This is a genomic window from Streptomyces sp. NPDC059785 (genome assembly GCF_042732375.1).
GTDB lineage: Bacteria > Actinomycetota > Actinomycetes > Streptomycetales > Streptomycetaceae > Streptomyces.
In genome coordinates this window covers 1-47264 of sequence record NZ_JBHWHV010000072.1, presented here as the reverse complement: position 1 = coordinate 47264, position 47264 = coordinate 1, and the positions used below count along the sequence as shown (strand labels likewise).

Below are 47264 nucleotides of genomic sequence, written 5' to 3'. Positions count from 1 at the left end.
GGACGGTCACCCGTCCCGCGCCGCGCCCGGGAGTACTACCGGGCCGCCCGGCTCAGTAGTCCTGGCCGCTGACGGCCGCGCCGCCGTCCGCGCCCTCGCCGGTGTCCTGGCCCGTGCCCTCGTCGGCCGGAGCCGACGGGTCCGCCGTGCCGGCGCCCGCGTCGTCGCCGGCCTCGTCACCGGCGCCCGCGTCGTCGCCCGCGCCCGCGTCACCGGCACCGCCGGCCTCCTCGCCACCGGCCTCCTCGCCGCCGGCGCCCGCGCCCGCGTCGCCGAGGGTGGCGCCGACCGCCTCCAGTGCCGTGGTGACCGGCTGGAAGAAGGTCTCGCCGCCGATGGTGCAGTCGCCGCTGCCGCCCGAGGTCAGGCCGATCGCGCTGCCGTCCTGGGTGAACAGCGAGCCGCCGCTGTCGCCCGGCTCGGCGCAGACGTCGGTCTGGATCAGTCCGGTGACCGTGCCCTCGGGGTAGTTCACGGTGGCGTCGAGGCCGGTGACCGTGCCGTCGTTCAGGCCCGTGGTGCTGCCCATCCGGAAGACCTGCTGGCCGACGGCCGCCTCCGCGGCCTGGGTGATCTCCACGGTCTGGCCGTTGCCGACATTGACGGTGCTGGGCGCCTCGGTGGCCGGGTCGTCGTACGTGACCAGCGCGAAGTCGCCGTCACCGGGGAAGGTCGCCTGGTCGACGGTGGCGATGGGCTCGCCGTTCTGCGAGTCCGACCACGCGTCGGCCGCGACCCCGCAGTGGCCCGCGGTCAGGAAGGCCGGGGCGCCGTCGCCCGTGGTGACGTTGAAGCCGAGGGAGCACCGGGCGCCGCCGCCGAAGATGGCGTCGCCGCCCTCGACGAAGGTCTTGAACTCACCGGCGGACCGTTTCACAGTCGCCACGTCCGAGCCGAGGGACTTCACCGTCGAGGTGAGGGTGTTCCATTCGGCGGCGCTGACCGTTCTGTCGGCGGTGACCCGGATCTCGTTGGTCTTCGGGTCGACGGACCAGGCGGTGCCGGGGATGGTCGCCTCGGTCTTCAGGGTGCCCGCGGCGGCCTTCAGCGTGGCGGTGGTGTTGTTCACCTGGTTGGGGACCGCGCCGGCCTTGCGGATCTGGTTGACGACGTTGCTGTTGTCGCCGACGACGTTCACGATGATCTGCTGCTTGCCGGCGTCGTAGTAGGACCCGGCGAACGCCTCGCCCAGCTGGGAGGCGAGCTGCGAGGCGAGGCCGGGGACGTCGGCCGCCTTGAACGTCTTGGGGGTGGCGTCGTCCGAATCCGTCTGGGACGCCATGGCATTGGGCAGTACGAGCGCCGCCGCTCCTAGCGCCACCACGCTTCCGGCCGCGATCGCGGCCTTGCGCTTGGGTATGCGCTTGTGACTCCTGCTGCTACTGCTACTCAACTCTCGACCTCCTGGGGACGGGGTCCGAGCCGCCGTCCGGCAGCTGACTGTGGGGGCGCCTGGATGGCAGTTGATACGGACGTGCCGCACGGGGCGTTCAACCGGAGGAAACAATTGCTGTTCCGGCCCCACGGAACACCTCGGTGAACGCTGCGCGACCGGCCCATCGCTTTCCGTACGCCATCGGCGGCGGAATCCCGGCTTCAGCGAATCTGCACATCGAATGCGCAGCGGAGTCACCGCGGACAGCACCCCTTCACACGGGAATTCACACCCGGCGCCTTTGGGTCCGTACTGTCCTTTTCACTTCCGCGGCCGCAAGACCATGTGCCGATCGATATCTGCCGGGCGTGTGAAGAACTGATCGCCAAGTCGTGGCCGCTTCTGCACGGATGTACCGCCCCGGCGCCCAAGACCCCTGGTGAGAGCGGTGGTTGATTGGAAGCGCGGCGCGCCACCGTGCTTTGATCCGTTGCACCGCGGGGGTCGCACGGGGGTTCCGGCAACGGAGCCGCTCACCCGCGGTCGCGGCCGACCATCTGTCCCCAGAGGGGGCCGCTCCCCCCTTATGAATATCCATACGAAGGGAAGTTCCATCATGAACTCCACCCCCCGTTTCGAGACCGCCGAGATCTCCGACGCCGAGCTCGACAACGTCTCCGGTGGTCTGTCCGTGCACGCCGTCGGCACCGTCACCGGCCTGGTCGACTCCGTCGCCCCGGTCTCGGGCGTCGTGGGCACCGCCGTCGGCACCGTCGAGGGCGTGACCGGCCTGAACACCGCCCCGGTCACCGGCCTGGTCGCCGGCCTCTGATCGCACATCCGTGCCGCCCGAGTCCCGGAACCACTCCCCGGTTCCGGGACTCGGGTGATGCCGTGGCACACCCCGGACACAGGTGAGGGACATTCCGTGCAGTTCCGCCAACAGGCCCTCGCCAAGCTCCAGTCGCCCGAGGATCTCGACCTGCCGGTGCGGTTCGCCCGGCCGCAGGGCTGGCTCGTGCTCTGCGTCACGGTGGCCGTCATGGCCGCCGCGTCCGTCTGGGCGGTGACGGGCACCGTCTCCGCCACGGTCGGCGCGCCCGCCGTCCTCACCCACGGCCAGGGCAGTTACGTACTCCAGAGCCCGGTCGCAGGCCAGGTCACCGCGGTCGTCGCCGAGCAGGGCCGGCGGCTCGCCGCGAACGCGCCCGTGCTGAAGGTCAGGACGGCCGACGGCACGACGGCCGTCGTCCGCACCGTCGCCGCGGGCCGTATCACCTCCCTCGCCGCGACCATCGGCGCCGTCATCACCACCGGGGCGAGCGTCGCCGCCGTCGAGAAGGTCGCGAAGGCCGACGACCCGCTGTACGCGACGGTGTACGTCCCGGCGGAGAACGCCGGCACCATCCCGGCGGACGCGGCCGTGGACCTGACCGTCCAGTCCGTGCCCACGCAGGAGTACGGCGTGCTGCGCGGCCATGTGAAGGCGGTCGAGCGGACCGCGCAGACCCGGCAGCAGATCACCGCGTTCCTCGGGGACAGCCAGCTCGGCGAGCAGTTCACCGAGAAGGGCCGTCCGGTGGCCGTCCTGGTCCGCCTCGATCCGTCGTCCGTGACGAAGAGCGGCTACCGGTGGTCGTCCGCCGAGGGGCCGCCGTACGCGCTGGAGTCCATGACCCTGGCCACCGGTTCGATCCGGCTGGCCGACCAGCGCCCCGTCGATTGGCTGCTGCCGTGACCGCTCCCCAGGACACCCTGCCCCCGCCCGTCCGGGGCAGACGCCGCGCGGCCCCGCCCAGACGTACTCTGCCGATGAACCGGCACGGCAGCGTCCGCACCCCCACCGTGCTCCAGATGGAGGCCGTCGAGTGCGGCGCCGCCTCGCTGGCCATGGTGCTCGGGCACTACGGACGGCACGTCCCCCTCGAAGAGCTGCGCATCGCCTGCGGTGTGTCCCGGGACGGCTCGCGCGCCGGCAACCTGCTGAAGGCGGCGCGCAGTTACGGCCTGACCGCCAAGGGCATGCAGATGGACACGGCGGCGCTGGCCGAGGTGCGGGCGCCCGCCGTGCTGTTCTGGGAGTTCAACCACTACGTCGTCTACGACGGCACGGGGCGGCGCTTCGGCCGCCGCGGGGTGCACATCAACGACCCCGGCAAGGGCCGCCGGTTCGTGCCCATGGAGGACTTCGACTCCAGCTTCACCGGCGTCGTCCTGGTCATGGAGCCGGGCCCGGACTTCGAGAAGGGCGGGCGCAGGCCGGGCGTGCTCGGTGCCATGCCCGCCCGGCTGCGCGGCACCTCGGGCACCATGCCCGCGGCGGTCCTGGCGAGCCTGCTGCTTGTGGCGGTCGGCGCGGCGGTGCCCGCGCTCAGCCGCACCTACATCGACATGTTCCTGATCGGCGGCCAGTCCTCGCTGCTCGGCGTGCTGTTCACGTCGATGGGCGCCTGCGTGGTGCTCACGGTGGTGCTGACCTGGCTGCAACAGGCCAACCTGCTGCGCGGGCGGCTGATCTCCTCGACGCTGAGCAGCGCCCGTTTCCTGCGGCACCTGCTGCGGCTGCCGGTGACCTTCTTCGCCCAGCGCAGCCCGGCCGACCTGGTGCAGCGCCTCCAGTCCAACGACGCGGTGGCCGAGACGCTCTCCCGCGACCTGGCGGCGGCGGGCGTGGACGCGGTCGTCGTGGTGCTGTACGCCGTGCTGCTCTACACCTACGACCCGCAGCTCACGGCCGTCGGCGTGGGCGTGGCGCTGCTGAACGTGGTGGCGATGCGAGTGGTGGTGCGGCTGCGCGCCACCCGGACCGCGAAGCTGCGCGCGGACACCGCCCGGCTGACCAACACCGCGTACACCGGGCTCCAGTTGATCGAGACGATGAAGGCGACCGGCGGCGAGGACGGCTACTTCCGCAAGTGGGCCGGTCAGCACGCCACCACGCTGGAGGAGCAGCAGCGGCTCGGGGTGCCGAGCGCCTGGCTGGGCGTCGTCGCACCCACGCTGGCCACGCTGAACAGCGCGCTGATCCTGTGGATCGGCGGACTGCGCGCGGTCGAGGGCCACATCTCGGTGGGTCTGCTGGTCGCCTTCCAGGCGCTGGTCACCCGCTTCACCGCGCCGATCACCCGGCTGAACGGCGTCGCGGGCCGCATCCAGGACTTCGCGGCCGACGTGGCCCGCCTGAAGGACGTGGAGAACTTCGAGGCGGACCCGCTGTACGCCCGTACCGGCTCGGCGGGTCCGGCCCGGCGGCTGCACGGTCATGTGGAGCTGGAGAACATCACGTTCGGCTACAGCCCGCTGGACAAGCCGCTGCTCACCGGCTTCTCGCTGACGGTGGGCCCCGGGCAGCAGGTGGCGCTGGTCGGCGGCTCCGGCAGCGGCAAGTCCACGGTCTCCCGGCTGATCTCCGGCCTCTACGCGCCGTGGGAGGGCGTCATCCGCATCGACGGCCGCCGGCTGGAGGACATCCCGCGGGGCTCACTCGCCTCCTCGGTCTCCTTCGTCGACCAGGACGTCTTCCTCTTCGAGGGCACGGTCCGCGACAACGTGGCGCTGTGGGACCCCTCGATCCCGGACGACGCCGTGGAGGAGGCGCTGAAGGACGCGGCCCTGTACGACGTGGTGACGCGCAGGCCCGGCGGCATCCACAGCCGGGTCGAGCAGGACGGGCGGAACTTCTCCGGCGGGCAGCGCCAGCGCCTGGAGATCGCCCGCGCGCTGGTGCGCGACCCCAGCATCCTGGTGCTCGACGAGGTGACCAGCGCGCTCGACGCGGAGACGGAGCAGGTCGTCATCGACAATCTGCGCCGCCGCGGCTGCGCCTGCGTGGTGATCGCGCACCGGCTGAGCACCGTGCGCGACAGCGACGAGATCGTGGTGCTCCAGCACGGCACCATCGTGGAGCGCGGGCGGCACGACGCCCTGGTGGCGGCCGGCGGTCCGTACGCCGAGCTGGTCAGGGAGCGGTGAGATGACGACGGTCCAGCACGACGGTGATCTGGTCCTCGGGGCGCTCGGCACGATGGGCGCGCCCGTCGACTGCTCCGGCCGCAACCGGCTCGACCTCGAAGGCCCGCAGGTGCTGTGGCTGGTCGCGGCGGGCGCCGTCGACCTGTACGCGGTGGACGCCGTGCAGCAGGGCCAGTGGCACCACCTCGGCCGGCTGGAAGCGGGTACGCTGCTGCTCGGCCCGGTCGCGGGACCGCGGCACACCCTGGTCGGCCGCCCGCTGCGGGACTGCGTGGTGCGCCGGATCGAGCTGCGCGAGCTGTACCAGCAGGCCACCACCGAGACCTGGTCGTACGACGCGTACGGCAATCCGCAGTACGTGCCGCCGACCACCAGCCCGCTGGAGTACGCCCTCGCACTCGGCGTCGGCCGGAGCCTGTCGATCCTCTTCCAGGCCCCGATGGCCACCGAACGGGCGGCGGCGCCTGGGGGTGCCCCCGCGCGGGTCCATTCGAGCGTGGGGGACGACGACGACGTCTTCTGGATGCAGGTGCCGCCGGGCAGCGTCCAGTACGGCTCGCTGTACGGGGCTCAGGCGGCGGCCGATCTGCTGATGGACCCCGCGGTCTGGCAGTCCATGGTCGACCAGCAGTACCGGCTGCTGACCACGCTCGACCGGTGGATCGAGCAACTGGAGCAGAGCCACGAGCACCGCACGGCCGCCGGGATCAAGGCGGGCGAGGCGGTGCGCGCCCAGGCCGACCGTACGCTGCTCGCGTCGATCGGGAAGCGGACCGGGAAGCGCCCCACCGGGACCGACGCGGACGCCACCTACGCGGCGTGCAGGCTGGTCGCGGGAGCGTGCGGGATCACGCTGGCCGAGCCCGCGCGCAACGGCGCCGAGAGCGACCGGCTCGACCCGGTGGAGCGGATCGCGCTCGCCGCGCGCGTACGCACCCGCGCCGTCCGGCTCGACGGGCGCTGGTGGCACGACGACATCGGACCGCTGGTCGGCCACCGCGCCGTGTCGGGAGCGCCGGTCGCGCTGCTGTGGCGGCGCGGCGGCTACGTGGCGGTGCACCCGTCCTCCGGGCGGGAGACGCCGGTGGAGAAGGAGAACGCGGCGGAGTTCGAGCCGCGGGCCGTGATGTTCTACCGGCCGCTGCCCGACCACCGGCTCGGTCCGCTGCGGCTCATGCGGTTCTGTCTGCGCGGCACCGGCGGCGACGTGCGCAACCTGGCCGTCAGCGGTCTGGTGACCGTGGCGGTCGGCGCGCTCGTCCCGATCGCCACCGGCAAGGTGCTCGGCGAGTACGTGCCGAAGGCACAGCACGAGCTGATCGTGCAGGTCTGCTTGGCGATCATCGTCAGCAGTGTCGTCTCGGCGGCCTTCATGCTGCTCCAGAACCTGACCATGCTGCGGATGGAGGGGCGCGTCGAGGCCACGCTCCAGCCGGCCGTGTGGGACCGGCTGCTGCGCCTGCCCACCAAGTTCTTCACCTCTCGCTCCACGGGCGAACTGGCCAGTGCCGCCATGGGCATCAGCGCCATCCGCCGGCTGCTGGCCGGGATCGGTCCGACCATCGCGCAGGCGGGCACGATCGGCGCGCTCAACCTGGCGCTGCTGCTCTGGTACAGCGTGCCGATGGCGCTGGCCGCGATCGGCATGCTCGTCGTCATCGCCGCGGTGTTCCTGGGGCTCGGCCTGTGGCAACTGCGCTGGCAGCGGCGCCTCGTGGTGCTGAGCAACAAGCTGAACAACCAAGCCTTCCAGACCCTCAGGGGCCTGCCGAAGCTGCGGGTGGCCGCGGCCGAGAACTACGCGTACGCCGCCTGGGCGGGCGAGTTCGCGCGCAGCCGCGAGCTCCAGCAGAAGGTCGGCCGCATCAAGAACCTCACCACCGTGCTGGGCTCGGTGTACCTCCCGCTGTGCTCGCTGGTGATGTTCATGCTGCTCGCGGGTCCGGCGCGCGGTTCGCTGTCCGCCGCCGCGTTCCTCACCTTCAACACCTCGGTGACCATGGTGCTGACCTCGGTCACCCAGCTCACCAGCGCCTTCGTGTCGGCCGCCGCCGCGCTGCCGATGTTCGAGGAGATCCGCCCGGTGCTGGACGCGACGCCGGAGGTACGGACGTCGAGCACCCGCCCCGGCGTGCTGACCGGCGCCGTCGAGGCGCGCGGGCTGTCCTTCCGGTACTCCGACGACGGCCCGCTCGTCCTGGACGACGTGTCCTTCGACATCGGGGCCGGTGAGTTCGTGGCGATCGTCGGGCCCAGCGGCTGCGGCAAGTCGACGCTGCTGCGCCTGCTGATCGGCTTCGACAAGCCGCTGTCCGGCAGCGTCCTCTACGACGGCCAGGACCTGGCCGCCCTGGACCGGTCCGCCGTGCGGCGGCAGTGCGGGGTGGTGCTCCAGCACGCGCAGCCGTTCACCGGGTCGATCCTGGACTGCATCTGCGGCACCGAGCCGTACACGCCCGAGGAGGCGATGGCCGCCGCCGGGATGGCGGGGCTCGCCGAGGACATCGAGCGGATGCCCATGGGGCTGCACACCATCGTGTCGGGCAGCGGCGCGGTCTCCGGCGGGCAGCGGCAGCGCCTGATGATCGCCCAGGCGCTGATCCGCAGACCGCGCATCCTCTTCTTCGACGAGGCGACCAGCGCCCTGGACAACGACACCCAGCGCACGGTCATCGAGAGCACCAAGGCGCTGAACGCGACCCGGGTGGTGATCGCGCACCGGCTGTCCACCGTCCTGGACGCCGACCGGGTCATCGTGATGGAGGACGGAAAGGTCGCCCAGCAGGGCCCGCCCGCGCAGCTCCTCGCGGACACCGGCGGACGCCTGCACGAGCTGGTACGGCGTCAGATGCGGTGAGCGACCGGGGGCTCAGTGCGACGCGGCCGGCCGGTAGACGACGAGCCCCCGCCGGTGCTTGTCCAGCCTCAGTCCCGCCGGTGCCGCAGCCACCTCCCCGTCGTAGGCGAGTCTGTCCGTGCCCCTGAGGCCGGCCAGCCGCACTCCCGGCACGGTCTCGGCGCTGTAGACGCGGGAGCGGCCGAGCACTCCGGCGAGCGCCGAGAGCACCACCCGGGTACGGGCGAGGCGGTGCGCGCCGTCGATCATGCGCAGGTCGATCAGCCCGTCGTCGAGCCGCTGCCGGTGGCGCGGGGCGAAACCGTCGGGCAGACAGCGGCCGTTGCCCGCGAAGAGCAGCCACAGCCTGCGGGGCCGGCCGTCGACCAGCAGCTCCAGCGGCACTGCGGTGCGCAGCGCCCTGACCAGGGCGACGGCCCCGGCGGGCCACTTGCCCATCCGGTGTTGCAACTGCTCCCTCATGTGCACGAGTTCCGGGAACACACCGATGCTGAAGGTGTTCAGGAACCGCACCTCCTCCCCCGTGGCCGGGGTCGCCACGGCGACGTCGACGGCCACCGCCTCGCCCCGGGTCACCGCGCCGGCGGTGTCCTCGAACCCGGGGACGCCCACGTCCTGCGCGAAGTGGTTGAGGGTGCCGCCGGGGAACACCGCGAGCGGCAGCCCGCGTGCGGAGGCCAGGCGGGCCGCGGCGTTGACGCTGCCGTCGCCGCCGCAGACACCGAGCGCGCCACCGGCCGCCGCGGCCCGGGCCGCCGCCTCGCCGAGCAGCGCGGTGAGGTCGCTGTCCGGCCCGCACTCGATCAGTTCGGCGTCGGGCAGCAGGGCCCGCAGCCGCTCGGTGTGCGGCAGCGGCACCCTCGAAGCACCGGATCCGGCCCGGGTGTTGACGACGACGACCAGTCCCCGCCCGGCGGGCAGCGCGGGCGCGCCGGACGCGGGACGTTCGCGCTCCGGGGCCACGGCGCGCGGCGGCCACCAGTGGCAGGTGAGCACGGCCGCCGCGGCGCCGACCGCCGCACCGGCCAGCACGTCACCGGGGTAGTGCACGCCGACGTAGACCCGGGAGAAGGCGACGGCCGCGGCGAGCGGGGCGGCCAGGACGCCGTACCGGGTGGACTCCAGGGCGACCCCGGTGGCGAAGGCGGCGGCCGAGGCGGCGTGTCCCGAGGGGAAAGAGGTGGTGTGCGGCGGGTGCCTCAGCCGCCGGACCGGCGGTACGGGGTCGGCGAGCGGGCGCGGGCGCCGGGCGCCCCACTTGGCGACCGTGTTGACCGTGAGCGAGGCCAGCGCGAGTGAACCCGCGCCGCGCAGGGCGGCCCGCCGGGCGGTACGGCCGCCCGCCGCAGCGAGGACCGCCGCCGTGCCGAGCCAGAGCCTGCCGTGGTCGGCGGAGCGGCTCAGCCGGGTCAGCACCGGGCCCGCCCCCGGCAGCCGGGCCGCTGCCACCCGGGTGAACAGCCGCCGGTCCCACACCCCGGGCACACCCGCCGCACCCCGCACTTCCTGAACACCCATGCTCCATCGCTACGGGACGCGGCCCGCACCGGCATCCCGGGACACCCGGACCGGTGACCGCCCGCGTCACCGGGTGCGCGACGCGGGGGTTCGCCCGCCGGTGCGAGCGACCGGGACCGGCCGACCCGGGACCGGCTGGAGCAGGGCCGGTCCGGTCGGGGGCTCCTTGGGCGTCGGGCGGTCGTCGGCGCGGCGGCGGCGGAGGCGGATGCCGCCCGCCGCGGTCACCGCCAGGGCGCCCAGGAGGGCGAGTGCGGCGGCCGGGGCGAGTACCGCCCACGGGGCTCGTTCGGCGTACGGCTGGTTCTCGGCGAGCAGCAGGCCCCACTCGGGGGACGGCGGCTGGGCGCCCAGGCCGAGGAAGCCGAGGGAGGCCAGCGCGAGCGCGGTGCCGGGGAGGCGGAGCAGGGCGTGCCGGGTGACGGGCGGCAGGACGGCGGGCAGCAGGGCGCGGCGCAGCAGGTGGCGGCGGCCGGCGCCGAGTGCGCGGGTCGCGGTCAGGTGCAGGGTGGCCCGTTCCTGGCGCAGCAGCGCGGCGGTGTGCAGGGCGAGCGGCGCCCAGGCGACGGCCGTGACGGCGAGCGCGGGGGTGGCCGTTCCGCTGCCCGCGACGGCGGTGACGAGCAGCCCGGCGAGGACCGGCGGTACGGCGTTGACCGTGTCGGCCAGCGGCCCGGACAGCCGGGGCAGCAGTCCGAGCAGGACCCCGGCGACCAGGCAGACGGCGCTGATCGCGACGGCGAGCGCGAGGGTGTCGAGCGCGCCGTGCGCGACCCGGGCGAGGACGTCGCGGCCGAGGGCGTCGGTGCCGAAGGGATGGGCCCGGGACGGCGCGCGCAGCCGCTCGCCGGTGTCGAGGGCGAGCGGGTTGCGGGGCAGTCCGGCGGCGACGACGGCGAGCAGCAGGCCGCCGTACACGAGGGGCGCGACGCCGCGTGCGGGTGCCGCACGGCGGTGCAGGGTGGGCAGGGCGCCGTCGCGCAGGGCGGGTCCGGTCAGGAGCCGGGCCCCGGTGCGGGCGGCGAGTCCGGTGACGGCGGCGAGCGCGAGGAGGACCAGGACGCCGGTCTGGAGGACGGGCAGGTCCTGGGCGAGGGCGGACTCCAGGAGGGTGCGGCCGAGTCCGGGGATGTCGAAGATCTGCTCCACGGCGACCGAACCGCCGGTCAGCCCGACGGCGAACAGCCCGATGTTCGGCAGGAGTCCGGGCACGCAGCGGCGCAGGGCCTGCCGGGCGATGCGCCGGCCGGGGATGCCGCGGGCGGCGGCGGCCGGTGCCCAGGGTTCGGCGAAGGCGCCCGGCAGCAGGTCGGCGAGGAGCCGGCCGAGCACCGCCCCGGCGGGCAGGCCGAGGGCGAGCGCGGGCAGCACCGTCCACCGGGGCCCGTACCAGCCGAGGGCGGGCAGCCAGCCGAGCTGTACGCCGATCACGGTGGCGAGGACGGAGCCGGTGAGGAACTCGGGCAGCGTGGCGAGGACCGCGGCCCCGCCGCCGCCCCGCCGGCGTCCCGCGAGCCGCCGGTGCGTGCCGAGCCACAGGGTGCGGGCGCACACCGCCGCCGCCGTGACGGCGGCGACCAGCGCGGCCACGGTCATCAGCAGCAGCGAGACGCCGAAGGCGTGCAGCACGGTCGGCAGGACCGGGTCGCCGGAGATCCACGACCGTCCGGCGTCGCCGCGCAGCAGTCCGGTGAGCCAGTCGGCGAGCAGGTGCAGCGGGCCCGCGTCGAGGCCGAGGTCGGCCCGCGTCGACGCCACGAGGTCGGGCGTGGGGGTGCGTTCGCCGTACCGGGCGCCGAGCACGGTGCGTGCGGGATCGGTGTGCGAGACCCACGGCAGCAGCCCGATCCCGCACACCAGCGCGGCGGCGAGGACCAGCCGCCACAGCGGGGAACCGCCCCGGGCCCCGCCGGCCGCCGCGCGCGCGAGCCGGTCCCGCCCGTTCAGCGCCGGGTCCCCGTGCCGACGAGCGTGCGCTCGTAGGGGTCGAGGAGGACGCCGCTGACGTCGGTGCCGACGCCGGTGATGATCCGCTGGTGGACGAGCGGGACGACGGCGTCGGTGGCGAGGACGGCGGCCTCGGCCTGCATCGTGGCCCGCTGCCGTGCGGCGGTGTCGGCGGCCGCCTCGGCGCGGTCGACGGCCCGGTCGGCGGCCTTGTCGCAGAGCCGGGACAGGTTGTAGCTGCCGTCGCAGGTGTAGTCGCTGGCGAGGACGGAGACGGCGTCACCGGTGTCGAGCATCGCGTTGCGGGCGCCGACGAACGCGTCGAACTTGCCCGCCAGCGCGTCGCTCTCCAGGCGCGAGTACTCGCGCACCACGAGCCTCACCTCGAACCCGGCCTTCTCGAGCTGCTGCTTCAGCACCTGCGCCACCTCGGGCAGGTCGGGCCGGTTGTCGTAGGTCGCCAGGGTGATGCCCGTGCCCTTGACGGCCGCGGGCTCCGCGCGCCCGGACGGGGTCACGCGCTGGTCGGCCGCCCAGGTCACGGCGGGTCCGAAGACGCCCTCGCCGGGGTCGGCGTACCCCTCGTAGACGCCCTTGGCGAGGGTGGAGGTGTCGACGGCGGCGCGGGCGGCGGCACGGACCTCCGCGTCCTTGAAGGCGCCGGAGCGGGTGTTGAGCTGGAGGCTCGTGGTGCGGGTGGTGGCGGTGTCCTTGACGGTGCCCTTGTCCAGCGAGGCCGCCTGGGACACCGGGACGGCCTCGGCGATGTCGACGTCGCCGCTGCGCAGGGCGTTGGCGCGGGCGGTGCCGTCGGCGACGAACCTGGCGTCGATGCCGGACGCCTGGGCCCGTCCGCCCCAGTAGTCGTCGAAGCGGTCGAGGGCGGCCGTACTGGTACCGGTGGTCTTGGTCAGTTCGAAGGGACCGGTGGCGGTGCCGACGGGCGAGACCGTCTTCCCGTACGCCTTCGGGGAGAGGATCGCGAGTCCCGGGCTGGACAGCCGCAGCGGCAGCGCGGGGTCGGCCTCGGCGGTGGTGACGCGGACCTGGTCGCCCTCGGCCGCCTCGGCGGTGAGGGTGATGCCGGAGAGCGCCGCGGGCACCGGGTCGGCCTCGGCGGCGTGGTCGAGCGCGGCAGCCACCGCGGCCGGGGTGACCCCGGTGCCGTCCTGGAACTCCGCCTCGCGCAGCGTGAACAGCCAGCTCTTGGCGTTCTCGCGCTTCCAGGAGGCGGCGAGGGCGGGGGCGGCGGTGCCGTTGGCGTCGAGCTGCGTCAGTCCCTCCGTGACGCCGAGCCGGCTCAGCAGGGTGGCGTCGGCCCCGTAGGGGGAGAAGTTCTCGGCGGGCGGGAAGGCGAGCGCGACCCGCAGCCGGGCGCCGTCCGCGGAGCCGCCGGAGGAGCCGTCGCCGCCGGAGGCGAAGCAGGCGGAGAGCAGCGGCAGGAGCAGCAGCGCTGCGGTGAACCGGCCGGGGCGCGGAGGGCGCATGGTCCTCTTTCTCTGGTGTCTGTGGATTCTCTGCCACCGGTGGTACCGGTGGATTCTCCGGTCGCTCCGCGGGGTGCGGTCTCAGACCGGCGGGACCAGCGGGACCTCGAAGTGCACGACGCCGAACTCGCCGCCGGGCTCCTCGCGTTCGTCGAGGACGGCCGTGCCCAGCGACCGCCAGAAGGGTTCGGCGCCCGGCACGGCGGGGTCGGTGTGCAGATAGACGGCGCGGTATCCGCCGTCGGCGGCGGCGAAGGCGATCAGCTCCCGGACCAGCCGGCGGGCCAGGCCGCGCCGCCGGTGCCCGGGGCGCACGTAGACGCGGCGCAGTTGCGCGGTCTCGCCGGAGGGGTAGCGCTCGGCGAGCCGGCGCGGGTTGGGCGGGTGGGCCGGTCCCCGGGAGTCGAGCGCGGCGGTGGCGAGGATCTGCCCGTCGGCGCCGTCGACCGCCACCAGCAGGGTGTGCCGGGCGGGCGTCAGATAGGCGCCCTCGAGGTCGATGATGTCGCCGTGCCAGCGGGGCACGTAGCCTGTGCCGAAGTCCCGGTAGACGGTGTCGAGCATGACGGAGCGCGCCGCGTCGAGGTCGTCCGGGGCCGCCGGCCTGATGATGATCGAATGCACTTGCACATCATATGCATTAAGAGGAATGCCCTGGTCCGGGTGGGGTGCCATGCGCTCCCGTGCTTCGTCCGCCCCTGGACATGTGTGCGTGCCGTGACGGAACCCGGGTAGGTCCGGTGCATGCGACTGAGCGTATTGGATGTGGGCTCGAACACGGTTCGACTGGTGGTCGCGGACGCCCGGGGCGGTGTGCCGCTGCCGGTGCACACCGCGAAGTGGCGGCTGCGCCTCTCCGGGCTCGTGGAACCCGACGGGCACATCCCGGACGAGGCGGTGCGGCAGCTCGCGCACGCGGTGGGCGCGGCGGCCAGGACGGCCCGCAGGTGGGGCGCGTCGGAGCCGCTGTCCTTCGCCACCGCCGTGGTCCGCAACGCCCCCAACCGCCGGGAGGTGCTGCGGGCCGTACGGGCCGGGTCCGGCGTACCGCTGTGCACCCTGCCGGGCGAGGAGGAGGCGGAGCTCACCTTCCTCGCGGCGCGGCGCTGGATGGGCTGGCGCTCGGGCCCGCTGGCCCTGCTGGACATCGGCGGCGGATCGCTGGAGGTCGCCTTCGGCCGGGGCCGGCTGCCCGACTTCGTGGCCTCGCTGCCGCTCGGCGCCAACCGGCTGACCCGCGAGTTCTTCGCCGACCAGCAGGAGCCGACGCCCGAGGCGGTACGGGCGCTGCGGCGCCAGGTGCGCCACCAGCTCCGGGACGTGGCGGCGCGGATCCGCTGGGAGGGGCCGCGCACGGCGGTGGCCACGTCACGGACGTTCCAGCAGCTCGCGCGGTTGTGCGGCGCCGCGCCCGGACGGCACGGGCCCTTCGTGCAGCGCCGGCTCCACCGCAAGGAGCTGCGCAGGTCGATCGACCGGCTGGCTCTGCTGCCGGCCGATCAGCGGGCCGCGCTGCCCGGCATCTCGGCGCCCCGGGCCGGCCAGAGCCTGGCGGGCGCGGTGGTCGGTCACACGGCCATGAAGCTGACCGGTCTGAAGTCGGTCGCCATCTGCCCCTGGGCGATCCGCGAGGGCGTCCTGCTGCGGCACATCGAGGACGGCGCGTCCTGGTGGACCGAGGCGAGCGAACGCGACACGGAACCGGCCGCACCGGCGAAGACGGGCGGGATACCGCTGCGCCTCGCGGGACCGCCGAGCTGAGCCCCGGGCCTGGACCCTGACCCTTCCCCCCGGGCTGACCCCGTTCCCGGGCCGGGACGCCGGTCCCGGGAGCGTCACCCCGAGTCCGCGCGCCGCCCCGGACCAGGGGCCGGTTCTCGGGAGAGGGCGACTCGGGCCGGGACGCCGGTCCCGGGAGGGCCAGCCAGCGCCCGGACGCCGGTCCCGGACCGGGGGCCGGCCCTGGGAAGGCCACCCCGGGCCGGGGCGCCGGTCCCGGCAGCGTCACCCCGAGCCCCCGGCGCCGGTCCCGGCAGGGTCACTGCGGTGGTGCGCCCAGCGGGCGTTCCGTCAGTGCCCGTGCCACGCCGTGCAGGTTGGCGGCCATGGCGCGGGCGGTGCGGTGCGACCACTCGCGGCCGCGCTCCTCGTCCAGGTAGTCGGGGCCGGGGCCGGGACCGAGGTGCCAGTACGTCCACGCCTGGCCGGGGACGGTGTAGCCGATGTCCCCGAGACCGCCCGCGATCTCGCTGATCACATGGTGCGCGCCGTCCTCGTTGCCGGTGACGACGACGCCCGCGACCCGGTTGTAGGCGACCGGCCGGTCCTCGTCGTCGGTCTCGGACATCAGGGCGTCCATCCGCTCCAGGACCCGCTGGGCCACCGAGGAGGGACGGGCGAGCCAGGTCGGCGAGGCGACGATCAGGATCTGCGAGCGCAGCAGCTTCTCGTGCACGGCGGGCCAGCCGTCGCCCTCGGTGACCGCCTCGCTGGTCACCCCCGGTTCGATGGCCAGGTCGACGGCCCGTACCACCTCGGTCTCGACGCCCTCCTGCTCCAGCCGCTCGGTGACCACGCGGGCCAGCGCCTCGGTGTTGGAGGTCTCCGGCGACCGTTTGAGGGTGCAATTGATGACAAGTGCCTTCATAAGTCCCGGGGGTACCCGGCCCGGCCGCCACCACACCACGGGTGACCCCCGACGCCCCGGGTACCCGGCCGGCATGACTGACGACCGACCCGGCCCCGGCCTGCCGTCCGAGCGCGGCCCGCTCTCCGCCACCGTGCTCGCCCGGCTGCGCGGCACGGGCCCGCCGCCGTCCGCCGAGGCGGCCCGGCGGGCGGCGCCGTACGGGGACGATCTGCAACTCGCGCTCTACTGCTGCTACGAACTGCACTACCGCGGCTTCGAAGGCGTCGACCCGGACCTCGAATGGGATCCGGACCTGCTGCGGGCGCGCGCCGCGCTGGAGGACCGCTTCCTGACCGCGCTGCGCGCGGACACCCCGGTGCACGACAGCGTCGAGGCCGCGGTGAAGGAGCTGCTCGTCGAACCCGCGGACGGTACGGGCGTCAGCCACTGCCTGCGCGACGAGGGCGAGCTGTGGCAGGTGCGCGAGTACGTCGCCCAGCGCTCGCTGTACCACCTCAAGGAGGCCGACCCGCACGCCTGGGTGCTGCCGCGGCTGTGGGGCCGCGCCAAGGCCGGGATGGCGGCGGTGGAGTTCGACGAGTACGGCGGCGGCCGGGCCGAACGCGTCCACGCCCGGCTCTTCGCCGACATGATGGCCGACCTGGGTCTGGACACCACGTACGGCGGATATCTGGACGCGGCCTGCGCGGAGCTGCTGGCGACCGTCAACATGATGTCCCTCTTCGGCCTGCACCGCGCCCTGCGCGGCGCGCTCGTGGGGCACTTCGCGGCGGTCGAGATCACCTCCTCGCCCGGCTCGCACCGGCTGGCGGAGGCCATGCGGCGCACCGGCGCGGGCCCCGCCGCCGAGTTCTTCTACGACGAGCACGTGGAGGCCGACGCGGTCCACGAGCAGGTCGTACGGCACGACGTGATCGGCGGCCTGCTCGCCGAGGAGCCGCACCTCGCGGACGACGTCGTCTTCGGCATCGACGCCACGGGCCATCTGGAGGACCGGCTCGCCGACCGGCTCCTCACCGCCTGGCACGCCGGCCGCTCCACCCTGCGGAACACCGATATTTCATGATTCGGCGGGTACTCGGCCCCGCGTGAAACCACTGGCACTCCCGGGCGTCTACGCCCCACAGGACGACACGTCCCTGCTGGTCACCGCGCTCTACGAAGAGCCGATCGCCCCCGGGGCGCACGTCCTGGACGTCGGGACCGGAACGGGCGCGGTGGCCCTCGCGGCGGCCCGCAGGGGCGCGCGGGTGACCGCGGTGGACGTGTCCTGGCGGGCGGTGTGCAGCGCCCGGCTCAACGCCCGCCTCGCCGGACTGCCCGTCCGCATCCTGCACGGCAACCTGTTCGCCCCGGTGGCGGACCGGACCTTCGACCTGATCCTCGCCAACCCGCCCTACGTGCCCGCACCCGACGCGCACCTGCCGTCGCGGGGTCCGGCCCGGGCCTGGGACGCGGGACACGACGGCCGTCTCGTACTGGACCGGATCTGCCACGAGGCACCGAGGCTGCTGAACCCCGGCGGCGTGCTGCTGGTGGTGCACTCCGCGCTCAGCGGCTGCGCCCCGACGCTGGAGCGGCTGCGCGGAGCCGGGCTGCGCGCAGCGGTCGGCGAACGCCGCCGGGTGGCGTTCGGCCCCGTGCTGCGCGGACGCCGGGACTGGCTGTGCGAGCGCGGGCTGCTGCCCGCCGCCGGGGAAGCGGACGAGAAGGAAGAGCTGGTGGTCATCCGTGCCGAACGACGCGTCTGAGACACCCCGCCGGATCACGGTGCAGCGCCGGGGCCCGCTGCTGGTCGAGGGACCGGTCGAGGTCGAGCTGGAGGACGGCTCGGTCGTGTCCTCCGACCGTTTCCGGGTCGCGCTGTGCACCTGCCGGCTCAGCCGGCGCTACCCGTGGTGCGACACCAGCCACCGCCGCTCGAAGCCGGGCTGACCGGGGCACCCGCCGGGCTCAGACCTCCGCGCCGCGCCAGCTCCCCTGCCAGACGACCCACATGTGGCCGTCGGGGCCGTGGTGGACGTGGAGTCCGTCGACGACCGTCAGCAGGGGGAGGTTCTTGGCGCTGCCGTGTTCCGCCGAGTCGAGCGCGAGCTGTGTGTCGTCGGTGGCCGCGACGGTGATCCCCGCGTCGTTGGCGGTGAGCACGATCCGGCAGACGTCGGCGGTGGTCCGCTCCAGCAGGCAGCTGCTCACCGAACGGCCGGCGTCGAGGACGGGGGCGACGAACCAGGTCGGCGCCTCGATCACCCGCGTCACCGCCGCCGCGGCCGCTTCGAGCGCCGACTTCCCGTCCAGCCGCGTGAAGTGAGCCGTGAATTCCATCTCGAGCGCGGGCGCCATGAGTCCGTGCTCGGTCACCAGAGCCGGTCCCTGCGCAGGCGTTTCCACCGGCGTGCTCACCGTCGCCCCCTGTTGCGCCAGTTGCGCGGACATCGATGCAGCCGGGGGCCGGGGCGGCACAAGGACTCTACGTCCCCAACATCCGCTTGACCAGAGCAGGTTGAAGCAACACCCCGCTTGAAAAGTCAACACTCAGATCGGAAGATTCACCTAGTCGAGTGAACCGCATCACGCGCGGCGGCCCCGAGGGATGTACGGGGCCGGGCCTGGGTACCTACGCAGATCACATACGCCCTCCCCTGCCGAGGCGGAGCCGACATGTCACCGGACCCTCACGATCACGCCTCCGACCTCCCCGAAGGTCCCGAGGGCGAGTCCGGCCTCCCGTCACCCAACCCGTACGCGCACAGCTACGCGGCCGGCCCGTTCGTCGTGGTCGAGGTGTCCGGGGAGATCGACATGGCGACCGCCGGCGCCCTGGCGGAGCACCTCGACGCGGCCACCGCCGGGGCCGCGCCCGATGTACTGGCCGATCTGCGGACCGTCGAGTTCTTCGACGGGTCCGGGCTGCGGGTGCTCTGCCGGGCCGAGGCGCGGGCCCGGCAGTGCGGCGGCCGGCTGCGGATCGTCACCGACCGGCCGCGGCTGATCCGGCTGCTGCGCGCCTCGGGACTGCTGGGCCGCTTCCCACCGCTGCCGACCCTGCCCGAGGACCTCAAGTAGCCCGTTCCACCGCGTACTTGTACGTCATCGCTTCCGTATCACTGGTACCGGGAGCCGGCCGCCGGCCCCACTCCGGCCGGCCGGCCCCCGGGGAGGAATCGCGTGGCGCTCCGCGACGAGGGCTCGCGCTCCCCAGCCACGGCCCTCGCTGCACGCTCACGGAAACCGCGCGATCCCGGTCTCTCAGAACGTGAAGACGGCCGTCCCGTAGCTGTTCTTCACGCACTCGTTGGCGAAGGTCCGTTCGTAGGAGACGCGCGTGCCCTGCCACACCCCGTCGACGGTGACGACCACCGGACGGTACCGGCGGGTGCATCGCGCGTCGGATCTGAGCGGCAGGGCGGCGAACTCACCGCCGGTGTCCCGCAGTTCGGCGCATGCCGCAGCGGCCGCCGGGTGCGTGCCCGTGGCGGTCGGAGCGCAGGTCAGGGTGACGGCGCGTTCGGGTGTGGCGGCGAGGGCGCTGGTTCCGTGGCCCACGGTGAGCACCAGGGCGGAGGGGGCGTAGAGACCGGAGGGGGTGGGGGCCGGGGCGGCGAGCGCGGAGCCGGCCGCCGGTCCGCAGACGGCGGTGGCCGCCATCACCCAAGTCGTCGCCCAGCGCGCGGTGTTCGGCATTGTGTGCATCCTTCCGCTGTGTCGAGTACGGCGCACCGGTCCGGCCGGGTGGGCCGGGTGCCGGTGCGGCGAGCGCGAGTCTGCCGACCCGGCCCCGGAAACACACATCGACCCCGCGGGTTTCAGTAACTTTGAGTGTTGAATCAGTGGCGCGAAGTCACGGAATCCGATCGCGCGAGGCCGGTAACGGGGCGGCCCTTGATCGCTTGAAACGATCAACTGGCCGATTCCGTACGGCTCGGCAATCGGCCTGAAACATTCCGGTTCAGCTCACGGCGGACCCCCGCACGACGCCTTCCCGACCGCGGGGCTTCTCCGTAACGTGCATTACATGATTACCCGGGAGCAGCACGAGAAGGTCCGCGGCTGGTTCGCCGGCCGGCTGCCCGACGAACTCTTCGAGGGCCTGGACGAAGTGACGGTCGACCGCGAGGAGATCACGGTCGTCGGCCGGATCCCCGAGCCGCGGCTCGCGGCGGAGGCGTCCGCCGCCGAACGGGAGGCGGCGGTCCGGGCGCGGGTCCAGGAGTTCCGCGAGCGCAGCCGGGCGGCGCGGGTAGCGGTGGCCCGCGAGGCGGAGCACCGCTTCCGCAGAAAGGTCTCCTGGGGTGTGCGGTGCGGCGCGGAGCGCACCCTGTTCACCCATGTCGCGGCGCCGGTCATGACCCGGCTGCGGCAGCCGCAGCGCCAGGTCCTGGACACCCTCGTCGCCGCCGGGGTGGCGCGCAGCCGCAGCGACGCGCTCGCCTGGTGCGTACGGCTGGTCCAGCGGCACACCGACGACTGGCTCGGCGAACTGCGGGACTCGCTGGAGCATGTGCAACGGGTCCGGGCCCAGGGGCCGGACACCGAGCACGCCGGGAACACGGCGGACACGGCGGACGCCGAAGATGTGGCGGGTGCCGGGGAGGCGGAGGACGCCGAGTGACCCGCTGACGGCACCTCTTGAACTCAGGCCCGCCCTTCGCGGGCCTGACTCGTGTGCACTCTCCCGTGCGGTCCGGTCGCCGAATCCGCGCAAACCACCGCACAGTTGCCGTCCGCTCGGCAACAACATGCGGGACTCCGGTCACAACCCTTGACGCGCGGATCACCACGCATGAAGCATTCTCCGTCAAGAGAGCGCTCCCAAACACCCCAACTGTTCAATAACTGAACCAGGAGAGCAGCCCCCCATGCCCTCTTCCTCCCCCACGTCCCAGCCTTCCTCCGGCCGGTCCCCCCTCGGCCGGCGTTCGGTCCTCGGCGCCATGGCCGCCGTCGCGGCGACCGCGCCCGGCCTGCTCGCCGCCTCCTCCGCCGCCTCGGCGGCACCGGCGGCAACACCGTCGAAGCGGCGCGTGCGCGCGCTGGCCGGCGGCGGCGACCTCGGCCCGAACGTCATCGTCTTCGACCCGTCCACCTCCGGCATCCAGGCCAGGCTGGACGAGATATTCGCCCAGCAGGAGACGGCGCAGTTCGGCGACGGCCGCTACGCCCTGCTGTTCAAGCCGGGCACGTACAGCGGGCTCAACGCGCAGCTCGGCTTCTACACCTCGATCGCGGGCCTCGGCCTGTCCCCGGACGACACGACCATCAACGGTGACGTGACCGTCGACGCGGGCTGGTTCGACGGCAACGCCACGCAGAACTTCTGGCGTTCGGCGGAGAACCTCGCCCTCAGCCCGGTCAGCGGCACCAACCGCTGGGCCGTCGCCCAGGCCGCGCCGTTCAGGCGCATGCACGTCAAGGGCGACCTGAACCTCGCCCCCGACGGCTACGGCTGGGCCAGCGGCGGCTACATCGCCGACAGCCGGATCGACGGCACGGTCGGCCCGTACTCGCAGCAGCAGTGGTACACCCGCGACTCCTCCGTGGGCGGCTGGACCAACGCCGTCTGGAACATGGTGTTCTCGGGTGTCGAGGGCGCGCCGGCGGGGAGCTTCCCCGACCCTCCGTACACCACGCTCGACACCACACCCGTCTCCCGGGAGAAGCCCTTCCTGTACCTGGACGGCGACGCCTACCGGGTCTTCCTGCCGGAGAAGCGCACCGACGCCCGCGGTACGACGTGGGGCAGCGGTACGCCGCGGGGGACCTCGCTGCCGCTCACGGACTTCTACGTCGCCCAGCCGGGTGTCACGGCAGCGACCCTCAACGCCGCCCTGGAGCAGGGTCTGCATCTGCTGCTGACCCCGGGCGTCTACCACCTCGACGCGGCGGTCGAGGTGAACCGGGCCGGCACGGTCGTCCTCGGTCTCGGTTACGCCACCCTCGTCCCGGAGGGCGGTGTCACCGCGCTGCGGGTCGCCGACGTCGACGGGGTGCGGCTCGCCGGGTTCCTCATCGACGCGGGGTCCGTCAACTCCGCCACCCTGCTGGAGGTCGGCCCCACCGGCGCCTCGGCGGACCACTCCGCCGACCCCACCACCGTGCAGGACGTGTTCGTGCGCATCGGCGGCGCGGGCGCGGGCAAGGCCACCACCAGCATGGTGATCAACAGCCGGCACACGATCGTCGACCACACCTGGGTCTGGCGGGCCGACCACGGCACGGGCGTCGGCTGGGAGACCAACCGGGCCGACTACGGCGTGGTGGTCAACGGCGACGACGTGCTGGCCACCGGCCTGTTCGTGGAGCACTTCAACAAGTACGACGTGCAGTGGAACGGCGAGCGCGGGCGCACCATCTTCTTCCAGAACGAGAAGGCGTACGACGCGCCGGACCAGGCGGCGGTCCAGAACGGCTCGGTCAAGGGCTACGCGGCCTACAAGGTCGCCGACTCGGTGACCACGCACGAGGGCTGGGGCCTGGGCAGCTACTGCTACTACAACGTCGACCCGACGATCGTGCAGCACCACGGCTTCGCAGCGCCCGGCGCCTCCGGCGTGAAGTTCCACAACCTGCTCGTGGTCTCGCTCAGCGGCAACGGCCAGTACGAGCGGGTCATCAACGACACGGGCTCCCCCACCTCCGGCACCACCACCGTGCCGTCCACCGTCGTCTCGTACCCCTGACCGCCTCCGGGGCTCGCTTAAGTGAGCCCTAAGGCATGTTTATGAAGCGATGTTGCCGAACAACTCGCAGGTCAGAGCGGTGAGTTCGACCTTGTTGGTCGTTGGCCGCGGCATCCGTCCTGCGTAACATCGAGCACGTCGCCACCCCCCACGAGTCCCACCCCCCACACCTGTTTCAACCCCTCCCCCCACATCGAGGTTCGGTATGGCCGCACATCGCTCACGCTCCCTGCCGATGGGCGGGCTGGCCACACTCGTGGCCGCCGCGCTCGTCACCGCCGTCGGGCTGTCCCTCGGCGGGCCCGGCACCGACCGGGCCAACGCCGCGGTCGGCGCCCAGACCTGGTCGGACGAGTTCGACGGCGCCGCGGGCAGCGCGCCCGACGCCGCCAAGTGGACGCTGGAGACCGGCGGTTCGGGCAACGGCAACAACGAATTGCAGTACTACACGAACAGCACCGACAACGCCGCCCTCGACGGCAACGGCAATCTGGTGATCACCGCCCGCAAGGCGGACGCCGGTGCCGGGCTCGACTGCTGGTACGGCGACTGCCAGTACACCTCCGCGCGGCTCAACACGGCCCAGACCTTCACCCAGGCGTACGGCCGCTTCGAGTCCCGTATCAAGATCCCCCGCGGCCAGGGCATCTGGCCGGCCTTCTGGATGCTGGGCGACGACCTCGGCAGCGCCGGATGGCCGCAGAGCGGCGAGATCGACATCATGGAGAACGTCGGCAACGAGCCCACGGCCGTGCACGGCACGATCCACGGCCCCGGCTACTCCGGCGCGGAGGGCATCGGCGCCTCCTACACGCTGCCCAGCGGGGCGGCCTTCGCGGACGACTTCCACACCTTCGCCGTGGAGTGGTCGCCCGATGCCATCAAGTGGTCGGTCGACGGCACGGTCTACCAGACCCGGACGGCGGCCGATCTGAACGGCGACGAGTGGGTCTTCGACCACCCGTTCTTCGTGATCCTCAACCTCGCCGTGGGCGGCAACTGGCCCGGCTCGCCCGACGCCTCCACCTCATTCCCGCAGACCATGACGGTCGACTACGTGCGCGTATCGGCCTGGGGCTGACCGGCCCCGTACACCCACCGGTCCCCCAGCACACCGCTCAGAACAGGAACAGACACGCCATGATCACCCGCAGAAGGATGTTCGCCTCCCTCGCCGCCGCCGCCGTCGCGGGCCCCGGCCTCGCGCTGATCGCCCCGCGCGCGCTGGGCGCGGTCACGGACGGCAGCTCCACCAAGGCGGCGGGCGCGCTTCCGCTGACCCTCGCCAACAACACCGGCGAGTTCGCCAACTCCTCCGTGTACCTGTACATCGTGGGCAACCAGGACGGCAAGCAGGTCCGGGTCAAGGCCGACGGCACGCTCGCCCCCATCGCCCTGTCCGACAACGGCTCCGACGGCTACACCGACTACGCCATCCCGCTGGCGTCCAGCGGCGAGACGACGCTGTCCCTCCCGTACATGTCCGGGCGTATCTACGTCGCCCTGGGCAGCAAGCTGAAGTTCAAGGCGGTCACCGACGGCGCGGGCAACGCGGCGCTCCAGTACCCGGCGGGCTGGGTCGCCTCGGACCCGAACTACGACGTGCTGCACGACTGCGCGGAGTTCACGTACAACTCCTCCGGCATGTTCTGCAACACGACGATGGTCGACATGTTCAGCGTGCCGATGTCGATACGGCTGACCGGCTCCGCCGACCAGACCACCGGCACGCTCGTGGCGGGCGGCCGCGACAAGGTCTTCTCCGCGGTCAGGGCCGTCGACGCCTTCGCGCCGCTGGTCGTCTCCGACAAGCGGGTCATCGCGCCCGGCCACGGCCTGGACTCCGGGCTGTTCGCGGCGGACTACCTCGCCTCGTACATCGACCAGGCGTGGAGCACCTACGCCGGCAAGGACCTGACCGTCACCACCAACGCGGGTGCCTTCACCGGCCGCGTCAGCGGCGACAAGCTCTCGTTCACCGGACCGGCCTCGGTCTCCTTCAGCAAGCCGTCCACCCGTGACGTGCTCTTCTGCGACGGCGCGCTGGCCGCGCCGAACGACGGCACCACCGGCCCGGTCGCCGCCGTCCTCGGCGCCGCCTTCAACCGTACGACGCTGGTCAGCACCGCGTCCCAGCCCACCACGGACCCGGCGTCCTTCTACCGGACGGCGGTCACCAACCACTACGCCAAGGCGGTGCACTCGGTCATGGCGGACGGCCGCGCGTACGGCTTCGCCTTCGACGACGTGGCGGACTTCGCCTCGTACATCCAGGACACCGCCCCCACCGGTGTCCGGCTGAACCTGACCTCCTTCTCGTAGGAGACAGCACACGGGACGGGAGGGCGGGGGCCCGGTGCCCCCGCCCTCCCTCGTGTCAGGAGATGTGTCAGGACGCCGCGTTCATCAGGTCCAGGGCGCTCTGCTGGCGGGCGGCGTCCGTCGAGTCGACGGGGCCCGCCCAGCGCAGTCCGTAGGTGTCGAGCGCGGTGCGGTCGGCCGCGTACGCGGCGGCGGCCTGCCGGGCGAGGTAGGCGGCGTAGGGGTGGTCGGCCAGCCGGTCGTCGAAGGCGCTCAGCCCCCTGACGTAGGCACCCTTGAAGGAGGGGCCGTCGGCGCCGCAGCCGTCCGTCTCGCAGGGTTCGCGCAGGACGCCGCCGGAGTGCAGCGAGGCGGCGGTGGTCGAGGCATCGGCGAGCTGCCGCCCGGTGGTGAGCAGGGCCGAGTCGCCCGTCGCGCGGTGCAGTTCGGCGAGCCCGCCGAGCAGCACACCCTGGTTGTACGTCCAGGCCGTCGACCCGTTGTTCTTGCAGGTCCCGAGGTCGATGCCGTCGTTGACCAGGTGCGAGCCGTTGATCATGCCGGTGCCCTGGAACCAGCTCCACTCCGCCTTCGCCCGGCCGAGGTAGGCGGTGTCACCGGGGATCCGGTTGTGCAGCGCGGCGTTGAGCTGGAGGTAGAGGGAGTTGGCGATCGCGTTCTTGTACGTCTTCGCCGTGCTCCACCACACCCCGCCGCCGCAGGTGGTGTCCCAGTAGCGCGCCATGTGATCGGCGTCGGCGCGGGCGGTGTCCAGATAGCGGCTGTCACCGGTCAGGTCGTAGGCGGCCACCCAGGCGAGCCCCCACCACCCCGTGTCGTCGATGTAGTCGTTGCGGAACTGCCCGCCCTGCGCGTTCAGTTGCCGCTCGTAGGTGCGGGCTACGGCGTACTTGTAGCTGGGCATGCCGGTCACCCGGATGTTGTCGATCAGCGCCGTCAGCGCGTTGGCGGAGTTCCACCAGCCGGTGGTGGCGAACAGACCGGTGGAGTTGTCGTAGAACTGCATCAGCGCGGTGGCCGCCGCGGTCGGCCGGCTGTAGGCGTTCCAGGTCGTACGGGCCCACGGGGTGCAGGCGATCTCGGTGCGGTCGCCCGCCCTGCCGCAGGCGCGCAGCGCGCCGACGCCGTCGTTGTTCCAGTCGTCGACGTTGTACATGAGGGTGCGCCGGCCGCGTTGGCCGGACGGGACGGTGGTGGCGCCGAGTCTGCTGCCCGAGCTCCAGGTCCGGCCGCCGTCGAAGGAGCGGTCGAGCCAGACCTCGTCGCCGGGGCTGCCGTTGCCGAGGGAGGCCCAGCCCATCGCGTCGGTGTCGTCGAAGTGCAGGGCGATGGAGCGGGAGAAGACGGTGGCGGTGACCGGCTGCCGGTCCTGCGGGGACAGGGCCGGGTCGCGGCCGTCGCAGTACTTGTTGCAGACGGTGGCCAGGGCGGCGGCACTCGCGGTACGGGCGGCGGCCGGGGTCAGCAGGGCGAGGGCGGTGAACAGGACGGTCAGGATGCCCAGCGGACGTCTCGCGGTGGGGGGCACGGGAACTCCAGGTCCTCGAAGTGGTCCGGACCTTCCGCATGGTGCACGCGCGGTCCCGTGTGAAGCCAGGGGTGCGGTGGACGGATCTTGTCACGATCGCCAGGATCGTCGGCGTACAGCACGGTCGTAGAGCACGGGTCGCGTGCGGGCACGAAAGGCGGGACGTACGGATGGCGAAGCACTGGGCCGACTTCCAGTACGAGATCTATCTGAACGGGATGACGGGTGCCGTGCCGCGGCTGCCCACCGATCTGACGCGGCTCGAGGAGCTGACCGAGCGGCGGCTCGGACCCGGCCCGGTCGGCTATGTGGCGGGCAGCGCGGGCGACGGCAGCACGGCGCGGGCCAACCGGGCCGCCCTCGAACGGCGCCGGATCGTGCCGCGGATGCTGCGCGACGTGCACGAACGCGATCTGTCCGTCCAGGTGCTGGGGCGTTCGCTGCCCGCGCCGCTCGCGCTCGCGCCGGTGGGCGTGCTGTCGATCATGCATCCGGACGCCGAGTCCGCCGCCGCGCGGGCCGCCGCGGCGCAGGGCGTGCCGTTCGTCCTGTCCTCGGCGTCGAGCACGCCCATGGAGCAGGTCGCGGAGGCGATGGGCGACGCGGAGCGCTGGTTCCAGCTCTACTGGGCCAAGGACCGCGAGGTCACCCGCAGTTTCCTGCACCGGGCGAAGCGGGCCGGGTACACGGCGCTCCTCGTCACGCTCGACACCCCGCTGCTCGCGTGGCGGCCGCGCGATCTCGACCAGGCGTACCTGCCCTTCCTGCACGGGGTGGGCACGGCCAACTACTTCTCCGACCCGGCGTTCCGCGCCGGTCTGGCCAAGCCGGTGCACGAGGACCCGAACGCCGCCGTCATGCATTTCGTGGGCATGTTCGCCGATCCGGGCAAGACCTGGCCGGACCTGGCGTTCCTGCGGGAGAACTGGGACGGGCCGATCGTCCTCAAGGGGATCCTGCACCCGGACGACGCCCGGCTGGCCGCCGACGCCGGGATCGACGGTGTGGTGGTCTCCAACCACGGCGGGCGGCAGGTGGCGGGCGCCGTCGCCGCGGCCGACGCGCTGCCCCGGGTCGTCGAGGCGGTGGGCGACCGGCTGACCGTGCTGTTCGACAGCGGGATCCGCACGGGCGACGACATCGCCAAGGCGCTCGCGCTCGGCGCGCGGGCCGTGCTCGTCGGCCGCCCCTACGCGTACGGGCTCGGCCTCGACGGACAGGCGGGCGTCGAGCACGTCATCCGCTGTCTGCTCGCCGAACTCGACCTGACCCTGGCGCTGTCCGGGCACGCGGGCCCCGGCACCCTGGGCCCCGGCGATCTGGTCGAGGACTCCGCGTGACCCGTGCCACCGGGATCGGCGGGACGTGCGCCGGGCCGGTCCTGTGACGGACGGACGCGTGACGGTGTGACGCGCCCGTCCCTCCCGGCCTGCGTCCGTCCGCCGTCCGTCAGAGGATCGCGCCGGTGGACACGGCGGGCAGCGGCGAGGGCGCTCCGGTGTCCGGGATGTCGACGGTCACGGCACGCCGTTCCCCGTTCCGCTCCCCCGTCCGTTCGTCCGGTCCCGCGGAGACGTCCGTGAAGTCGTCGCCCGGTGCGCCGGCGGAGGGCGACGCGGCGGGCGCGGGGCTGCTCGGCGGCCGGGCCGTGCCCGCGATGGACAGCGAGTCGGGCGACGCGGACGGGGCGTCGGTGGCCCACCGCTGGACGTCGGAACCGTCCCGGTCCTTGGAGACCACGTCGGCCTTCGGGTCGGCGGCCGCGGGCGTGACGGCGAGCTCCTTCGTCCAGCGGGGCAGCAGCTCGCCCTGCACGGTGAGGTCGTAGCGCACGTCGTCGGCGCGGTCCGCGCTCGCGGCGACGCAGCGGCCGAGTACCACGAGCCCGGAGGCGTCGGCCCGGGAGTCCAGGCAGAGTTCGGGGGCGGCGACGCTGCGCAGCAGCCCGTCCTGCTCGTACGACCACTGCTGGGTCTGGGCCGAGGAGCACTCGGCCAGCCGGGCGCCCGACCCCTGCTCGGCCCTGCCGCCGCGGATGTCGAGGCACTGGCCGACGGCGATGTTGCGCAGCCGGGTCTGCTGCGGGGTGACCACGGACGGCGAGGCGCCGCCGGCCGGGAGACCGGGGCCGGGCGACGTCGCGGTGCGGCTGCCGGTCGCGCTGGTGGAGGCGGTCGGGTCGGCGCCGCCGCCGTCGTCGGACCAGAGGGCGACGGTGAGCAGGGAGACGAGGGCGGCGGCCGAGGCGATGCCGACGCCGGTGACGACCGAGCGCGGGAGGCTGTGCCCCGGCGGCGCCCAGCGGGCCGGGGTGGGGAACCGGGGCAGCAGCCGGTGGCGTCCGCTGCCGGCCGCCCGGACCCCGGCGGCGCGGGCCGCCGCGGCGCGCACCCGGGCGGTGCCGCGCGGGGTGGTGGTCCGGTCGCGCGCCGCGCGCTTGGCGCGGTCCGGACGGGAGTCGAGGTAGCGCCGGGCACCCCAGCCGAGCACGGCCTCGGCGAGCATGGTGTCCAGGTCGTTCTCCACCTGGGAGAGCTGTTCGGCGGCGTCGGCGCAGTAACGGCACTCGAGCAGGTGGCGCTGGACATCGGGCAGCAGTGCGCCGCCGCGGCGAATGGGCACGTCGAGGAGCCGGTTGTTGTAGCGGCATTCCTTGGTCGGCGCGAGTTCCTGGTGGGCGCGGACCAGGGCGGCCCGGAATTGCTCGTGCGCCTGCTCCAGCGCGGCCGACGCGGTGCCGGCGTCCAGGCCCGACAGACCGGCGGGTACGGATATGGGCTCGGCCTCCACCTCGGTGTGCCACAGCAGGCACTGGACGAGTCCGGGAAGTTGCGAAAAGGCGTGTTCGGCCAGCCGCCGGTTTTCCGGGGTCATGGTCTGCGCGGCCCGCATGCCGCGCCCTCCGGCGGGTTTCCGCAGATCCGGCAGTACGCCGGATATCCGTTCTTCTCCGGCCCACTGCTTGACGGTGTCCCGCACCGTCACCAGGAGCAGGGGCCGCACTGCCGCACCCGATCCGCCGCGGGTGAGCTGCCTGACGAGGCGGTGGAAGGAGGCGGCGGTGACCATCGACGCGAGCTGCCCCGAGGACGCGAGACAGATGACCGCGTAGTCGTGCACCGACTGCCAGTGCCGGGCCATCAGCAGGGCTACGGGGTGCGGTTCGTCGCCCTCGGGGTGACGTCTCAGGCGGGCGGCAAGGCTCTCGTCGGATTCCCCGGGTGCCGTCGGGCGCGGCGGGCGGCCGGTAGCGGGACGCGGCGGGCGGGAGAATGGCGGACGTGGGGGGTGCGGGGTGGGCACAGAGCGGTTTCCTTCCGGGGCACGTGGCGACGCGGACTTCCGCTCGCCATAAGGAGCCCCTTCGATGGTGCGTACCAAATTCGGCGGGCGGCGGGAAAACGGCCGGGCGGGATGCTCGACGACCGTCTGCCGCGGGCCTTTTGAGCCCATCGGCAGTCTGAAATACCGAACAGCGATTCAGATCCGGCCAATGCCCATGCGCGGGACTTTACCCTGGCACAACACGCGGACGGCCAACAAGGCACTCGGGCAACATCCGTGAATATTTGTATCTTTGAAAGTTAGTCAATAACGGCCGGAGACCGCCGCCCCCGGCACCGACTTTCATCATTCACCGATCGCGGTCGCGAAACCCTCAGATCTGCCAGGAGCGCAGCCGGTCGGCCGCGCCGTAGACGTCCGCCTTGCCGGAGATCAGGTCACGGGTCAGATCGACCAGCGCGCCGTAGGGCGGATCGATCCCGGCGCCGCTGACGAACATGTACGCCACCGCGGTCGCGCAGGCGAAACGGGCGTTGGCGTTCGGCAGGGGTTTCAGCACGGCGAGGGTGTGCAGCAGGGCGGCCGCGCGCCAGGCCGGGTCGGAGTTCACGCCCAGGCGGGGCGGGTCGACCCGGTGCCGGGCGACCGCGGCGACCAGGGCGGAGAAGTCGTTGACCGTGGGCTGGTCGGGCAGCACCTCTTCGTGGCGCTGGAGCAGCCAGGGCACGTCGATGTGGATGACGGGGGCCATCGGTCAGGCGGCCCGCCCCGCGCCGTCGGCCGGTGGTTCGTCGTCCGGGAAGGCGGCCGCGAACTCCTCGGCGTGCGCGGAGAAGAACCGGCGGAAGACGTCCGCGCCCTCCTGGAGCGCCCGGTGGCGCACGATGTCGGCCGCCGCCGCCTCACGCACCAGGGCCTTCATCGACGTACCGCGCTCCTTGGCGATCTGCCGCAGGTCCTCCAGCTCGCGGTCGCTGAACTCCACATTCAGGGCAGGCATGCCACCACGGTACCGCTCGGGTACTGAGCGGTCCATAAGCGCAGGTGGCAGGGGGTGCGGCGCGGTACCTCCGGAGTCCGACCGGTACCTTCCGCGCGTGCGCCGCGCCCCCTGCCGGCCCGCCGGCCTCAGCGGGCGGGCACCTCAAGGCGGCTGATCCGCAGCGCCCCGTCCCCGGCGCCGGGCGCGGCGCTGGTCATGACCAGGCGCAGCCCGCTGCCGCGCACGGCGTCGAAGGTGATCACCGTGGGCGCGTCGGAGGCGGTGGCCCGCTCCACGGCCGCGCCCCGCACCGGCACGTACCGGTCCCCGTTCCACACCTCGACCTCGACGGCCGCGGGCTGCCGGTGGGTGGCGTCGACGGTGAAGGACACCTCGACGCGGTCGACGGTCCGGGTCCGGCCCCAGGCGACCGAGACCCAGTCCTCGGGGCGGGCCCCGCTGAACGCGGGCAGCAGCGCCGTGGCCGACTTGAGATACGCGTTGGACCACCCGGTGCCCGCATCGCCGTCGAGCATCGCGGCGGGCAGGGTGTCGGCGCGGCCGGAGTAACTGGCGTCCGCGTGCGGGGAGTCGGTGGCTCCGGGCCCGGGGTCCGGCCGGAACGCCGGGGCGGGTGTGGTGGCCCGCTCGTGCGCCGCGGTGGCCCGTACGGTCGCGGTCGCGGTGCGCAGGCCCTGCGCGCGGGCCGTCACCTTCACGGTGCCCGCCTTCGTGCCGGAGCGTACGACGGCGAGCGCCTTGCCGTGGAAGGCGGTGCGGGTACTGGCCTGGTAGCGCTCGGCGCTCTCCTGCCGCCCGTTGTCGAGCCCGGCCAGCGAGCCGCCGGCGACCGCGAAGGAGATCGAGTGCTCCGCGCCGGGCACCACCACGCCGTGCGCGTCGACCACTTCGGCCGTCACGAAGCACAGGGCGCGCCCGTCCGCCGGGAGCGACGTCCGGTCCGGGGTGAGCCGCAGCGCGTGCGGGTCGCCCGCGGTGCGCAGCACGTCGGTGGCGACCGTACGCCCGCCGCGGCGCGCCACCGCCTTCAGCTCGCCGGGGGCGTAGGGCACCTTCCAGGTGAGGTGGAGCTTGCCCGCGCTGCCGTTGGGGCTGGTGTAACTGCCGGGGTAGTCGCCGGTGGTGACCGTCTTGTCGTCGCCGGTCGCCTCGGTCGTCTCCAGGTAGGCGCGGCCGTCGGTGGTCTTCTTGGTGTCGAACCGCCTGACGCCGAGCGACCTGCCGTTGAGGAACAGCTCGACGGTGTCCACGTTCGCGTAGGCCCAGACCTCGACCGTGTCGCCCGGCTCGTGGTTCCAGCTCATGGGCAGCAGGTGGACCATGGGCTCGTCCGTCCACTGGCTGCGGAACAGGTGGTACATGTCCTTGGGGAACCCGGCGGTGTCCATCGCGCCGAAGAAGGAAGCCTTCACCGGGAAGACGTCGTACGGCGTGGGCTCGCCGATGTAGTCGATGCCCGACCACAGGAACTCCCCCACGAACCACGTGCGGTCCCGGTCCTTCTTCAGCCCGTACTCGCCGCTCATCGTCCATGAGGCGAGGTTGTTGTCGTAGGAGGAGGTGGCCCGGCGGCCCGGGGTGTGATTCTCGCCGGTGTTGAGGTGCTCGGGCTCCTGGTACGTGGAGCGGGTCGAGGTCTCGGAGGAGGACTCGGACTCGAAGAGGAACAGCTTCGGGTAGCGGGCGTGCAGCGCGTCGACCGAGGCGGCGGTGTTGTAGTTGAGGCCCAGGCCGTCGATCTTCGCGAGCATCAGGTCGGCCGCGGAGCCGGCGGCGGGCAGACTGCGGTACTTGTCGGAGCCGATCACCAGCGGGCGGCTGGTGTCGAGCTTCCTGACGGCGTCGATCAGCCGGTCGGCCATCGCCAGGCCGGCCGTGGAGGTCGAGTCGGGTATCTCGTTGCCGATGGACCACATGAGGACGGCGGGCGAGTTGCGGGCCGCGAGCACCATCTCGGAGATGTCCGCGTCGGCGTGCTCGTCGAAGAAGCGGCCGTAGTCGTAGGTGTTCTTGCCGCGCTGCCAGCAGTCGAATGCCTCGACCATCATCAGGATGCCGAGGCGTTCGCAGGCCGCGATCACCTGCGGGGCGGGCGGGTTGTGCGAGGTGCGCAGGGCGTTGACGCCCATGCCCTTCATCAGGGTGAGCTGCCGCGAGATCGCGTCCGCGCTGACGGCGGAGCCGAGCGCGCCGAGGTCGTGGTGGAGGTTGACCCCGCGGAGTTTGAGGGGGGTGCCGTTCAGGGTGAGGCCGTCGTCGGCGTCCACGGTGGCGTGCCGCAGGCCGAAGGTGGTCCGGTAGGTGTCGGTGGTCCCGCCGCCGGTGCGCACCTCGGTGACGAGGGTGTAGAGGTGCGGGGTGTCGCAGGACCACAACTTCGGCTCGGGAACGGTGAGTTCGTGGTCGGCCGTCTGCTCGGCGGCGCCCACGGTCACCGTGGAGGCGGCGCGGGCCACGGTGCGTCCGCGCGGGTCGAGGACCCGGGAGGCGACGGTCACCTCCCGTTCGGTGCCGCCGTCGTTGACGACGGTGGCGCGGGCCCGGACCACCGCCCGGTCCGGGGTGAGCTCCTCGGTGGTGACCTGGGTGCCCCAGCGCCGGACGTGCACCGGGTCGGTGACGACGAGGCGGGCGTCGCGGTAGATGCCGCTGCCGGAGTACCAGCGGCTGCTGGGCAGCCGGTTGCGCACCCTGACCGCGAGCACGTTCTCGGTGGTGCCGTCGGTGTGCAGCAGGTCGGTCAGGTCGCAGGCGAACCCGGTGTACCCGTACGGGTGCCGCCCGGCCTCGGTGCCGTTGCAGTACACGTACGCGTCCATGTACACGCCGTCGAACTCTACCGAGACGCGCCGGCCCGCGAGCGCGGGCGGCAGGGTGAAGGCGATGCGGTACCAGCCGAGGCCGCCGGGCAGGAAACCGGTGCCGCTGCTGGTGCCGTGCTCGGTGGTGGGGGTGAGCTCGATGCTCCAGTCGTGCGGCACCGCCACCCGGCGCCACGCCGAGTCGTCGTAGCCGGGCTCGGCGGCGTGCTCGTACTCGGGCGGGTCGGTGGCGCCGACCGGATCGGCGAGCGCGAAGCGCCAGCCGTCGCGGAGTTCGACCGTGTCCCGGCCGGTGGCGCCCGCGGCGGACGCGGCGTGCGCCTGCCCGGCACCCGTCAGCGCCGCGACCGCGGGCGCGGCCGCCCCTGCGACCAGGACCGATCTACGCGTGACCGTCATGGTGGCTCTCCCCTCGAAGGGCCCAGAAGTAATCACAACTGATCGTGAACAAACAGATTCTGACGGGAACATGCATGAGCACGTCAAGGGTCGGGGCGCTCTCTTCCGTCCCGGCCCGCCCGCCGTGCCCAGGTGCGGAACGCCGGTACGCCTTACGCTGGGACACGAGTGACGCGGCTTGTTCACTGTGGGTAGGCAAGGAGTGGCGCATGGGCCCGGTCCTCCCCTTCGACGAGGCCGACACGGCCCGCGCCGTCGTGGACGACAACGGCGTCCTGCGCCGCTGGAACGAGGGCGCCCGACGGCTGCTCGGCCACGCCCCGGAGGACGTCCTGGACCGCCCGGCCGCCGGGCTCCTCGCTTCCGGCGGCCCGCTCCCGTCCGGGCCCGACGGCGACCGCTGGACCGGCACCGTCGGCCTCCGCCACCGCGACGGCTCCACCGTGACCACCTGGCTGTACGCCCGCCGCAGGCCCCCGCGGGACGGCGGCGCGCCCGACTGGCTGGTGGTCCGCCCGCTGGTCGACGGCGTCCCGGACCCCGCCGAGGACGACGCGCTCTTCCCGGCCGCGCTGACCCAGGGCCCGTGCGCCACGTCCGTGCTCGACGACCGGCTGCGGCTGCGCGGGATCAACGACGCGATGGCCGCCATCGCCGGTCTGCCGCCCGACCGCGTGCGGGGCATGCGGCTCTCCGACATCAACCCCGGCCTCGAGTACGCCGAGCTGGAACAGCGGATGCACGAGGTGATCGCCTCGGGCACCGGACGCGATGTGGAGACCTTCAGCCGCACCGGCGGCGAGGAGCACGCGCACGCCTGGCTGGTGAGCCTCTCCCCGGTCACCGACGCCGCCGGACGGGTGCGCGGCGTCTGCCTGGCCGCCCACGACTTCAGCGACCAGTACCGCGCCCGCGAGCGGCTGCACCTGGTCAACACGGCGAGCGTACGCATCGGCAGCACCCTCGACGTCACCCGGACGGCCCAGGAGCTGGCCGACGTCTGCGTGCCCGCGCTCGCCGACTTCGTCAGCGTCGACCTCCTCGACCCCGGGGACCAGCCGGGCGACCCCGGCACGCACCGGATCACCGCGCCCGTGACGCTGCGCCGCGCCGCCCACCGGTCGGCCCGCCCCGGATCGCCCGAGGCCGTCGTCGCCCCCGGGCAGTGCGAGGTCTACCCCGAGTCCTCGCCGCAGGCGGACTCCCTGCTGGCCGGACGGACCGTCGTCGCGTCCGGCGGGTGTCCGCCCGAGACCGAGTGGCCCGACTGGGACCGGCGGCTCGACGGGAAGGGCCGGCGGTACGGCATCCACAGCGTCATGTCGGTGCCGATCCAGGCCCGCGGCACCACCCTGGGCGTGGCCGTCCTCAGCCGGTTCCGGCGGCCCGACCGCTTCACCTCCGAGGACGTGCTGCTGGCCGAGGAGGTGACGGCACGGGCGGCCGTGTGCATCGACAACGCCCGCCGGTTCTCCCGCGAGCGCGAGACCGCGCTCGCCCTCCAGCGCAGCCTGCTCCCCCGCAGCCTGCCGCGCACCGCCGCCGTCGAGGCGGCCTCGCGCTATCTGCCCGCGGCGCGCGCCGGGGTGGGCGGCGACTGGTTCGACGTCATCCAGCTGTCCGGGACCCGGATCGCCATGGTCGTCGGCGACGTCGTCGGCCACGGCATCCAGGCGTCCGCCACCATGGGCCGGCTGCGCACCGCGGTGCGCACGCTGGCCGACATCGACCTCGCGCCCGAGGAACTGCTGACCTACCTGGACGACCTCGTCGTACGGCTGGCGGAGGAGGCGGGGAACGACGGCACCACGGGCGGCCTCGGCGCCACCTGTCTGTACGCCGTCTACGACCCCGTCTCCCGGGGGTGCGCCATCGCCCGCGCCGGGCACCCGCCGCCCATGCTGCTGCCCCCGGACGGCCCGCCCCGGGAGATCGACGTCCCGGCCGGACCGCCGCTGGGCCTGGGCGGCATGCCCTTCGAGTCGGTCGAACTCACCCTGTCCGCGGGCAGCGTGCTCGCCCTGTACACCGACGGTCTGGTGGACTCCCGGCGGGACCCGGACGCCGGCCGCGACACGCTCTGCGAGGTACTGGGGCGCGCCACCGGCTCCCTCGACCAGACCTGCCACGACATCCTGCACGCCCTGCTGCCGACGGGCGGCGCCCTGGACGACGTCGCCCTGCTGCTGGCCCGTACCCGCGAGCTGCCGCCCTCCCAGGTGGCGGCCTGGGACATCCCCGCCGAACCGTCCCTCGTCGCCCCGGTCCGCAAGCGCGTCCTGGAGCAACTGGACGCCTGGGGCCTGACGGAGGCCGGGTTCACGGTCGAGCTGGTGGTCAGCGAGCTGGTCACCAACGCCATCCGCTACGGCGAGCACCCGATCGGGCTGCGTCTGATCCACGACGGCGCCGTCCTCATCTGCGAGGTGTCCGACAGCAGCCACACCGCCCCGCACCTGCGGCGGGCGCGCACCATGGACGAGGGCGGCCGGGGTCTGCTGCTGGTCGCCCAGCTCACCCAGCGCTGGGGCAGCCGGCACACCGCCGGGGGCAAGACCATCTGGGCGGAGATCCCCCTGACCGACCCCTGACCGACCCCCGATCGACCCCCGATCGTCCCCTGATCGACGTCTGACGGCCGGCACCGGGACCGGGGGCGGGTGCCCAGCGGCGGGGTACCCGGGGTGCGCAGGACGCCTGCTGATTACATGAGGCGACCATGAACCGCGCCCGGAGGACCGAACCCTGAACACCCCCCTCGCCGAGGCCCTCTCCGTCGTGCTCCTCGTGGCCGTCCTGGTCTGCGCGGTGCTCCGGCCCTTCAACTGGCCCGAGGCGGTCGTCGCGGTGCCCGCCGCCGTGCTCGCCGTCGCCACCGGCGCGCTCTCCCTCGACCACGCCGTGGACGAGACGACGACGCTGGCGCCCGTCGTCGGGTTCCTGGCGGCGGTTCTCGTGCTCGCCCGGTACTGCGACGAGGAAGGGCTGTTCCAGGCGTGCGGGGCGTGGATGGCCCAATGGTCGGGTGGCCGGCCGGGGCGGCTGCTGACCGCGGTCTTCGCCCTCGCCTCGGCGATCACGGCGGTGCTCAGCCTGGACGCCACCGTCGTGCTGCTGACCCCGGTGGTGTTCGCCACCGCCGCGCGCGCGGGCGTCCGCCCCAAGCCGCACGTCTACGCCTGCACCCACCTGTCCAACACGGCCTCGCTGCTGCTGCCGGTCTCGAACCTGACCAACCTGCTGGCGTTCCACGCCAGCGGGCTGAGCTTCACCCGGTTCGCCGCCCTGATGGCGCTGCCCTGGCTGGTCGCCGTCGGCGCCGAGTACCTGGTCTTCCGGCGGTTCTTCGCCCGCGACCTGTGTGCCGCCGCGCCCGCACCGGACACCGGTACGCCGCCCGCCGTGCCGGTGTTCGCGCTGGTCACCGTCGGCTGCACGCTGGCCGGTTTCGTCGTCGCCTCCGCAGTCGGCGTCGACCCCGCCTGGTCGGCGGCGGCCGGGGCGGCCGTGCTCGCCGGCCGGGCGCTCGTCCGCCGCCGCACCACGCCGCTCGCCGTGCTGCGCGCCACCGCGCCGGCGTTCCTCGCCTTCGTGCTCGCGCTGGGCGTCGTCGTACGGGCCGTCGTCGACAACGGGCTCGCCGACGCCCTCGGCAGGCTGATGCCGGACGGGACCGGGCTGCCCGCGCTGCTCGCCGTCGCCGCGCTCGCCGCCGTGCTCGCCAACGTCATCAACAACCTGCCCGCGGTCCTCGTCCTGCTGCCGCTGGCCGCCGGGGCGGGGCCCGGCGCGGTGCTGGCCGTCCTGCTCGGCGTGAACATCGGCCCGAACCTCACCTACGCGGGATCCCTGGCCACCCTGCTCTGGCGGCGTATCGTGCACCAGCACGACCACGGCGTCGACCTGAAGGAGTTCAGCCGGCTCGGTCTCATCGCCGTGCCGGCCGCGCTGGTCCCCGCCGTGGCGGCACTGTGGCTGGCACTGAGCGTCTTCGGAGGCTGACGGCATGGCTGACGGTACGGCCGACGACCCGGCCGAGGGCACGACGGACGGTACGGCCGGGGGCATGCGGGTGATCGCCTGGCTGGTGGAGGGCACCTGGCCCGCGTGCGTGGACGCCGTACGCGCCCACGTGCCCCGGGACGCCGAGGTGGTCCTGCTGCACGTGAGCGAGCGCGGCGTCCCCGGTCTCGCGCACGGCGCCTTCGCGGGACTGCTCGGCCGCGGGCACCCGGAACGCGACCCCGGGACCCGTCTGGAGGACCTGGGTACGACGTCGGCGGACGCGCTCATGGAGGCCGCGGCCCGGCGGCTGGACGGTCCGTGCGCCCGCCTGGAGCGCGGCGGGCGCGTCGAGCGCGAGGTGGTCGCCGCCGCGGCAGGCGCCGACCTGCTGGTACTGGCCCGCGACGGGAACCGGGACCGGCTCGGACCGCACAGCCTCGGCCCGGCCGGCCGCTTCGTCGTCGACCACGCCCCCTGCCCGGTCCTGCTGGTCTGGCCGGAACCGGCGCCCGACCTCACGACCCTGCCCCCGCCGCCGGGCCGCCGCTGAACACGGCGGGCACTGACGCGGGCCGCGCGGTACGCACCCGGCGGCGTCCCGTACCGCTCCCGGAAGACCCGGCTGAAGCGGAACGGGCTGGGAAAGCCGGACGCCTGGGCCACCCGGGCCACGGGGAGCGCGGCCTGTTGGTGCAGTCCGGCGAACGGCAGCTCCGACTCGCCCTCGCAGCCCCGGCAGCGCAGGACGCGGACACCGGCCCGGCGGGCGAGCCGGGCGGCGGCGTCCAGGAGCACGCTCTTGCCGAGCCCCGGGCCGCCCGTCACCACCAGGACCTCCGCCTTCGGCTCGGTCACCAGCGCGCCGAGCTCGGCGAGTTCGCGGTCCCGGCCGACGATCCACTCGTCGTGGACGGGCGTCACGACGTGAACTCCAGGATCGCGTCGGCGACGGCCCTGGGGTTCTCCAGCGGCATGGCGTGGGTGGCGTCGATCCGCGCGACCGTCACGCGCGGGTGCGTGTCCGCGAGCGCGTCGAGGTCGCGGGCGAGGCCTTCGGCGTACGCGGCCGTCAGGGCGTCGGACCACTCCGTGCCCGGGACCGGCGGGACCGGCCGCGTCGCCCGTCCGAGCAGCAGCGGGCGGTCCATGCGCCGGAAGGACGCGAACGGGTCGAGCGCGTTCATGACGGCCAGCATCCCGAGCGCGTGCTCGCGCTCGGGCAGCGACACCAGGCGCCCGTCGGGCAGTTCGCGCACGGAGCGCATGACGCCGGCCTCCAGCAGCTCGTAGGGGATGCCGAGCGCGTCCGACATGGCGCGCTGCCGGGCGAGCAGCTCCCGCATGCCGTCCGCCGTGAACGGCGCTCCGGCGGCGTCCGCCGCGGTGCGCCGCACCTGGGCGAGCCGTTCCTCTACGTAGGACGGTTCGAGCCCGGGGTACTGGTCCGGGCTGCCCCGGCCGAAGCCGTCGAGGTTCACCGCGCCCGGCGTGCCGGGGTGTTCCAGGGCGTACTGGACGGCGAGCAGGCCGCCGAGCGAGTGGCCGACCGGCAGCGCGTCCGGGGCGCCGTACGTGTCCAGGACCGCTTCGAGGTCGCCGAGCACCGCGGGGAGGTTCCAGGGACCGGACGGCGTACGGCCGTGTCCGCGCAGGTCGACGGCGAGGACCCGGTGCCGGGTCACGAGCATCGGGGCGACGGCAGCCCAGTCGGCGAGCGAGCGTCCGGCGCCGTGCAGCAGGAGCAGGGGCGGGCCGTCACCGCCGTGGTCGTGGACGGCCGCGGCGACGCTGTTGCTGGTCATGCCGTGACCCTACGTCCTCGGGTCAGGGCTCCATGATCAGCCGGAGCAGGGGCAGCGGGCCGCCGGGAAACTCCTGGAGCCGGCCGCCGCGGGCCGGCGGCCCGAGATCGACGGCGGCCCGGCCGGCCCGCCCGGTGGGGGTACGCGGATCGGCCCCGAGAAGCGCCGCGGGCAACGTGTTGAACGCCTTGACCACCCGGGCCCCCGGCACCAGCCCGGTGACGATGTCACTGGAGACGTGCCCACCGAGATCGACGGGAAGGACTGAAGCAGTCAGCGAGCGGGGGACGGCGTCGGCGACGCGGACGCCGGACACGGGGAAGGGACCGTCGGCATCGGCGACACGACGGCCGGACCCGGACACCGGGCCCTCGGCACCGGCGCCCCGGAAGCCGCTCCGGGCGCCCGGACCGGTGACGTCGGCGGCACCGGCGCCCCGCAGACCGGACCGGGCGTCGGGCCACGCGGTCAGAGCGTCGGTGTCACAGCCCCGGAAGCCGGACCCGACGCCCAGAGCCTCGGCGGCGCCCCCGGAGCCGGGCCCGAGGACCGGGTCGGTGGTGTCCACGACGATCCGTCCCTGCCAGTCCGTCACGCGCGTCGCGCCCACCGCCTCAGGCAGCCGCGGCCAGGGGACGGCGAGTACGACGATCTCCTCGGCGGCCGTGTCCTCGGCGGTGGCCGCCGTCACCCCGGGGCCGAGGCCGCGGACCAGCGCGCGCAGCGAACCGGGGCCCCGGCTGTCGCTGATGACGACCCGTTCACCGGCGGCCGTGAACCGCGCGGCGGGGGCCTGTCCGACGGCGCCGGCGCCGATGATTCCGATGGGCATGCTGTGCCGCCTTCCCCGGTGCGCCCGCTGGACCGGGCGCGTCCGGGCCGGCATCGGGGCGCGGCGCCGGGGCCCGCTTCTGTCGGATGACCGACCCGTTTCCGGGTCGCGAACCCTTGACGCGGGTGTCGGGCACGCGCTTTGATCCTGCCGTGCCCGCGGCTCGGCCCGGCACACAGAGGTGCGCCCAGCCGGTAGCGGACGCGCAGTCCAAGCCCGGCCAAAGTCGCCAGGACCGCGGACGCGTCCGAGGCGGGGACGTACTCGCGATTGATGGAGCGGACATGCCCGTCAAGCGTGTTGCCCGCGTCGGAGTGCTCCGCACGGCCGCCGCCCTGACCGTCCTGACGGCGCTCGCGGGCTGCGGCGCGGGGAGCGGCGAGAAGCCGGACGAGACCGCCGCCGGGCGGAGTCCCGAGGCCGCGGAGGCCACCGGGACCGGCCTGGCCCCGGCGACCGCCCGCCCCGCGACGCCGAAGGCGACAGCCGGGGGAACGGACAAGCCCCACAAGAGCAGCGACGCCGCCCCGGCGCCGTCCGCGTCCCCGGCGCGCACCGGCGTCCGGCTCCCCCCGCGGCACACCGGCTTCGACTACCAGATCGGCGGCGCCTACACCCCGCCGGCCGGCGTCCGCGTCGTCAGCCGTGACCGCTCCGCCTCCCCCGCGCCCGGCCTCTACAACGTCTGCTACGTCAACGCCTTCCAGGCCCAGCCGGCCGAGCGGAAGACCTGGCCCGCCGATCTGTTGCTGCGGGACGACGACGGCGAGGTCGTCATGGACGAGGACTGGGGCGAACCGCTGCTGGACATCGGCACGGCGGCGAAACGGGAACGGGTGGCCGCGCGCGTGAACCGGTGGATCGACGGCTGCGCCGAGCGCGGCTTCGACGCGGTGGAGCCCGACAACTACGACAGCTACACCCGCTCCGGCGGGCGGCTGACCGCCGCCGACGCCACCGCGTTCATCACCCTGCTGTCCCGGCACGCGCACGCCGAGGGCCTCGCCATCGGCCAGAAGAACACGGTGGAACTGGCCGGGCAGCGCTCCAGGACCGGTCTCGACTTCGCCGTGGCCGAGGAGTGCGGCACGTACGACGAGTGCGGCGCGTACGCGAAGGCCTTCGACGACCGGGTGCTGGTCGTCGAGTACACCGCCTCCGGTCTGCGCAAGGCGGTCGCGGGCTACGGCGACCGGCTGAGCATCGTCCAGCGTGACGTGGAGGTCTCCACGCCCGGCAGCGCGGACTACGTCCGCCGGACGCGCTGAAAGGGGGCCGGGATGACGTACGGACCCGCACGCCGGGGGCTGCTCCTCGGGGCCGCCGCCGCTCCCCTGCTGGCCGCCTGCGGCGGTGCCGCCTCCGACGGCGTCGGCGCCGACGGCAAGGTGACCGTCGAGCTGTGGCACGGCCAGGCCGACACCGGCCGCAAGGCCGTCGAGGCGCTGGTCGCCGAGTTCAACCGGACCCATCCGCACATCCGCGTCGACAGCACCGGCGGTGGGGTCGTCGCCGACGCCATGCTCCAGAAGGTGACGGCGGCGCTCGCCTCCGGCTCCTACCCGGACATCGCCTACATCTTCGGCTCGGACCTGGCCAGTGTGGCGCGCAGCCCGCGGGTGGTGGACCTGACCGCCGCGCTGCGCCGGGGGCCCACCGCGTGGACGTCGTACTGGTCGCCGGTGCGCGAGGCGGTCACGGTCAACGGCAAGGTGCGGGCCGCGCCCGCGCTCCTCGACTCGCTGGCCGTCGTCTGCAACAGGAAGCTGTTCCGGCAGGCCGGCGTCGACCTGCCGGAGGCGGGCTGGACCTGGGACGACTTCACCGAGACGGCACGGAGGCTGACCGACCCGGACCGGGGCGTCTTCGGCACCGGCTGGCCCGGGACCGGCGACGAGGACACCGTCTGGCGGATCTGGCCGATGGTCTGGGACCTGGGCGGCGACGTCGTCGGCGCCGACGGCAAGCACATCGGCTTCGCCGAGCAGGGCGTGCGCGCCCTGGAGACCGTGGCACGGCTGGTCCGCGACGAAAGCGTGTACGTGGATCCGAAGCCCGGCGGCGAGCAGATGTACCAGGTCTTCCAGGGCGGCCGGATGGCGATGGTGGCGACCGGGCCCTGGCAGTTGCCCGACATCCGGACCGCCGGGGTCGACTACACCGTGGTGCCGCTGCCCAGTTACAGCGGCCGTCCGGTCACCGTCTCGGGGCCCGACACCTGGACCGTGTTCGACAACGGCACGGCCCGCTCCCGCGCGGCCGTCGAGTTCGTACGGTGGATGATCCAGCCCGTCCAGGACGCCCGCTGGGGTGTCTTTGCGGGCAGTCTCCCGCTCAGCTCCGCGACCGCCGAGCAGCCGAAGTGGCGCAGCCACTCCGCGAGGACGACCGGGCTCGACGTGTTCACCGACGCGCTGGACACCGCCCGGGTGCGGCCGGTCCATCCGGCCTATCCGCAGATCTCGCAGGCGCTCGGAGAGGCCGTCGTCTCGGTGCTGCTCGGCAAGGACTCGCCCGCCAAGGCGGTGCGCCGGTGCGCCGAGAAGGCGGACGCCGCCCTGCTGATCCCCCGCTGACCCCGGCCCCGCCGCAGGTCCGCGTCCACATGACTTCCAGGTGAGGGAGGCCGTCATGTCCACATTGCCCCGCGCCGTCACGCTGGCGCCGGGAACCGCCGTGTCCCCGGCCGCCGCGAAGCGCGCCGCCCGCCGCCGTGCCCGCCGGGAGGCGGCCACCGCCTGGGGCTTCATCAGCCCGTCGGTCGTGGTGATCCTCGGTCTGAGCATCGTGCCGGTGGTCTGGTCGCTGCTGCTGTCGTTCCGCGCCGACGACCTGGTCACCCCGGGCCGCTGGGTCGGCCTGGACAACTACCGTGCGCTGGCCCAGGACCCCAACTTCAGTACGGCGGTGCACAACACCCTGCTGTACGCGGCGCTGTACGTGCCGCTCAGTCTGGTCGGCGGGCTGGTCCTGGCGCTGGCGCTGAATCGCCGCATCCGCTTCGTCGGCCTCTACCGGACGCTGATCTTCGTCCCGTTCGTGGTGTCGGCGACCGCGCAGGGCGTGCTGTTCTCGTTCATCCTCGATCCCGAGTTCGGGGTCGCCAACTCGCTGCTGCACCAGTTCGGCATCGGGCGGCAGGGCTTCCTGTCCGACCCCGACCAGGCGATGTTCCTGCTGGTGCTCATCTCGCTGTGGAGCGGCCTCGGCTTCTGCGTCGTCGTCTATCTCGCCGCGCTCCAGGACGTGCCGCCCGAACTCGTCGAGTCCGCGAGACTCGACGGCGCGGGAAAGCTGCTCGTCCTGCGCCACATCACCTGGCCCGTACTCACCCCGGTGACCGTGTTCCTGCTGCTGTGGCAGCTCATCACGGCCCTCCAGGTCTTCGACCTGATCTATGTGACGACGAAGGGCGGACCGCTGGGCTCGACCACCGTCATCGTCTACTTCGTCTGGCAGCAGGCGTTCCAGACCTTCACGGCCGGATACGGGGCCGCGGCGGCGTACGTGCTGGCGGTGGCGCTGCTCGTGGTGGGCGGCGCGCTGCGGCTGGTGCGGCGCCGGCAGGAGCGTACGCGAGAGGGGGCGGCCCGGTGAAGACGTCCGCCGCTACCCGGACACAAGGCACCGGTGGACCCGGAACGCCGGGCACCGGGCGCCGGATCAGCGCCTGGCACCTGCTGCTCGCGCCCCTGTCGCTCTGTTTCGCGCTGCCGCTGGTCTGGCTGGTGCTCAGTTCGGTGATGACCAACGCGGAGATCAACCGGTTTCCGCCCGCGCTGTGGCCGAGCGGCATCGACCTCGGCGGCTACCGGTACGTGCTGGGCAACGCCATGTTCCCGCGCTGGTTCGCCAACTCGCTGATCGTGTCGGCCGTGGCGGTCGCCTCGAACCTGCTGCTCGGGTCGCTGGGCGGCTACGCCTTCGCGCGGATGCGGTTCGCCGGGTCGCGGCTGCTGCTCGGCCTGATGCTGGCGACCATGGTGATCCCGTTCCAGCTCACGATGATCCCGACGTTCCTGGTGATGAAGGAGCTGGGGCTCATCGACACCCTCGGGGCGCTGATCGTACCGTCGCTGGTGACGCCGTTCGCGGTGTTCCTGTTCCGGCAGTTCTTCCTCGCGCTGCCCCGGGAGATGGAGGAGGCCGCCTGGCTGGACGGGTGCTCGCGGCTGCGGGTGCTCTACTCGGTCGTACTGCCGCTGGCCCGGCCCGCGCTCGCCACGGTCGCCGTGCTGACCTTCCTGACCACCTGGAACGACCTGTCGTGGCCGCTGATCGCGATCAACCACGATACGCAGTACACGCTCCAGCTCGGACTGACCACCTTCCAGGGGCAGCACCACATCCAGTGGTCGGCGGTGATGGCGGGCAACGTCATCACGGTGCTCCCGGTCCTGGTGGCGTTCCTGCTGGCGCAGAAGACCTTCGTGCAGTCACTGACTTCTACGGGAATGAAGGGATGAACGTTCGTGTCCTCCTTGGACCTTCTGGTGACGGGCGACGCCAACCCCGATGTGGTGGTGGGCCCGGTACCGCGTACGCCGGCCTTCGGGCAGCGTGAGCAACTGGTCGAGCACGCGTCCTTGGTGCTCGGCGGTTCCGCGGCGATCATGGCGTGCGGAGCGGCCCGGCTCGGGCTGCGGGTGGCGTTCGCGGGCCGGGTCGGCGACGACCCCGCGGGCGCCTTCGTACGGCAGGCGCTCGCCGACCGCGGGGTGGACGTCGGTGCGCTGGTCACCGATCCGCACCTGGCGACACCGCTGACCACCGTGCTCACCGCCGAGGACGGCGACCGGGCGATCCTCACCGCGTCCGGCACGCTCACCGCGACCGACGCCGCCGACATACCGGCGGACCTGCTGGCCTCCGTCCGGCACGTGCACGCGGGGTCCTTCTTCCTGATGCCGCGCCTGGCCGCCGCCCTGAGCGAGGTGTTCACCCGGGCCCACGAGGCGGGGGCGACGACCTCGCTCGACACCAACGACGACCCCTCGGGCCGCTGGGACCGCGAACTGCTCGACCCGGTCCTGAAGGTCACCGACCACCTGCTGCCCAACGCCGCCGAGGCGCGCGCCCTGACCGGCGAGGACCGGCTCGCCACGGCCGCGGGCGCGCTGGCCCGCCTCGGCCCGCTGGTCGTGGTCAAGGACGGCGGCGACGGCGCCCTCGCCGTCGACGGCGTCCGCACGCTGCGCACCCCGGCCGTCCCCGTCGAACCGGTCGACACCGTCGGCGCGGGCGACAGCTTCGACGCGGGCTTCGTCGCCGCGACGCTGCGCGGCCTCGACCTGCCGTCCGCGCTGGCCTTCGCGGCGGCCTGCGGCTCCCTGTCGACCCGCGGCCACGGCGGTACGGCGGCGCAGCCGACCTGGGACGAGGCCCTCGCCGCCGCCACCTCCACCCTCCCGCACTAGAGAGAGCCGACATGACCGACAGCACCGAACCGAAGATCGCCTTCATCGGGGCCGGGAGCGTGGTCTTCACCCAGGGACTCCTGGCCGACCTGTTCTCGTTCCCCGAACTCACCCGCGCGCGGATCGCGCTGCACGACATCGACCCCGAACGCCTCGCGACGGCGGAGGGCGCGGCGCAGCGCATCGCCGCCACGCGCGGCGCCGAGCCCACGATCACCGCGCATCTGGACCGGCGCGCGGCCCTCGCCGACGCCGACTTCGTCATCAACATCATCCAGGTCGGCATGGACGAGGCCACCCGCACGGACTTCCACGTCCCGGCCCGGTACGGCCTGCGCCAGACCATCGGTGACACCCTCGGCATCGGCGGCATCTTCCGCGCGCTGCGCACCTTCCCGGTGCTGCGGGGCCTCGCCGCGGACATGAGCGAGCTGTGCCCTCACGCGCTGCTGCTGAACTACACCAACCCGATGGCGATGAACGTCCTCTACCTGAGCCGTATCGCCCCGAAGCTGCGGGTCACCGGCCTGTGCCACTCGGTGTACTGGACCATGCACGACCTCTCGGAGCTGGTCGGCGTCCCCTTCGAGGAGGTGTCGTACCTGGCCGCGGGCGTCAACCACCAGGCGTGGGTGCTCCGTTTCGAGCAGGCGGGCCGCGATCTGTACCCGCTGCTCGACGAGGCCATCGCCAAGGACCCCGGGCTGCTGCGCCGGGTCCGCGTCGACATGTACCGCAGGCTCGGCCACTACCCCACCGAGACCAGCGAGCACTCCTCGGAGTACGTGCCCTGGTACCTGCACCACGACAGCGAGATCGAACGGCTCCGGCTCCCCGTGGGCGCCTACCTGGACATCATCGAGGAGAACACGGCGAGCTACGAGCGCACCCGCGACGCCCTGGCGAGCGGCACCGAGCTGCCCGTCGAGGGCACCCTGGAGTACGCCCCGCAGATCATCCACAGCGTGGTGACCGGCACGCCCCGCACCATCTACGGCAACGTGCCCAACCGGGGGCTCATCGACAACCTCCCCTCCGACGCGGCGGTCGAAGTGCCGTGCCTGACCGACGCGCTGGGCGTCCAGCCGACCCGGATCGGCGCGCTGCCCCCGCAGCTCGCGGCGCTCAACCGCGCGTACGTCTCGGTCAACGACCTGGTGGTGCGGGCCGCCACCGATGACGACCCGCGGCACATCCGGCACGCCGCGATGACCGATCCGGCCACCGCCGCCGCCCTCCCGGTGGAGCGCATCTGGGAGCTGTGCGACGACCTCGTACGGGCCCACGGGGAGCTGTTGCAGCCGGGGCTGCGGGAGCTGCTGGGGACCTGACGGCGCCGGCCGCGGCGGCCGGCCCTCCGGCC

At 73.4% G+C, this 47264-nt stretch carries 37 protein-coding genes and 2 pseudogenes; 23 read left to right on the top strand and 16 right to left on the bottom strand.

Annotated features, from left to right (window positions below; genetic code table 11):
• Window positions 1-52: 52 nt before the first annotated feature.
• Window positions 53-1393, bottom strand: a complete 1341-nt coding sequence (locus ACFV6E_RS36895; protein WP_385166230.1) for a S1 family peptidase — start codon at window positions 1391-1393, stop codon at window positions 53-55.
• A gap of 598 nt (window positions 1394-1991) precedes the next feature.
• On the opposite strand from ACFV6E_RS36895, the gene ACFV6E_RS36890 reads away from it, so the two are divergent.
• From ACFV6E_RS36890 to ACFV6E_RS36875, 4 genes are all read left to right on the top strand, one after another.
• Window positions 1992-2207 carry a type A2 lantipeptide gene (locus ACFV6E_RS36890; RefSeq protein ID WP_385166231.1) on the top strand — a complete coding sequence of 72 codons (216 nt, stop codon included), beginning with the start codon at window positions 1992-1994 and terminating at the stop codon, window positions 2205-2207.
• Window positions 2208-2303: 96 nt separating this feature from the next.
• Window positions 2304-3113: an HlyD family efflux transporter periplasmic adaptor subunit gene (locus ACFV6E_RS36885; protein ID WP_385467684.1), complete on the top strand. Its 810-nt coding sequence runs from the start codon at window positions 2304-2306 to the stop codon at window positions 3111-3113.
• 74 nt (window positions 3114-3187) lie between these two features.
• The gene (locus tag ACFV6E_RS36880) at window positions 3188-5347 is read left to right on the top strand and encodes an NHLP family bacteriocin export ABC transporter peptidase/permease/ATPase subunit (RefSeq protein WP_385166279.1); all 2160 of its coding nucleotides are present in this window, start codon (window positions 3188-3190) and stop codon (window positions 5345-5347) included.
• 1 nt (window position 5348) lies between these two features.
• Window positions 5349-8204, top strand: a complete 2856-nt coding sequence (locus tag ACFV6E_RS36875; protein WP_385467681.1) for an NHLP bacteriocin export ABC transporter permease/ATPase subunit — start codon at window positions 5349-5351, stop codon at window positions 8202-8204.
• Between the two features lie 12 nt (window positions 8205-8216).
• Here ACFV6E_RS36875 and ACFV6E_RS36870 read toward each other — a convergent pair whose 3' ends face one another.
• The 4 genes from ACFV6E_RS36870 to ACFV6E_RS36855 form a co-directional block, all read right to left on the bottom strand.
• Window positions 8217-9722 carry a bifunctional phosphatase PAP2/diacylglycerol kinase family protein gene (locus tag ACFV6E_RS36870; protein WP_385166236.1) on the bottom strand — a complete coding sequence of 502 codons (1506 nt, stop codon included), beginning with the start codon at window positions 9720-9722 and terminating at the stop codon, window positions 8217-8219.
• Between the two features lie 66 nt (window positions 9723-9788).
• Window positions 9789-11318 (bottom strand): ABC transporter permease subunit, encoded by a 1530-nt coding sequence (locus ACFV6E_RS36865; RefSeq protein ID WP_385467692.1) that lies wholly within the window; start codon window positions 11316-11318, stop codon window positions 9789-9791.
• 347 nt (window positions 11319-11665) lie between these two features.
• Window positions 11666-13156, bottom strand: coding sequence for an ABC transporter substrate-binding protein (locus tag ACFV6E_RS36860; RefSeq protein WP_385467678.1), 1491 nt, complete (start codon window positions 13154-13156; stop codon window positions 11666-11668).
• 81 nt (window positions 13157-13237) lie between these two features.
• Window positions 13238-13780 carry a GNAT family N-acetyltransferase gene (locus ACFV6E_RS36855; protein WP_385467675.1) on the bottom strand — a complete coding sequence of 181 codons (543 nt, stop codon included), beginning with the start codon at window positions 13778-13780 and terminating at the stop codon, window positions 13238-13240.
• A gap of 120 nt (window positions 13781-13900) precedes the next feature.
• Here ACFV6E_RS36855 and ACFV6E_RS36850 point away from each other — a divergent pair, with 120 nt between their 5' ends.
• Complete coding sequence (locus ACFV6E_RS36850) at window positions 13901-14917, top strand: Ppx/GppA family phosphatase (protein WP_385166239.1); 1017 nt, start codon at window positions 13901-13903, stop codon at window positions 14915-14917.
• A gap of 277 nt (window positions 14918-15194) precedes the next feature.
• Here ACFV6E_RS36850 and ACFV6E_RS36845 read toward each other — a convergent pair whose 3' ends face one another.
• Complete coding sequence (locus tag ACFV6E_RS36845) at window positions 15195-15803, bottom strand: flavodoxin family protein (protein WP_385166241.1); 609 nt, start codon at window positions 15801-15803, stop codon at window positions 15195-15197.
• Between the two features lie 73 nt (window positions 15804-15876).
• On the opposite strand from ACFV6E_RS36845, the gene ACFV6E_RS36840 reads away from it, so the two are divergent.
• From ACFV6E_RS36840 to ACFV6E_RS36830, 3 genes are read left to right on the top strand one after another with little or no spacing between them, the layout of a single operon-like run.
• A complete protein-coding gene (locus tag ACFV6E_RS36840; protein ID WP_385467673.1) occupies window positions 15877-16872 on the top strand; it encodes an iron-containing redox enzyme family protein in 996 nt (331 codons plus the stop codon).
• 22 nt (window positions 16873-16894) lie between these two features.
• Window positions 16895-17557 carry a HemK2/MTQ2 family protein methyltransferase gene (locus ACFV6E_RS36835; protein WP_385166245.1) on the top strand — a complete coding sequence of 221 codons (663 nt, stop codon included), beginning with the start codon at window positions 16895-16897 and terminating at the stop codon, window positions 17555-17557.
• Window positions 17538-17741 carry a CDGSH iron-sulfur domain-containing protein gene (locus ACFV6E_RS36830; protein ID WP_385166247.1) on the top strand — a complete coding sequence of 68 codons (204 nt, stop codon included), beginning with the start codon at window positions 17538-17540 and terminating at the stop codon, window positions 17739-17741. The genes ACFV6E_RS36835 and ACFV6E_RS36830 overlap by 20 nt, the downstream gene beginning before the upstream one ends.
• An 18-nt stretch (window positions 17742-17759) precedes the next feature.
• Here the strand turns inward: ACFV6E_RS36830 and ACFV6E_RS36825 are convergent, their stop codons facing one another.
• Entirely contained in the window at window positions 17760-18167 is a 408-nt protein-coding gene (locus ACFV6E_RS36825) for a hypothetical protein (RefSeq protein ID WP_385166249.1), read from the bottom strand.
• A gap of 300 nt (window positions 18168-18467) precedes the next feature.
• Between ACFV6E_RS36825 and ACFV6E_RS36820 the strand changes: the two genes are divergently transcribed.
• The gene (locus ACFV6E_RS36820; RefSeq protein ID WP_385166250.1) at window positions 18468-18872 is read left to right on the top strand and encodes an STAS domain-containing protein; all 405 of its coding nucleotides are present in this window, start codon (window positions 18468-18470) and stop codon (window positions 18870-18872) included.
• Window positions 18873-19055: 183 nt separating this feature from the next.
• Here ACFV6E_RS36820 and ACFV6E_RS36815 read toward each other — a convergent pair whose 3' ends face one another.
• Complete coding sequence (locus tag ACFV6E_RS36815; RefSeq protein WP_385166251.1) at window positions 19056-19490, bottom strand: subtilase-type protease inhibitor; 435 nt, start codon at window positions 19488-19490, stop codon at window positions 19056-19058.
• A 331-nt stretch (window positions 19491-19821) separates the two neighbouring features.
• Here ACFV6E_RS36815 and ACFV6E_RS36810 point away from each other — a divergent pair, with 331 nt between their 5' ends.
• The 4 genes and pseudogenes from ACFV6E_RS36810 (at window position 19822) to ACFV6E_RS36795 (ending at window position 24808) form a co-directional block, all read left to right on the top strand.
• Complete coding sequence (locus ACFV6E_RS36810; protein WP_385467670.1) at window positions 19822-20418, top strand: hypothetical protein; 597 nt, start codon at window positions 19822-19824, stop codon at window positions 20416-20418.
• 247 nt (window positions 20419-20665) lie between these two features.
• Entirely contained in the window at window positions 20666-22486 is a 1821-nt protein-coding gene (locus ACFV6E_RS36805; RefSeq protein WP_385467667.1) for a coagulation factor 5/8 type domain-containing protein, read from the top strand.
• A gap of 205 nt (window positions 22487-22691) precedes the next feature.
• Window positions 22692-23558, top strand: a pseudogene (locus tag ACFV6E_RS36800) (family 16 glycosylhydrolase); the annotation flags it as partial.
• A 68-nt stretch (window positions 23559-23626) separates the two neighbouring features.
• Window positions 23627-24808: a glycoside hydrolase family 64 protein gene (locus ACFV6E_RS36795; protein WP_385166257.1), complete on the top strand. Its 1182-nt coding sequence runs from the start codon at window positions 23627-23629 to the stop codon at window positions 24806-24808.
• Between the two features lie 67 nt (window positions 24809-24875).
• On the opposite strand, the gene ACFV6E_RS36790 is transcribed toward ACFV6E_RS36795, so the two are convergent.
• The gene (locus tag ACFV6E_RS36790; RefSeq protein ID WP_385467689.1) at window positions 24876-26303 is read right to left on the bottom strand and encodes a glycoside hydrolase family 76 protein; all 1428 of its coding nucleotides are present in this window, start codon (window positions 26301-26303) and stop codon (window positions 24876-24878) included.
• A 203-nt stretch (window positions 26304-26506) separates the two neighbouring features.
• Between ACFV6E_RS36790 and ACFV6E_RS36785 the strand changes: the two genes are divergently transcribed.
• Complete coding sequence (locus tag ACFV6E_RS36785; RefSeq protein WP_385467665.1) at window positions 26507-27676, top strand: lactate 2-monooxygenase; 1170 nt, start codon at window positions 26507-26509, stop codon at window positions 27674-27676.
• Between the two features lie 109 nt (window positions 27677-27785).
• On the opposite strand, the gene ACFV6E_RS36780 is transcribed toward ACFV6E_RS36785, so the two are convergent.
• From ACFV6E_RS36780 to ACFV6E_RS36765, 4 genes are all read right to left on the bottom strand, one after another.
• Window positions 27786-29639 carry an RICIN domain-containing protein gene (locus tag ACFV6E_RS36780; protein WP_385467662.1) on the bottom strand — a complete coding sequence of 618 codons (1854 nt, stop codon included), beginning with the start codon at window positions 29637-29639 and terminating at the stop codon, window positions 27786-27788.
• A gap of 355 nt (window positions 29640-29994) precedes the next feature.
• Window positions 29995-30372 (bottom strand): toxin Doc, encoded by a 378-nt coding sequence (locus ACFV6E_RS36775; RefSeq protein WP_385166261.1) that lies wholly within the window; start codon window positions 30370-30372, stop codon window positions 29995-29997.
• A 3-nt stretch (window positions 30373-30375) separates the two neighbouring features.
• Complete coding sequence (locus ACFV6E_RS36770) at window positions 30376-30621, bottom strand: hypothetical protein (protein ID WP_385166263.1); 246 nt, start codon at window positions 30619-30621, stop codon at window positions 30376-30378.
• A 128-nt stretch (window positions 30622-30749) separates the two neighbouring features.
• Window positions 30750-33845: a glycoside hydrolase family 2 TIM barrel-domain containing protein gene (locus tag ACFV6E_RS36765; RefSeq protein WP_385467659.1), complete on the bottom strand. Its 3096-nt coding sequence runs from the start codon at window positions 33843-33845 to the stop codon at window positions 30750-30752.
• A 209-nt stretch (window positions 33846-34054) separates the two neighbouring features.
• Between ACFV6E_RS36765 and ACFV6E_RS36760 the strand changes: the two genes are divergently transcribed.
• The 3 genes from ACFV6E_RS36760 (at window position 34055) to ACFV6E_RS36750 (ending at window position 38400) form a co-directional block, all read left to right on the top strand.
• The gene (locus ACFV6E_RS36760) at window positions 34055-36436 is read left to right on the top strand and encodes a SpoIIE family protein phosphatase (protein ID WP_385166267.1); all 2382 of its coding nucleotides are present in this window, start codon (window positions 34055-34057) and stop codon (window positions 36434-36436) included.
• Between the two features lie 154 nt (window positions 36437-36590).
• Window positions 36591-37847: an SLC13 family permease gene (locus ACFV6E_RS36755; protein ID WP_385166287.1), complete on the top strand. Its 1257-nt coding sequence runs from the start codon at window positions 36591-36593 to the stop codon at window positions 37845-37847.
• A gap of 64 nt (window positions 37848-37911) precedes the next feature.
• Window positions 37912-38400: a universal stress protein gene (locus tag ACFV6E_RS36750; protein WP_385467687.1), complete on the top strand. Its 489-nt coding sequence runs from the start codon at window positions 37912-37914 to the stop codon at window positions 38398-38400.
• 38 nt (window positions 38401-38438) lie between these two features.
• On the opposite strand, the pseudogene ACFV6E_RS36745 reads toward ACFV6E_RS36750, so the two are convergent.
• The 3 genes and pseudogenes from ACFV6E_RS36745 to ACFV6E_RS36735 all read right to left on the bottom strand — a co-directional run.
• A pseudogene (locus ACFV6E_RS36745) lies at window positions 38439-38522 on the bottom strand (AraC family transcriptional regulator); the annotation flags it as partial.
• A gap of 245 nt (window positions 38523-38767) precedes the next feature.
• Window positions 38768-39652 carry an alpha/beta fold hydrolase gene (locus ACFV6E_RS36740; RefSeq protein ID WP_385467656.1) on the bottom strand — a complete coding sequence of 295 codons (885 nt, stop codon included), beginning with the start codon at window positions 39650-39652 and terminating at the stop codon, window positions 38768-38770.
• Between the two features lie 22 nt (window positions 39653-39674).
• The gene (locus tag ACFV6E_RS36735) at window positions 39675-40484 is read right to left on the bottom strand and encodes an NAD(P)-binding domain-containing protein (protein ID WP_385467653.1); all 810 of its coding nucleotides are present in this window, start codon (window positions 40482-40484) and stop codon (window positions 39675-39677) included.
• A 284-nt stretch (window positions 40485-40768) separates the two neighbouring features.
• On the opposite strand from ACFV6E_RS36735, the gene ACFV6E_RS36730 reads away from it, so the two are divergent.
• The 6 genes from ACFV6E_RS36730 (at window position 40769) to ACFV6E_RS36705 (ending at window position 47232) form a co-directional block, all read left to right on the top strand.
• Complete coding sequence (locus ACFV6E_RS36730) at window positions 40769-41752, top strand: endo alpha-1,4 polygalactosaminidase (protein ID WP_385467650.1); 984 nt, start codon at window positions 40769-40771, stop codon at window positions 41750-41752.
• 12 nt (window positions 41753-41764) lie between these two features.
• Complete coding sequence (locus tag ACFV6E_RS36725) at window positions 41765-43060, top strand: ABC transporter substrate-binding protein (RefSeq protein ID WP_385467647.1); 1296 nt, start codon at window positions 41765-41767, stop codon at window positions 43058-43060.
• A gap of 55 nt (window positions 43061-43115) precedes the next feature.
• The gene (locus ACFV6E_RS36720; protein WP_385166274.1) at window positions 43116-44081 is read left to right on the top strand and encodes a carbohydrate ABC transporter permease; all 966 of its coding nucleotides are present in this window, start codon (window positions 43116-43118) and stop codon (window positions 44079-44081) included.
• A gap of 65 nt (window positions 44082-44146) precedes the next feature.
• Window positions 44147-44950 (top strand): carbohydrate ABC transporter permease, encoded by an 804-nt coding sequence (locus tag ACFV6E_RS36715; protein WP_385166291.1) that lies wholly within the window; start codon window positions 44147-44149, stop codon window positions 44948-44950.
• Between the two features lie 6 nt (window positions 44951-44956).
• A complete protein-coding gene (locus ACFV6E_RS36710; protein WP_385166276.1) occupies window positions 44957-45901 on the top strand; it encodes a carbohydrate kinase family protein in 945 nt (314 codons plus the stop codon).
• 11 nt (window positions 45902-45912) lie between these two features.
• Entirely contained in the window at window positions 45913-47232 is a 1320-nt protein-coding gene (locus ACFV6E_RS36705) for an alpha-glucosidase/alpha-galactosidase (RefSeq protein ID WP_385467645.1), read from the top strand.
• The last annotated feature ends 32 nt before the right edge of the window (window positions 47233-47264 follow it).

Coding starts and splice junctions, on each gene's coding strand:
- ACFV6E_RS36815 (WP_385166251.1), bottom strand. CDS start 19,490: ATGCCGAACACCGCGCGCTGGGCGACGACTTGGGTGATGGCGGCCACC.
- ACFV6E_RS36720 (WP_385166274.1), top strand. CDS start 43,116: ATGTCCACATTGCCCCGCGCCGTCACGCTGGCGCCGGGAACCGCCGTG.
- ACFV6E_RS36740 (WP_385467656.1), bottom strand. CDS start 39,652: ATGACCAGCAACAGCGTCGCCGCGGCCGTCCACGACCACGGCGGTGAC.
- ACFV6E_RS36840 (WP_385467673.1), top strand. CDS start 15,877: ATGACTGACGACCGACCCGGCCCCGGCCTGCCGTCCGAGCGCGGCCCG.
- ACFV6E_RS36730 (WP_385467650.1), top strand. CDS start 40,769: ATGCCCGTCAAGCGTGTTGCCCGCGTCGGAGTGCTCCGCACGGCCGCC.
- ACFV6E_RS36810 (WP_385467670.1), top strand. CDS start 19,822: ATGATTACCCGGGAGCAGCACGAGAAGGTCCGCGGCTGGTTCGCCGGC.
- ACFV6E_RS36750 (WP_385467687.1), top strand. CDS start 37,912: ATGCGGGTGATCGCCTGGCTGGTGGAGGGCACCTGGCCCGCGTGCGTG.
- ACFV6E_RS36845 (WP_385166241.1), bottom strand. CDS start 15,803: ATGAAGGCACTTGTCATCAATTGCACCCTCAAACGGTCGCCGGAGACC.
- ACFV6E_RS36765 (WP_385467659.1), bottom strand. CDS start 33,845: ATGACGGTCACGCGTAGATCGGTCCTGGTCGCAGGGGCGGCCGCGCCC.
- ACFV6E_RS36775 (WP_385166261.1), bottom strand. CDS start 30,372: ATGGCCCCCGTCATCCACATCGACGTGCCCTGGCTGCTCCAGCGCCAC.
- ACFV6E_RS36735 (WP_385467653.1), bottom strand. CDS start 40,484: ATGCCCATCGGAATCATCGGCGCCGGCGCCGTCGGACAGGCCCCCGCC.
- ACFV6E_RS36770 (WP_385166263.1), bottom strand. CDS start 30,621: ATGCCTGCCCTGAATGTGGAGTTCAGCGACCGCGAGCTGGAGGACCTG.
- ACFV6E_RS36785 (WP_385467665.1), top strand. CDS start 26,507: ATGGCGAAGCACTGGGCCGACTTCCAGTACGAGATCTATCTGAACGGG.
- ACFV6E_RS36880 (WP_385166279.1), top strand. CDS start 3,188: ATGAACCGGCACGGCAGCGTCCGCACCCCCACCGTGCTCCAGATGGAG.
- ACFV6E_RS36850 (WP_385166239.1), top strand. CDS start 13,901: ATGCGACTGAGCGTATTGGATGTGGGCTCGAACACGGTTCGACTGGTG.
- ACFV6E_RS36705 (WP_385467645.1), top strand. CDS start 45,913: ATGACCGACAGCACCGAACCGAAGATCGCCTTCATCGGGGCCGGGAGC.
- ACFV6E_RS36875 (WP_385467681.1), top strand. CDS start 5,349: ATGACGACGGTCCAGCACGACGGTGATCTGGTCCTCGGGGCGCTCGGC.
- ACFV6E_RS36820 (WP_385166250.1), top strand. CDS start 18,468: ATGTCACCGGACCCTCACGATCACGCCTCCGACCTCCCCGAAGGTCCC.
- ACFV6E_RS36725 (WP_385467647.1), top strand. CDS start 41,765: ATGACGTACGGACCCGCACGCCGGGGGCTGCTCCTCGGGGCCGCCGCC.
- ACFV6E_RS36760 (WP_385166267.1), top strand. CDS start 34,055: ATGGGCCCGGTCCTCCCCTTCGACGAGGCCGACACGGCCCGCGCCGTC.
- ACFV6E_RS36890 (WP_385166231.1), top strand. CDS start 1,992: ATGAACTCCACCCCCCGTTTCGAGACCGCCGAGATCTCCGACGCCGAG.
- ACFV6E_RS36870 (WP_385166236.1), bottom strand. CDS start 9,722: ATGGGTGTTCAGGAAGTGCGGGGTGCGGCGGGTGTGCCCGGGGTGTGG.
- ACFV6E_RS36865 (WP_385467692.1), bottom strand. CDS start 11,318: ATGACCGTGGCCGCGCTGGTCGCCGCCGTCACGGCGGCGGCGGTGTGC.
- ACFV6E_RS36805 (WP_385467667.1), top strand. CDS start 20,666: ATGCCCTCTTCCTCCCCCACGTCCCAGCCTTCCTCCGGCCGGTCCCCC.
- ACFV6E_RS36860 (WP_385467678.1), bottom strand. CDS start 13,156: ATGCGCCCTCCGCGCCCCGGCCGGTTCACCGCAGCGCTGCTGCTCCTG.
- ACFV6E_RS36795 (WP_385166257.1), top strand. CDS start 23,627: ATGATCACCCGCAGAAGGATGTTCGCCTCCCTCGCCGCCGCCGCCGTC.